The sequence below is a fragment of the Butyricimonas sp. genome, from assembly GCF_019423355.1.
GTDB lineage: Bacteria > Bacteroidota > Bacteroidia > Bacteroidales > Marinifilaceae > Butyricimonas > Butyricimonas faecihominis.
On sequence record NZ_JAHZBP010000005.1, the window covers coordinates 288,357 to 340,568 of the forward strand.

The window sequence follows — 52,212 nt, forward strand, 5'->3', positions numbered from 1 at the left end:
TTCCGTTAAAATACGGCTTTATATTAGCCGCCAGATTGGTTCCTTTAACAGCTTCCGCCTCCAATTTCCGGCATATTTCATTCACCTTCTTCGTACGTTCGCTTTCAGACATCCCGGCATTCAATCCTGCATTGATTTTATCCGTGACATCCTCCATCCGAACTAAAATAGAAGCTGTTATCTTGGGATTAACCAACTCATCCGCCATGGATTGAGCCCAAAAACCATCCCGTAGATAGTTATGTTCCAAACTGGAATGAGCTTGGATCATGCCAAAAGAGCAGTGATGATTCGTAATCACCAATCCTTGATCACTCACGATCTCCCCGGTACAAAAGTGATGAAACGGAGAACCTTCATTACCCAGCCCGATAACGGCATCTTTCAATGAGGCTTGGTTGATGTCGTAAATATCCTCCGCTGTTAATTTAAAACCGGCTTTCTGCATATCTTCTATGTTGTATTTTTTCAACAACATGGGAATCCACATTCCCTCGTCAGCTAAACTTGGTAAAGTCAGCAGAATGAAGGCCAAAAAACATAATGTAATTTTTCTCATTTACTGGTATTTTTGAATGTTATTTATTGAAATTGTAATTTCCGCAAAGTTTCATATAATTTCTGTATCGGTAATCCCATCACGTTATAGAAAGAACCTTCTATACGCTCGATCCCGATGTACCCGATCCACTCCTGAATCCCGTAAGCTCCCGCTTTATCGAATGGCTTATACGTGTCCACGTAGAATTCAATCTCTTCATTTGATAAACGCTTGAAAAACACGTCTGTCCGTGAAGAGAAAGAAAGTTGTTCCGTACGAGTGGTTACGCTCACACCCGTTACCACTAGGTGACGATTTCCTGATAGCTCCTGTAACATCGAAATAGCCTCTTTCCGGTCAGCGGGTTTACCTAAAATCCGGTCATGAATACAAACTACCGTATCGGCTGTTATCAATACTTCATCAGCCTTTAGCTCCTCTCGAAAGGCTGAGGCCTTTACTTTCGATAAATATTCCGGTACATTCTCCCAATGGAGTTCTTGAGGATATTTTTCTTCAACATTTTTCAACCGGACTTCGAAGGTAAACCCTGCATCTTTCATCAATTGCTGTCTCCGTGGTGATGCGGAGGCCAATATTAATTTATAATTTTTAATAGAATGCATCATTCACACAACTTACAAAATACACTGACTCCTATGCACAAAACCATAATCAAACGAATCATTCGCAACTGGAATTTCATCTTGTCATTCTTCAATACCGCGTAGCCGTAAAACAAGTATGGTATAATCAAAGCTACAACAAAATAAATCCATACGATCGGGGTTCGTGTAAATCCGAATAACAAAAATAGGATCAACGATGTGATGGCAATCGTGATCAACCCGATGATCACCTTTCTCGTTGCCGGAATACCAAATTTTACAGGTAAAGTAACGATTCCATCAGCCCGGTCGCCATTTATACTATATATGTCCTTGTTGATCTCGTAGATCAGCATATTAATAAAAAGAAAATACGAGAAACATACTGTCCAGTAGAACACGTAGGCAAAACTAACGTGCGTTTTCAAAACGACATCCGAGTACACATCACTCAATAACGGGATTTCGAATGTAATCACGGTAAGCGGGATTAATCCGGCCAAAATAGCCACAACGATATTTCCCCAAATAAAACGTTTTTTTATCCGGGAGGAATAAAACCACAATACCAATGATATAATTAAAAATAAGAATACGATCTCAGCATGATGAGCTTCTCTCGCCAGATAATACGCGATTCCCACGGCCACAACATTCAAAATAGAATGTAGAATGATTGCAGCCCTGCGGCTAATGGTTTTCCCAACAATCACGGGTCTGTTTCCCGAAATACGGTCCGCCTTCGTGTCAAAATAATCATTTATGACATAAGCGGCCGACACCAGACAACACACGGCTATTACCAGTAACGAGAAATTGCTTTCCGGCATTTGCAGGGCAAAACCAGCTTTCTCCAGCACGGGCTGGACAACAAAGAAACGCATGGCATACATGGTAAATGCCGTGAATGCGATCGTTCGTAGGCGTATTAACTTGAGAATTTCCAACATCTTATTCTTTAACTTACATACATTTCACGTAGCATTGGGTATCCATCCATTCGCCTTTTGCTTTCAGTACTTGAGCCACGACATCCCGTACGCATCCAAGGCCCCCGGGCGTGTCAGAAATATAACGGGAAATGGCTTTGATCTCTTCGCACGCATCCGAAGGACATACCGGCATACCCACGATTTTCATCACGTTGTAGTCTGGTATATCATCTCCCATATACATCACATTTTCCGGGTTCAGATTATATTTTTGCAAGAACTCGTTCAACGCTTCAACTTTATTCGCCACGCCAAGATACACGTCCTTCACACCCAATTTCTCAAAACGTTCTCTTACCCCGGGAGCCTGCCCCCCGGAAATGATACAAACCGGGTATCCCTTCTTCGTGCAGTACATCATGGCATAACCATCTTTCGTACAGGATGTACGAATCAAGTCTCCTTCCGGTGTTATATTCATTTCATGACGTGAAAAAACTCCATCTACATCGAAAGCAAAAGCTTCTACCTTCTTTAATTCCTCTTTGAATAATTTCATAGCGTTCGTATTTATCTAATTTACCACAATGTGGGCATATCTATTATATCTTGCGAGATCTTTTGATCCCCCGTCTCTTCTTTATCTTGCGTTTCCTTTATTCCTTCCGACAATATCGTGTATATTTTCAGCAAATCTTTGTCATTCTTCAACATATTCTTATGCATATTCATGATACTCTCGTCCCCCCGCTTGGCCGGTCCGGTTTGAGCCTCTTCCGGATTAAGGAGCATCACTTTATGTGCCGTCTCGAAAATCAAAGGACGTAACATAGCAAAAGATAGTCCTTTGTTTTCTAGCAATTTGCCTGCCACTTGATACAAATAATTAGGGAAATTACAGGCAAAAACTGCAGCCAGATGCAATTCTTTACGCTGGACCGAGTCTATCTCGTATATTTTATCCGACAACTTTTCCGCAAACTTTTTAATTCGTTCCTTCACGGGCCCCGTGTTTCCCTCCACACATAGCGGGATCTCCCTGAAATCCAGTTCCCGTTTCTTAGAAAAGGTTTGTACCGGATAAATCACCCCGTAGTGTTGGGAACATGATTTGAATACATCCATCGGTTGACTTCCTGAAGTGTGTAGAATCAACGCATCATCTGGTATCCTAATAGCCTTAATAATAGATGGTAAAACATCATCACTTACACAAAAAATATAAATATCTCCATCCGGATACACCTCATTTACTTCAGCCGTGTAAGATATTCCCGTCTTCATTCCCAGTTGCCGGGCAGAATCAAGCGTACGACTATAAATCTGACATAAATTCTCTCCCGCTTTTAAAAGGGCTCCCGCCAGATGATGAGCGACATTCCCAGCCCCGATCAATATGATTTTATCTTGTTGTTCCATGTATTAGTAAGCAATATTTTTAGGAGATAATACCCCGTTTTTAATAGCTTCTAAAAGACGTTCACTCGCCTTGTGAATGTCTTCATTGAAAACTTCGGAAATTAAAACTAATTTGCCATCGATTATTTGTAAATGTTTATATCCGTTCTTATTGTCCGCTTGATTCAATAATATCAAATCATTCCCGGGAATGAACGTGTGAGTCATTTGGTTGCGAAGTTTATCATACAAAAAACCATTATCATTTAACAACCGATAACGCCCGCCGAATAACTTCTTTACCCCAAGAGAAAAACGTTTGGCCGACTGCCCTTTGGCTTTCATGGGTTTATTATCTAAAAAACTTCCCAGAACCTCAATCGCTTGCCCCATGATGACAAATTGCATATATGACAAGCCCACGCCCTGCAACTTAGTAATTTCATCCACAATCACTTCACGTATGAAATGCTCTATCCGTTCTATTTGCTCTTGTGTTTCCATATATCAGCCAAAAATAGCGCAAATTATCGAAAGTAACAAGCCCCATTTTCTCTCTCTAAAATTTCTGAACATTTCCGGTTATATAATCGTTTTAAAGCATAAATTCGCGACACATAAAAGGAGATAAATTATGATGTTATTTAATAATAAACCCATCGATAACAAGGAATATTCCGAAGACATCCTAAATGAAGGACTTAGTATATATGAAGTATGCCGGGTTTTTAGAGGCAAAGTTATATTTTTAAACGACAACCTTTTACGGCTTGACAATTCAATAAAAAAATCAAATATTGCCATTGATTTGAATTCATTACACGTGGCAGACCAATTAAACCGATTGATTCAACTTGAAAATATCAAGGAAGGAAACATTAAATACGTACTTCGGGTTACCCCGACGGGAATCGAACAATATGTCTATCAGATAAAACATTCCTACCCGTCGGAAGAAGCTTATCAACATGGAGTGGATACGGTTACTTGCCATGCTGTCCGTGAGAATGCCGAAGTGAAATATGTCAATTCTGGATTACGGGAAATGACCAACAAGATCATTCAGGAACAAGGAGTTGCTGAAGTTTTATTAATCGATCAAGATAACTGTGTGACAGAAGGTTCTCGTTCAAATGTATTCTTTATCCGGGATAACGTGTTTTACACGGCTCCTCTTCCCCATGTTTTGCCGGGAACCAGTCGGAAACGGGTATTAAATATCTGTCAGGAAGACGGGTTGACCGTGGTGGAACAAAGAGTGAATTACAAAGACATTGCCTCCTATCAAGCAGCCTTTATAACGGGGACTTCCCCACTTGTGTTGCCCATCGCTCATATAGACGGAATAGCTTTCGACCCGCACCACCCATTGCTGGTGAAAGTTATGGAACACTACTTCAATTTATTAAGTAAGAATTTTTAAAGGTGTTTCACATCTGATCTCTTTGAATAAAAATGTATTTTTATTAATATTGCAAGCGTAATATTCCATCTCAAAAGAATATTACGCTTTTTCCTTTAGATTGCAGATGTAATGAAATATATTATACTAATTATATTATTCTTTTTAGTTATCAGTTTCAGACCTTGGAATTCTTTCACGAAAGAAATTCAGGTTGAAAAAGATTCTATTCCCCAAGACACGCTTGCCGTAGCAGTACATGATTTATTCACGAATGAATATTCTGATCTAGTTGAAACCAAGCGTTTAGATCAAACGATTGAACGTTTTATGAATCAGTGGGAAATAAAAGGGGCTTCCCTCGCGATCATGAAAGATGGGAAACTGATTTATAGCAAGGGATATGGGTATGCCGACGAAGAAAATGAGGTGAAAACCGATGTGAACCACATCTTCCGAATTGCCTCGGTTTCCAAGCTAATCACGGCGGCAGGAATCATGAAATTAATTGAAAACGGGATTCTATCCTTGGATGATAAAGTATTTGGCGAGGAAGGTATTTTAAGCGACACGACACTTTATGCCCCGATAAAAGATAAACGGGTGAATAATATCACCGTGGCAAATCTTCTACGCCATCAGGGGGGATTCACCAATCGTGCAGGAGACCCCATGTTCTGCCCGGTAGATATCGCAGAAAAAATGAATGTTCCGGCACCAGCCGACTTGAATACCATCATTAAATTTGTTTTATCTCGACGTTTAGGCTTCACACCGGGGACAAGCACATGTTATTCAAACGTGGGTTATGGAATATTATCAAGGGTAATAGAAAAAGTTTCCGGAAAAAACTACGAAGAATTTATTCAAGACAGCATACTCATTCCTGCCGGGTGTTACGATATGCACTTGGCCCATAATCTGGATAAAGACCGATATTTCAACGAGGTCAGGTATTACGAACAATCAGACGCAGACCTGATCCGTTCATGCGATGGGCGGGACACGCTAGTATATCGCAGTAACGGGGGAAACAATATCGAGGCTCTTTACGGTGCCGGTGGCTGGGTAGCTTCCCCGACGGAATTATTACGTTTCCTTTCTGCCATAGACGCTGACGATTCATATCCGGATATATTGACAAAAGAAAGCGTGGAGACCATGACGAAATGTGTGAAAAATGCTTTGCCTCTTGGTTGGATGAACACAAACAATCAAGGTGATTGGTGGCGTTCCGGTACTTTGGCGGGAACCAGTGCCATGTTGAAACGTCAACGGGACGGGTTCTGTTGGGCATTTATCACAAACACGAGCAATTGGACCGGACCTCGTTTTCCTCATAAGATTGAAGGTATGATGGCTCGTGCCATGGATCGGGTAAAAGAATGGCCGGACAGAAATCTGTTTGATCCTGATTACTGCAAGGCTTTCGAAGACGGGAAAAAATTGCTGGCCAATGAAAAAGGAGCCCAAGCACATCCCGTGCATCCTGACAATATCTAACCATGAACCTCATAAACAACCGTAATATTCTTCTAGCTCCTAACTCATTCAAGGGAAGTCTGGATGCTTTCGAGTTTTGTCGAATCCTAGCCTCTGAATTAGAGGAATGTGGATTTCATACGATCTCTCTTCCATTAGGAGATGGCGGTGATGGAACAGCCCGAATTGTGGCACATTACCTTCATGCACACCCTATCAAGACGAAAACGGTAGATGCCTTGGGACGTGAGCATTTTGCCTCGTATTACTTAAAAGACAACACGGCTATCATTGAATTAGCCGAAGCTTGTGGTCTGAAACATTTGAAACGAGAGGAATATGACATCTTGAACACGAACACGGCAGGATTCGGTGTTTTAATCAATCACGCCCTCTCGCAAGGAGCGAACAATTTGATTCTGTGTGTTGGAGGAAGTGCCAGCGTGGATGGAGGAACAGGGACTCTGCGAGAAATGGGATTGACAATTGTCAATAACTCTCTGAACAGAAATTATATTACAGGTATTAAGGATATTAATATCGAATTATTGCAGCAAAGGTTTAAAGGAATCCACATTACAATACTATGTGATGTTGATAATTCTATTTGTGGACCGGAAGGTGCAGCCGCTGTGTTTGCCCCGCAAAAAGGAGCATCACCAGAACAAATTGTCATGCTTGATAATCAATTGTGCCTTTGGAGTGCTTTATTAAAACAGCATACAGGTAAAGATGTAACCCGGTTGAAACATGGAGGTGCCGCAGGTGGAATCACGGCAGCCATGCACGCTTTACTAAATGCACAACTTATTTCGGGTTCCGAATATTGCCTGACTCTCTCCCATTTCCACGACAATCTTTTACAAGCCGGAATTGTTATCACCGGAGAAGGAAAAATTGATATCCAGTCCTTTTATGGCAAAATTCCGGGAACAGTTGCAACCTTATGTTTGCAACAAAACGTTCCGGTTTATGCCGTTGTCGGATTGGCAGAAAAACAGGTCCTTACCCGTTTCGATAAAGTATTCACGATGAGCCAGTATGCCCGTTCTATTCAAGATTCTATAAAAAATGCCCCGTACTACCTAAAGATCATTGCTCAAGCCATTGTTGATACCCTTTATTCATCCGCTTATTCGGATTGATTCTCTATTATAAATAAATTATCACTTTTTCTTTGAGTTTTGCTTACAATTTATAAATTTTGCAGCCTCATAACGTGCGAAAAAGAATAATTATTAATATTTAAAATAACAATTAAAACTATGTCATTTAAAATTCTTGCGATCAATCCGGGATCAACTTCCACGAAAATTGCAATCTTTGAAGATGAAACAGAGAAATTTGTAAAGAACATCAAACATTCCGCAGAGGAAATTGCGAAATTCGATAGCGTGGCTTCACAATTCCAATTCCGGAAAGATATTATTCTTTCTGAACTGAAGGATGCCGGATTTAATATTAACGAGATCAACGCGATCGTTGGAAGAGGTGGTTTAGTTAAACCTATCGAATCCGGTGTGTATGAGGTAAATGAAGCTTTAATTAACGACTTGAATAATCCTCCTCTTGGCGAACATGCCTCCAATTTAGGTGGTCTGATCGCAAACGATATCGCAAAATCTCTTAACAACGGAACAAAAGCTTATATTGCAGATCCCGTAGTAGTAGATGAGTTGCAAGAGGTAGCTCGTTTGACCGGACATCCTGATTTCACAAGAGTATCAATCTTCCATGCCTTGAATCAAAAAGCAATAGCACGGACTTATGCAAAAGAAATTGGGAAGAAATACGAAGATATAAACTTGATTATTGCGCATCTTGGTGGAGGCGTTTCTGTTGGAGCGCATGATCACGGACGGGTAATTGACGTGAATAATGCTTTGGATGGTGATGGTCCTTTTTCACCGGAACGTTCAGGAAGTCTTCCTACCGGTCAGTTGGTAAAACTATGTTTCAGCGGTAAGAAAACCGAAGCAGAAATCAAGAAAATGTTGAAAGGTGCAGGCGGATTAGTGGCTTATCTTGGAACAAACGATGCTTACGAAGTAGAAATAAAGGCAAAAGAAGACCCGAAATATAAATTGGTACAAGATGCCATGTCTTACCAAGTAGGTAAAGCTATTGGTGAAATGGCTGCCGTGCTAAAAGGTAAAGTTGATGGTATCCTGTTAACCGGAGGAATCGCTCACAACCCCTTCTTGGTTGACTACGTGAAAGAGATGGTTGGATTTATCGCTCCGATAAAAGTATATGCCGGAGAAGATGAAATGAGAGCATTAGCCATGAACGGACTGATGGTTCTTCGCGGAGAACTTTCTGGAAAAATCTACAAGTAATAATTTAGGATTAGTAATAGATTACAAGTGACTGGTTAATAAATTTAGCCAGTCATTTTTTATTGAGTACAATACCTTATATTTGCCTCGCAGACACACGGGTATCTCTCCGTACTCTCGTTAATATCTCATTTATATTTTAATATATTCTATCTTAAAAATCAATTGTTCGTATCGTTAACCTATCGATGACCTACAATTAACCTATCAGTGAGACACCGGGTTATCTATAATGTAATACTACCGGGAATCCAAGGAACACTCTAATGGCTCTAAAGAAGTATCTTTGCATATTTTTTTGTAGTTTTGTAACGATACAAAATATAAATAACAAAAATGAAAGATACCATTTATTCGTTCAAAATGTTGAGCTTGTTAATAGTCCTTGCATTTTCAAATTATAGCATAGCTCAAGAAGTATCCTTGAAAAAACAGGATGTAAAAACAAAAGAAAAAATCACGACCCATTTCTCCGGTCACCTGTCAGGTAATGCTGATGCCTATAAAGACAAAAGCACACTCAAATCAACTGATGTGAAAAAGATGCAGCAAATCGTGTGGGATGCATGGAAGGAGGCAAATAACAAATTCTCCGAGCAGAAACTGATTAATCTTGATAAACTGGAAAAAGCAAATTCAGGAAAATGGACTCTCCCACAGGAACTGGAACCCAATGCAATCATGCCGTATTACTGGGGTTACAAGGGGGATGCAGAACCGGAAGGAGGTTTCCCATTATATCTATACACGCATGGTTCTGGAGATAAAGCCAGTGAATGGAGAACGGGAATCAACATATGTCAAAAGTTCGATGATGCTCCATCGGTTTACTTCATACCTCAGATCCCCAACATGGGCGATTACTATCGTTGGTGGCAAAAGGCAAAGCAATTTGCTTGGGAAAAGATGTTACGTTTAGCTTTCGTATCCGGAAAAATAAATCCCAATAAAGTTTACTTTTTCGGAATATCAGAAGGCGGATACGGTAGTCAACGGTTAGCATCATTTTATGCGGATTATCTGGCTGCAGCAGGCCCGATGGCTGGAGGGGAACCTCTGAAGAATGCACCCGTTGAAAATTGCAGAAACATCGCCTTCTCCCTGTTAACAGGAGCAAACGACAGGGGATTTTACAGGAATAAGCTTACGCAACGCACGAAAGATGCGTTTGATAAATTAGAAAAAGCCAACCCGGGTCATTATATCCATCGTATAGAACTTATTCCCGGTATGGGACACGGTATAGATTACAAGCTTACAACTCCTTGGTTGAAACAATATACCCGGAATCCCTATCCCAAGCATGTAAGTTGGGAGAACTTTGAAATGGATGGTTTATACCGTAATGGATTCTACAACTTATTTGTTGAAGAACGTTCTAATGATGATACGAAATCCAGAACCCATTATGAAATGGATATACAAGAGAATAATATTTCCTTAAAGGTTGATTTAGTTACTTATAAAGCAACAGAAATTGATCCGAACTGGGGTATCGAACTGGATTTTGAAAAGAGCTATCAACCCGCAACAAAAGGGAAAGTAATCATTTACTTGAATGATCAACTGGTAGATCTAGACAAGGAAATTACATTGGTAGTAAATGGAAAAGAGGCTTTCAAGGGAAAAGTTAAACCACAACTTAAAAACATGGTGAACAGTTGTGCTGCATTTTTCGACCCGGAAAGAATTTATCCGGCTGCAATAGAAGTAAATATTGCAGATTTACAGTAATATCGGAATATACGATTAAAAATCCCCAAGACTCTAACTCTTGGGGATTTTTAATATGTGTCCTAAAGTATTTCATTAACCCAACATCCTGACACAATTTTCCACCATTAGCGCAATACCCGCTTTCATAGCATTCTCGTCGGGAGCCATTCTCGGATTGTGAAGTGGAGGCATACTCTCCTGTTCCAGCGGACAAACACCCAAGACCCAGAATACTCCCGGAATCTTCTCCAAGTAAATGGCAAAATCTTCTCCTAAGGTAAGATGATCCATTGGGATCACATTGTGTTCTCCCAGTAAATCTGTTGCATTTTTCTTCACAAATTCTGTCAAACTCTTATCATTCACCAACACGGGCAATCCATTCCAAGTTTTATCCAAATGGAATGTGCAATCGTATAAATCACAAATGGTGTTTGATTTTTCCTCGATTAATTCGAATATCTTATATCGTAAAGAGTTATCGTGTGTCCGAACTGTTCCCAACACGTCTACCCGATCCGGAATTACGTTATTACACGTGCCACCATGAATAGACGTGATCGAAAGAACCGCCGGGATCAACGGATCTCGAAATTTAGTAATTAACGTCTGGTAAAATTGTATCAAGCAAGCCGTGGCCAATATGGGATCCGAACCCATGTGTGGCATGGCAGCATGAGTACCTTTACCTTCCACGGAAAAAATAATATTATCTGAAGAGGCGAAAAAGGCCCCGGGACGAATTCCGATAGTTCCGGTCGGAAGGTTCGGGAAAACGTGTTGTCCGAATATAGCTTGCGGAACGGGTTCTTTTAAAAGTTCGGGAAGTAATAAACGAGCCCCTCCCGGACGTTTCTCTTCACTGGGTTGAAAAACAATTTTTATTGTTCCCTGTAATTTGTCTTCTCCGGATTTAAGAACAAGTGCAGCCCCTAAAACCATAGCCATGTGCATATCATGCCCACAAGCATGCATCATGTCTTCATTTTGAGAGCAATAGGATAATCCTGTCTCTTCCTTGACTTTCAGAGCATCCATATCAGCCCGGATTGCGATACATTTCTCTCCTTTCCCCACGGTTGCAATTAATCCCGTCCCCACTTTTTGGTACGGGATTCCATTCTGTTCCAGTACTTCCGCAATATAGCGTTGCGTCTCCACTTCTTGCATGGCGAATTCCGGATGTTGATGAAAATAACGCCGGAATTCAACAGCCAAAGGGTAAATCTCTTCTATTCCTATCATTTTATGCTATAATCTAATTTAAGAATCAACTCTTAAAGGTTGGTTTCACGATTATTCTTTCACGTGTATCAGTACATTCGACACAATTGCCGTCAAACCTCCCGTCGTGATTCCGGAAGAGAATATATTTTTAATGGTATCGGAACAACTGTTCAATATTTCCGGAATGAATTCGACACTTAATCCCAAGGAGAAACTTAATGCTATAACCAGCGTGGCTTTCCTATTTATATTCTGGGAGGCAATAATACGGATTCCGGCAGCAGCGACCGTACCGAACATAAGTAGTGTCGCTCCCCCCAGAACCGGTTCCGGCATTAACGAGAACACCAGCCCGACAGCAGGAAAAAGTCCCAATATCACTAAAAAAGCGGCAATATAATATCCCACATAACGACTGGCCACTCCCGTTAATTGTATCATCCCGTTATTCTGGGCAAACACGGAATTCGGGAAAGAATTAAATGCCCCTGCCAAGAAAGAATTGAAACCATCGGCAAGGATTCCCCCGGAAGCCCGTTTAATAAACCTCTCTCCTTCCACGGGTTCCCCCGAAATCATGGAATTAGCCGTAATATCACCATAAGCCTCGATAGCCGTGATCATGTAAATCAACCCGACGGCAATAAATGACGACCAGCTAAAAGCCAACCCGTATTTAAAAGGAACAGGAATATTTACCCCGGAATAACTCTGTACAGAAGAGAAGTCTATCATACCCATGAAATAAGCGACCACATATCCCACGATTAACCCGATCACGATGGAACTCATCCGTAGATATTTATTATTACTCCGGTTAAAAAAGATGATCAAAACTAACACCAGTAAAGCCAATCCGAGATTCTCGAAACTACCGAAAGTACCGTTTTCTTTAGCAATAACACCCCCACCACAAGCCGTAATACCTACTTTCACCAGACTCATCCCGATTAATGTTACCACAATTCCCGATACCAGCGGGGTAATGATTTTCTTGGCATATTTCAAAATCCTACTTATCAGCATCTCAACCACTGAACCTGCCATGCACACCCCGAATATCAGAGGCAAACCACCCGCCAATCCCGTAGATATAATCGGGCCGATAAACGAAAAACTTGTTCCTTGAATACATAATAACCCGGTTCCGATAGGTCCAACCCGTCTACATTGAATAAAAGTCGAGACACCGGAGGCAAAAAGAGCCATCGAAACGAGAAAACCCGTCGTTTCCAAGTCAAGGTTCAACGCTCCGGCAATAATTAACGGTGGAGTTATAATGGCAACAAAAATGGCTAATAAATGCTGTAACGCAGCAAAAAAAGCCTCTTTAAAAGGCGGACGGTCCTCTATTCCATAAATAATGGCCGAACTAACCTGACGATTGGTCGTTTCACTCATGCCGGATTATCTTATTTTTATCTGACAATTATCCAGACTATCTATAATAGCTAAAGATTCAACATGAATCCCACGTTCTCTCAGTACTTCGCCCCCATGTTGAAAAGCCTTTTCAATAATAAATCCCATGCCTACAAGTTGCGCCCCCGCCCGGTCAATCAAATCAATAATACCATTCGCGGCATTCCCGTTTGCAAGGAAGTCATCAATAAAAAGCACACGATCCTCTTTACTCAAGAAATCTTTACTGATACAAACATTATATTCCCGGTCTTTTGTAAAAGATCGTACCGTCGTTGAAATCATATTTTCCATCGTTTTCGGTTGCTTTTTCTTGGCGAAGACCACGGGCAATTCCAAAAGATACCCCACCATGATTGCCGGAGCAATACCGCTAGCCTCAATGGTCATCACTTTATTAAAATCCTTATTCGCAAAACGACGCACAAATTCCACCCCGATCGACTTCATTAAAATCGGGTCCATTTGGTGATTAATAAAACTATCCACTTTTAAAATGCCACCTTCAAAGCATTTTCCATCTTGTAAGATTCTTTTCTTGAGCAAATCCATATTGATCGTACTTTTTTACACTTCGGCAAAAGTAAGAATAATAATCAAAAAACAGGCTTTTTACTATAACTTGAATAAAAATTAATGAATCACCTCGTCCAAATCAACAATGGTTATCTTGTTTTCTTGGGCATCATACAATTTATTCCCAACGCGTACGGCATTTTTACTGATTCTCAAATGAGCCCATAACTCTCCCGAAGGAGCGATTACAATAGTTTCCTCTCCACGGGAAAGAAAAGAATACCCTTGATAAGTCAGGTAACACAGACAATACTCGCTCGGCAATAACATTCTTGCACCCTGCACATCCGCCTTGACACACAAGATATTTTGTTTCCCGGTAAGGATATAACATTGAGTACTATCCATCTCCTGCAATGTCTTGTATCTAGAATCTTCCAAAACAAATATCCGGTTACTGGCAAAATATCCTGCCCGATCTCTATCCAGAGAAAATTCTACTTGAATTCCCCGTGCCAAGTCCAACGAGGACAATTTTATCAGATGTTGATCAAATAATACATACAAAGTATCTTTGGACACTTGTACGTGATTTACAATTCCCAAAGTTGTTGGAAATGAGGAAAACGCTTCTTGAAGCCCCGTATTCTTATTAAACTTAGCGACATAAGGAATCCCCCATTTTTTCGTCATCGAGCCTTTAACGAGACCACTTCCGTAGTTTACCATGTAAAGCGAACTATCCATTGTAAATATCTGGGATTCACCGGTTATTTTTCGGGATACCCCCTGTAACCAAAGCACTTTTCCCGTGTGATCCAAGCAAAACAAACGATCACATGATGCTATATATATTTTCTCTTTTTCAATGAGAATATTCGAGGTAAACCCTTGCATAAATTCCTTTTCAGCTTTAGGGAAAGGTAATTCTTTTAAAAAGATCTCATGCCTCCATCCTTCCCCGTTTTTCATGTTAATCGCATACAAGGCATCTGAAAGCAAGAGAATAACCGAATCATTCAAGGGTAACATATCCGCCCATCCTTGTTGGGAAAAGATCTTCCTTTCCCATATTTTCTTCCCGTTATGCAAGCTGATCCCTTCCAGTTTTGAAACCTCCGTACCTCCCAAATTATCTTTACATCTTATCCCCACGCCCCATTTCTGATCCACGTAACTAATGCTACCTCTATCATTCCAACGTTCCTTTCCACTCCGTCGGTCAAAGCACCGGGTCTTGAAGTCGGATGTCAAAAATAACACGTTCTGAACAGGACTGAGATTCTCAATATCACTATTAATTTTACAATGCCACAAGGATCGTTCCTTTTCCGTGTCCCAAACAAAAAGTATTCCCGAACCTTGTGGAACCCCTTTCCTTGAAAAACGGTCTAATTGCACGGAAATAGTTTTCGTGATAGAATCCGCATAGAAATGCCGTACATACCCCTCTACCAATATTTCTTTCCCCGAAATATTTTCCTGTCTTTGATAATGACGCCCTACCAACCGGGGCATCACCCGCTCTTCCGACTCTTGTTTTGTGGACTGGGCAAATCCATCGATACAAATAACCGACAATAACATACTCCATAAAAAGAAAATCCTAACGAAAGACATTTCTGTAACCATGATCGAGAAATTTATATCTACTTTCACAAATATATCATTTTATTTAGAGTTTGTTTAAATTTTGTTGAACAAAATCTTGTCGTTGTTTGATTACCTCTAGATCATGCTAATGTTCCTTCGATGTTCTTATATGTCTCCATCTCGATTTGTGCCGTGTTCAAATGTATTTCCTCCGGCGATCACTCGCTAGTGACACGGAGAAAGCACGGAGAAGACCTAGCCAAACAATAGAGTAACAGCGTATTACAAGAGTAATAAAGCACTTGTTGTCTGATAACCATCTTATACCGAGATAGTTGATCTAAAAAATACATATAAATTCGAGAAATCCTCTTCATGTAAGGGGGTATGAAATAAAAGAAGGCAACCCCAAAGTCTTGTTTAAATGGCTTTGGGGTTGCCCTCTTTTATTTTGATTTGCAAGACTTATATTATTTATGCTCTTCAATCCACAAACGAGCATTTACAAACGCTTCAATCCACGGGCTGACTTCATCTTCCTTCCGATCCTCGGCATAATATGCCCAGTTCCACGGGTGAAGAGAACGTTCCAAGTGAGGCATCATTGCCAAGTGACGCCCGTCTTTACTACAAATAGCTGCCGTGGCAAAAGGTGATCCATTCGGATTCGCCGGGTAAGTGTCATGGCTGTATCGAAGTGGAATATTATATTCTTCCTGTCCGTAAGGTAATTGGAATTGTCCCTCTCCGTGAGCCACCCAGATTCCCAAACGAGATCCGACTAATGACTTCAACAACACGGAATTGCTCTCCACGACATCCACGCTCAAGAATGCAGATTCCAGTTTGTGGGATGCATTATGCAACATCTTCGCCTTCTCGCCATGTTCCGGGTAGACCAAGTCTAGCTCAACCATCAACTGGCAACCGTTACAAATACCCAAACTCAAAGTATCTTCACGTTTATAGAAGTTTTCCAAAGCCACCCGAGCCTTTTCGTTATATTTGAAAGCTCCGGCCCATCCTTTAGCAGAACCAAGCACGTCCGAGTTCGAGAACCCACCAACAAACACGATAAAGTTCACGTCTTCCAAAGTCTCTCTTCCGGAAACAAGGTCTGTCATGTGAACATCCTTCACGTCAAAACCGGCCAAGTGCATCGCCCATGCCGTTTCCCGCTCGCACTGACATCCTTTCTCCCGGATAACGGCAGCTTTTATGCCCGAAGGTTTAACACGGTTAACATCCAATCCATATTGGGAAAGCTTACCGCTGAATGAAGGTGCAAACTTGTATTTCAGATCATGATTCTTATAGTTTTTATATCTTTCAAGGGCCAACTCATTGCCACTCTGACGACGATCTAACAAATAAGATGTCTTAAACCACAAGTCTCTTAATGACGGAATATCCAAGTGGAAGTTTTTACCGTCTTTCTTGATATTCAACTTTCCGGCCTTACCCAAGCGTCCCAAGAAATTGTAAGCCACTCCCGCTTCATCCAAGATAGCGGCAACCTTCTTGCAATCCTTAATCTGTACTAGTACACCCGGATTCTCCGCGAACAAGATCTTCACGATGTCCTTTTCAGCTAGGTAAGAAAAATCAATATCCAATCCCAAGCGATTATCGGCAAAACACATTTCCAACAAGGTCGTGATCATACCTCCGGCAGAAATATCGTGTCCGGCTAAAACATACTCTTCCTCAACCAAACGCTGTATTGCCATGAAAGCATTCACGAAATAATCGGCATCCTTTACATCCGGGGTCTCTTTACCTACCCGGTTCAACACTTGGGCAAAACTGGAACCGCCCAATTGCAATTTATCAAAAGAGAAATCAATATACACGATTTCAGAATCTTGATCCGGTTTCAGAACCGGAGAAACAATCTTCTTCACATCGGTAACCTCACCCACGGTAGAAATAATCACAGTTCCCGGGGCATACACCTTATCCTTACCATACTTTTGCGTCATGGAAAGAGAGTCTTTCCCCGTCGGGATATTAATTCCCAACTCGATGGCAAAATCACTGGCAGCTTGTACGGCTTTATATAAACGGGCATCTTCACCGGCATTTTTACAAGGCCACATCCAGTTAGCAGACAAGGAAACACCTTTAATTCCCTGTTCGATAGGAGCCCAAACCAAATTCGTCAAGGCCTCTGCAATAGCCAATCTCGAACCGCAAGCCGGGTTTGCCAATGCCGCTACCGGAGCGTGCCCGATGGACGTGGCAATACCTCTTTTTCCTCGATAATCGAGAGCCATGGCACCCAAGTCATTCAAAGGTAACTGTAAAGGTCCGGCGCATTGCTGACGAGCCACACGACCTGTAATAGAACGGTCAACTTTACTTGTCAACCAATCCTTACAAGCAACAGCCTCAAGCTGCAAAACTTGCTCGATATATTCTTCAACTTTATCTTCACTATATTCAACATCGGCGAAATGTTCTCTTTTGGTTTTATCCTCCATCACTGTTTTCGGGGGATTTCCGAACATATCCGTCATCTCCAGATCAATGGGTTTCTCTCCGGTTCTGGCATCTTCAAACACGAAACGATGATCTCCCGTGGTCTCCCCGATCACGTACATCGGAGCCCGTTCCCGATCAGCCACACGCTGCAAGGTCTCCACGTCCTTTGCTTTCATTACGAGGCCCATCCGTTCTTGGGATTCATTTCCCACGATCTCTTTGTCGGAAAGTGTAGGATCACCGACAGGCAATTTCTCCAAGTGAATCAATCCACCTGTTTCCTCCACCAGCTCGGACAAGCAGTTCAAATGTCCTCCTGCCCCGTGGTCGTGAATAGAAACAATCGGGTTTACATCGCTCTCGGCCATAGACCGGATGGCGTTACATACCCGTCTTTGCATTTCCGGATTGGAACGTTGCACCGCATTCAACTCAATAGCGTTGGCATATACTCCCGTATCCACGGAAGAAACGGCACCACCACCCATTCCGATGCGATAATTATCACCCCCTAGCAGAACAACCTGTTCGCCAACTTCCGGGGTCTTTTTCATAGCTTGTTCTTTATTACCAAAACCGATACCACCCGCCTGCATGATTACCTTATCGTAACCATACGTCTTTTCGTGTTCCTCATGCTCGAACGTAAACACGGAACCCACGATAAGGGGTTGTCCGAATTTATTTCCAAAATCAGATGCCCCGTTAGAAGCCTTGATCAGAATATCTTCCGGAGTCTGGTATAACCATTTCCGAGGATCAATAGCCGATTCCCAAGGACGACCTGCCTCCAAGCGCGGATATGATGTCATGTAAACGGCCGTGCCTGCCAACGGAAGTGATGCTTGTCCCCCGGCTATACGGTCACGGATCTCACCACCGGAACCGGTTGCGGCCCCGTTAAAAGGCTCTACCGTGGTCGGGAAGTTATGAGTTTCCGCTTTCAATGAAATAACCGTGTTAATATCTTTTTGCGTGTAGAAATCCGGTTTGTCCGGTGTTGCCGGGGCAAACTGCACCGTGGCCGGTCCTTCAATGAAAGCGCAGTTATCTTTGTAGGCCGAAACAATCCGGTTCGGGTTCGTTCGGGAAGTTTTCTTGATCATGGAGAACAAAGACTCTTCCTGTTCTTCCCCATCAATAATAAACGTACCTCCGAAAATCTTATGACGGCAATGCTCGGAATTCACTTGTGAAAAACCGAATACCTCGGAATCTGTCAACCGACGGTTTAATTTCTTGCTCAGACCTTCCAGATAAGAGATTTCATCTTCATTCAGCGCCAATCCCTCCTGTTGGTTATATGCCCGGATATCCTCGATATACACGATCGGGTCCGGTTTCTTATCAATAGTAAACGTATCTTGATTCAGACCCTTGTAAAATGCTTGAAGCATCGGGTCAAAAGCCGCTTTTTCATCTTCCACACGAGTAAATTCCTCTATCCGCAAGATACCGGAAATACCCATATTCTGAGTAATCTCCACGGCATTAGTACTCCACGGGGTAATCATTTCCCGACGAGGTCCCACGAAAAAGCTTTCCAGTGAATCGCTTTGAACTTTCTTAGCCCCACTGAATAACCATTCTAACTTACTTACATCTAAAGGATTTTCCGATTCTTTATAGTGTACGGCATACACTGTTGCATCTTTTTGATAGAATACTATAGCCATGTGTTTTATTTGTTTATTTTCAACTACACGTATTTGCACCGCGAATATAATAAAAAGCGGGCAAATAAACCTATCCGATCTTCAATTTATGATCTCAGACTTTGGAGATATTTTAAAGTGAACACCTTTCGGCTCCATAAAGTCTGCATAATCCCGCGTAGCGCAAGGTAAACCAAGAAAGCCAACCATAACATATGGTTATTCGTAGCCCCGGAAAAACAATAATAGATCACAAAAAAACTACCGGAAGCCACCAGCATGGCCCATAACATAAAACGGGTAGCCGTGGCCCCGATCAGAATTCCATCCCACAGAAAGGCAGCAAATCCCGCTAGCGGAATAGCAAGCACCCAGTAAAAATAATGCCCGGCAGTCTCTATCACGATCGTGTCATTCGTCAACAATCCCAAGAAATTCTCTCCTCCTATCCCGTACAATAACGTGAAAACCAACGACAAACCGATACCCCAGCCGAACAATGCCTTCACCGCCCGTTTCAATTGTACCAAATTACAGGCTCCCACGTAACGCCCCGACAGAGCTTCCCCCGCGTATGCAAAACCGTCCATGATATAGGAAAACAAGGTAAACAACTGCATAAGCAATGTATTAACAGCCAGAATCACATCTCCTTGACGGGCTCCTGTTGAAGTAAAGAATGTTGTCACCCCAATCAAGCAAAGTGTCCGAAGAAATATATCCCGGTTCACGGCAAAAAAACGCCGCATAGCTATCAATTGAAGACTCCCTTTAAACGTGATCCGTCCCCGCAGCTCTTTGTAATTATAAAACCACAGCCCCCAAGCCATCATCACCCCTGAATATTGAGCAACAACAGTCCCCAAAGCCACGCCTTCCACCTTCATCCCGAACAAAAAGACAAAACAGGAACTACACACGATATTAATCACGTTCATCACAATGGCAATATACATCGGGTAGCGGGAATTCTGCATTCCGATAAACCACCCCGTGAAACCGTATTGTGCCAACACCGCCGGAGCCCCCCAAATACAGATTCTAAAATAAGTAACTGCGTATTGTTCCACCTCCGCACTCGTGTCCAATAGTCGAAAAGCCAGCCGTTCTATCGGGTATTGCAGAATCAACATGGCCAAGGCTGAAAATAAACCGACACTCACCGCCTGCACAAGTACCCGTATTTCAGCATCTTTATCTTTCCGACCGTATGCTTGTGAAGTCAGCCCACTGGTTCCCATTCGTAGAAAACCGAAATTCCAGTAAAGAATATTAAATAACAATCCTCCCACTGCGATGGCACCGATATAGGCTGTCGCCCCTAAATGTCCCACAATCGTCACGTCCACCAATCCTAACAAAGGAACGGTAATATTAGACACGATAGAAGGAATAGCAAGATGAAGTATTCTGCGATTCATTGCTTGTACCCGATTGTATTCCTTTCTGATGTCATACTATCCAACATGGCAGGCGTGAACATTTCAACATCCTGTTTCGTGACCGAATGTTTCACATCCACGTCATTCGCTTTCTTATTCTGGGCCAAGCGCTGTACCCGATTCCGAATCATCATCTCTGCAACCAGTTTGATTAACCGGGCACTGGCATGACTACGTTTTTTATTCGCGACAATATAAGATATAAATTGTTCCATGTGTTGTTGAGCCATTCTCGTCATCCGGGCATTATCCGTGGCAAGATCACGTTTCAATATTTCCATTAACTGATCAGCCGTATAATCCTCAAAAACAAGAATATTAATCATATCAGAAACCTTTTCAACCTCGTCGTTGATAATCTGACGGGGAGGATCTTGTTTCGCATAGATCACGTTATAAGCCCCCGGTTGTGTTGCCAACTGATTCACAAGAATCGCCCTTACCCGATCCCGGAAACCGGAAACTTCATTCAGACTACTGGAATCTTCATCGAAGAAAAATAACCCTCCTTTCGATTGTAATAGAGCCATACCGATACTTTGTATAACATCTTCCTCGGTCAACCCGAGTAAACGTTCTACTTTAAAACTCGTAACCTCACTCTTATCTATAATTCCCATGGCTTTATAAATACGGGCAATAATCCGAGCAACTGTTCCTTTTCCCATTCCGGAGTTCCCGGTAAAGCACCATTGTAATGATACACGGGTATTTAGTTTCGTCCCTTGTTGATTATAATGACGAGCCAAATCCACGAAATCATGAATCTGTTTTTTGAGTTTCGTCTGTCCCACCATGTGATCCAGATCCTTCAAAGCCGAGGCAATCTCTTTCTCGTCGAAGGTATCTTTATAAGAATTGGGTAGCTCGGAAGTTGCCGTCGGAATATCCACGGCCATCAATGTCGTAATCTCCTTTCGAGTAAGTTCCCGCTCCTTCCTGATCTTCATGGTTCGAGCAGATAGGTTGTGAATGGCTTTATCCACCATCTTCTCGACAAATAAAGCATTTCCAAAGAATTTATCATGCTCGTTACATACTTGGGATACCAAGTTTTTAAATGCCTCTTTCGCTTTCGGATGCAGGGTATAATTCTTCTCTGCCACCTTCTGAATCGCTATCTCCAATAACTCTTCCGGCGTGTAATCGGAAAAATGGAAATGATACGGGAAAAGAGACTTCACTCTTGGATTTCCGGCCAGAGCTTTATCCATCGCTTCCGGGTCACCACTCAATATAACAATGGTATCTCCATTATCGGTAGGCGACAATTGCCCGAAAATAACACCTAATGCCGCGGCCCCTACATTATCCTGAAACAAGGTGTGAGCATCTTCCAAGAAAAGAATACCCCCTCTTGCCTGTTCGAAAATATACATGGCAATCTGTTGTGGAGGAATGGAACCATCACCGATAATTTCACCCCTACTCCTGACGGTCACCATAGAACTTTCCAGAATCCCGGCCGACTCGAATATCTCCCCAAGCATTCGGGCCACCGTCGTTTTCCCCGTCCCCCGATTCCCGGTGAACAGCATGTGCAAAGGCGGAATCACATCCGCGTAACCATGCTTTTGTCTTTCCCGGATAAAATAGATATAATTAATATAGCTAATCAAACTGTTTTTTAACTCTTTAGATCCGATCATATCATTCAACACATCAACAGACTTACTCGGATCCGGCTGTTCCAGTGTTTCGATGTCTTCCACCTTGATCAACATCATATCTTCCTTTGTATGTGTACCCTTGTGATTTACCATCAATCGCTTGGCCATCCGTGTCAAGGCATCATCCAGTCGCTCTTCTATAAACCGACCATTGGAAAAGCCGGATTCTCTCACGGAACAACAATCCTTCAACATATCGGAAAACTTATCCTCTGCTTCCGAGGTAAACTTAAATTGTCGCTTCTCCAACATTTGATGAGTAATTTCCATCAATTCCTCTGCCGAATAATCATCAAATACAAATTGGTAAGGGAAACATTTTTTCACGCCGGGAATTCCTTCTGTAATAGCCTGCAATGCCATAACATCGCCCGCCATGACAACCAACAAAGAAGGTTGCTCTTGTTCCAAAATTCCCAACAACACGGTAAAAATACGCATAGAAGGATCATTCGGATCATTGGTCGGGTACAATTCATCTGCATCCTCAATCAACAGAATACCTCCGATGCTCTTCGTGATAGCCTCCCGAATCAACTGTTCTTCCGCAGCCACTCCCGGACGGGTAAAATCCTCTCTCTTATACCGATGCACTTTACCGTTTGACAGTACTCCCAAACGGTAAAACATCTCTCCCGTGATCTCGGTAACCAAATGTTTACCTGTTCCCGGATTCCCCATAAGGATCATATTCAAAACCGGAAGTTTATCGTTAAAACCGTTCTCTTGTCGCATTTTCACGAATTCTGCCAACTCGTACATCCGGGTAATTTCCTCTTTCACTTTACGCAATCCCACTAACTGATACAATCGGGATAGAGCCTCTTCCTTATCTTGTGGAGTTGAAGGTTCTCCCGCCACTTCATGTACCTGCCCGTTGATTCCGGCAATTTCGTCGGTAAAATTGTAAGGTAAATCCTGTTCCCCGATCGAAAACTCCAATTGAATCACAGGCTGATCAAAACACAATACTTCAACCCTATATTTCCCTTCTTCCCAAAAATTACTCAATCCTGCCCCTAAATCCAAGGCAAAACAAAGCAAACGCTTTCCTTCCCGATTCGGAATGTAATAATTTCCTTTAGCTACTCGATTAGCTTTTAGTATTCCGTTAGCGTCAAACACGTTAATCAAAAATTCATACGTCCATTCACTCGATAAAAAATTCTCTGCCACCAGATAGAACCGAACGTCTTCCAATCCTTTGGCTGCAAAGGCCTGATACGAGTGAGGACGCTGCACATCAGGAGCTTCCTCCACGCATTTGTCAAACCCAATATCCAACAATTGAAAATAATCCCGGAACAAATCATGCGGTTCCAACAAATGGATTTCATCCGACACCCCGGCTTGCCCGTTTATCATCACTTGTACCCGATAAGCTCCTTCTTGAAACCTAAAGTCTGTAAAGTCCTCGACAGAAAAAGCAGTTGAAAATTGAAAAACAGACTCCGTTTCGGGGATGGTAACTTTTCCTCCTTTTTGTGCCACCAGTACAGGTTGCTCTCCATGCATATATATCAAAGCCGCCACAATCTCCGCATCCCAAGCTTTTTCATCAAACTGTTTATTTATCACTTCCGTGTCCACGAACAAAGTTTCGACCTCGTTCAAGCGGAAAACTGTACGATAATGCTTGTTTCCGGTAAAATCAATTACCTCGCTACAACTTGTGCGAATACTCTTGAACTTGAAATTTATATCTGTAGCAGTCTGATCTTTTGACGCTTTTGATTTTTTGGCCTTCTCCACCATAACTCGTTTGTTTTACATTTATTTTTCAATCCCCCCATCTGATCCTCCTTTGCATCCAAAATTAGTTTTATTTTTTATAAAAGACTACTTTTGCAACGTATTATTTAAAATCAAAAAGTATGCTAAAACATATTGTCATGTGGAAACTCAAGGAGTTTGCCGAGGGAAAAACAAAAGCAGAGAACGCATTAATCATGAAAGAAAGCTTGGAAAGACTGGTCGGTATCGTTCCGGAAATCATATCATTACAGGTCGGAATCAATGAAAAGGAATCCGATATGGCATACGATGCGGTCCTAATCTCCACTTTTGCCGATGCCGAAGCGCTCGCCCGTTATAAAGTTCATCCAGAACACGTAAAAGTAAGTGATTACTGCAAAAAGATTCGGGAAAGTCGGACATTTGTCGATTTCACGGAATAGTCTCTTATTCACATCACCAAGCATTTTCTCCCCTCGTGAAAGGGTGGTTGAGAAGATAAAAACTAAAAGTTGAACTCTAAATTCTAAACTCTAAAATTAATCCCGGGTTTAGTATCCCTTTTCCCGGGGTTATCCATGTCCGTTACATGGCGGTGGGGCGATTATTAGGTGACTGTTAGGCGCCATCGCCCGATTGTCGCCCGATGCTCGCCCGATTATCGCCGCCATTTTAACAGATGGAAAGCAAAAATAACATACTCGAATAACCTGTCAACCGGGCCAATAACGAGGCTATTCACGCTCAAGAATAAAATTACGAGCCATTATATCCCCGGCAAAAGGCTGGAATAAGGGATATACATTGATTTATAACTGAAAAGAATTTGGGAGTAACACATTACACAAAAAAACGAGACCAATAATTGATCTCGTCACAAGGAGCGAAAAACGGGACTCGAACCCGCGACCCCGACCTTGGGAAGGTCGTGCTCTACCAACTGAGCTACTTTCGCATTTAAAAGTGAGCGAAAAACGGGACTCGAACCCGCGACCCTAACCTTGGCAAGGTTATGCTCTACCAACTGAGCTATTTTCGCATTTACTATTCCATTTAAGAACTCTGCCGTGGGTTATTCCCAACTGCGATGCAAAAGTAACACCTTTTTTCTAAAAGCAAAAAAAATCAGAGAAATTTTTCCAGCCTCAAGAATGAAATCTTTAAAAAGACCATCCCCTTTTGTTTTCTGCCATATATTTCGTAATTTCGACACGTTAAATTAGTTTACAAACCGGGAAGTTGAAAATTGAATTTCATTTTCCATTTTTCAACTCTCAATTTTCAATTATATTATGGCAATAATCAGAGAATTAAATGGACACACGCCGAAATTCGGCAAGAATTGTTTTTTAGCTGAAAATGCCGCTGTTATTGGCGACGTGGAGATGGGTGACGATTGTAGTATATGGTACGGAGCTGTTCTGAGAGGTGATGTACATTATATTAAAATAGGCAACAAAGTAAACATTCAAGATAATGCGACGATACACGCAACGTATCAAAAATCTCCGACCAATATCGGGAATAACGTTTCTATCGCCCACAATGCCGTGGTTCACGGATGCACGATTCATGATAACGTACTGATCGGCATGGGTGCTATCGTTCTTGACAACGCTGTCATTGAAAGTAATTCCATCGTGGCAGCCGGTAGTGTGGTGACGAAAGGTACCGTTGTTGAATCCGGTTGGGTATATGCCGGGGCTCCCGCTAAAAAATTGAAACAAATGGGTCCGGAACTCTTACGTGATGAAGTGGAAAGAATCGTGAATTCCTATTCCATGTATGCTAGCTGGTACAAATAATTTAAATTCTAAATTTTAAACTCTTTAAAATGAGCGTTATTGTTTCTCCCTCGCTATTATCTGCAGATTTTCTGCATCTATCAAAAGATATTGAAATGGTCAACCGTAGCCAAGCCGATTGGTTTCACTTGGATATCATGGATGGCGTATTCGTCCCTAATATATCTTACGGACTTCCGGTAGTTTCCCAAATAAAAAAAATGGCCACGAAACCACTGGATGTACATTTAATGATCGTGCAACCGGAACGTTACGTGGAGGCTTTTCATAAAGCCGGAGCAGACATATTGACCGTACATTACGAAGCGTGTACTCACCTGCACCGCACTATCCAGCAAATAAAAGCACAGGGCATGAAAGCCGGGGTTTCACTGAACCCACATACCCCGGTCTCTCTATTGGAAGATGTTATCGAGGATATAGATGTTGTTTTATTAATGAGTGTAAATCCGGGGTTCGGAGGACAGTCTTTCATTGAACAGACAATCAATAAAGTTGACAAACTGAAGAAACTGATTATGGAATCCAACTCCCATACCCTTATCGAGATTGACGGCGGGGTTAATTTCGAAACCGGAAAACGCTTGGTAAATGCCGGAGCCGATGCCCTTGTAGCAGGTAGTTTCGTTTTCAACTCTCCCGATCCGGAAGCAAACATCAAAGGACTAAAGGAACTATAAATAGAAAATTGAAAAGATTCAGTGATTACAAAACGGTGGCCTTGTGCGGTTGGAATCTAAAATCTAAAATTAATAAGGTGGAAGCAATTATAAAACTGGAAAACGCCGTCATTCGGCAACAAAAAAACACGATTCTCAAAGATGTATCCCTAGAAATTAAGGAAGGTGAATTCGTTTACCTGATCGGTAAAGTCGGGAGCGGAAAAACGTCTTTGCTCAAAACATTATACGCCGAACTTCCCCTTATTTACGGTAAAGGAGAAGTCGCCGGTTACCAATTGAGCAAGATCAAGAAATCACAAATTGCTTACTTACGACGCAAATGCGGGATCGTGTTCCAGGATTTTAAATTACTGACAGACCGGAATGTTTACGCGAACTTAGAATTTGTGCTGAAAGCCACAGGCTGGAGAGACAAGAAAGCAATCAAGGAAAGGATAAACGAAGTGTTGGATAAAGTCGAACTCCCTGACAAACGGGATAAATTCCCACACCAATTGTCCGGTGGTGAACAACAACGCATCGTGCTTGCCCGAGCATTGCTAAACGCCCCTCCTATCATCCTAGCTGACGAGCCTACCGGAAACATCGACCCGGAAACTTCCTATCGATTAGTTGAACTACTGAAAGACATCTGTGATAGTGGCAAAACAGTCGTTATCGCCACCCACCAATACGACCTAATAAAACATTTTCCGGGAAAAGTATTCCGATGTGAAAACGGTGTTCTTCAAGAAGATGTTTCGTTTGCAGAGAACCAAGCTGCCATGACAACAATCATCTCAGAAAATCCCGTTATTGATATTGAGAGTCCTACGAAAGAGATAGAGGAACCAACAGTTGTACATGAAGTTATTTCTTTAAATGAAGATCCGGAAATCCTCTCTCACACCGAACCGACTTTACAAGAAGGGCAAGAAATTACACTTGTAACAGAGGATTCTGAAATTACAGACTCCACAACAGTATTAATAGAAGAAAAAATAACGGAAGAACCACGGGATGCCTCCGAAGAAAATGGCTTATCTGGAAATGATGAAACGAAAAAAAAAGATGATAATGGTCCTGATATTGTGGGATTTGAATTGATATGATACTTAAAAGGTCGGCATTAGCCGACCTTTTATATCATCTTTATCTCGTATTTAGTTTTGCTTGGAAATCAACAGCCATGCATCTGCAAACTCCGGATATTGTTCACGAACTTTTAATAATTCTTCACGAGCGGATGCCTCTTCGTCAAATCCAGCAATACTTACCCGACTCATCCCGGCACTATTCTTCATGATAATACTGTGATAGCCCATCCCGTTCAATTTTGCCTGTAATTTCAAAGCATTGTCCACGTTTGAAAAACTGCCGACAATCACGTTATAACGTTTCAACACGTCCCCGTGAGTCATAGTTACATTCTCTTCCCGAGAAACGACAGGTTTTGTATTTTCAGTTTTCTTTGTGGGATTTTGTGCCGTGGTTTGCACGTTTTCTTTCACTACAACAGTCTCTGTCTCCTCTTCCTCAAAAGGTGGTGCGTAAACACGTTTGTTAGTACCGCAACTGACAGTGATAAATGCCAATAAAATTACAGATACAATAATTCTCATTTTTCCCAATTTTTAATGTTATCAATCTTATATTAAAGAGGCAAATTTAGTGATAATACACGAGAATTGGATTGGAATAAAAAAGATTTTTTCTTACATGAACGAAAAAAGAGAAAAACACGGATAAATCTAACACACCCTCCTAGGCTATTATTAATTGTTATAACAATATGCCAAAACAAGCATAATCTTCCTATCAAAAAACGAACGATTAATAATCATACAAATATAGGTTATTAATGGTTATTTTCACATGAAATTATGTTTTTATTAATTTTTTTATTCCCAGTGTGAAAGAGGCTCTAATTAGTATTCGGTCTTATCATAACAAAATCAACACTTTTACTATTATTAATCGTTGGTTTAAAGATACGGCATTTACATGGAAAGTCAAATAACAACAAATTTCTGGGGACAAGACAGCGATAAAGCTTTCCGCTATTTATATGACAAATACGCATCAACATTGCGCTATTTTTCAGCTAAATATGTAGATGATGATGCGACCATTGAAGATGTAGTACAAGATGCCTTTCTCAATTTGTGGGAAAAAAGGAACGAATTTAAAACAGAAAGCACGATAAAAGCTTATTTATACAAAATCGTACGTAGTTTCTCTGTTGACACGATTCGTCGCAGAAACATTGCGAATCGATATGCCGAAAAAATTGTTCTCGAAAAAGAAGACCAAGAATTCTTTCTGGAAAACATCGTTGAATCAGAAGTTTTCCAGATGATCCAAACCGTCTTTGACGAACTCTCCCCTTCTTGCCGAGAAGTGTACCAACTCAGTCTTCATGGGAAATCTCATGAAGAAATTTCCCAGTTACTGGACATATCGATAAACACCGTGAAAAAGCACAAGAACAATGCAAACCATTATATGCGGGAAAGATTGAAACATGTTCTTTCCATATTTTTATGTATCTAAATTAAAATTTCATATTGTCAAGGAAACTATAATTCTTTCACTCTATCTTCATTCTTTACTCCCCGACCACTTTTCTTTACACGATCACACAAGCGTCCAAAATTATAGACTAGGGTAAACGACACCCACCGACCTCGCCATTGTTCATCTTTGTGGTAGTAAAACGAGTCTGTTTCTTTCACGTTTTCCACATTGATATGTTTCCATAAAAACTTGTCCACATCAACTAGGAAAGATAACCTTGAAGTAAAAGTATATTCTCCTCTCAAAGTAGCTGTTGTGAGATATTCAAATTTTGTATGTTGTACAGACGTTGACATAGGACGAATATTTCCAATAATTCCAAGAGTTGCCTTTTTGAATAATGTAACATAAACTCCCGCAACTGCTTTAAAATTCCAAAGAGGAAAATTACTTCTAGTGATAGAATAATACGTATATTTTGCCTCTCCCGTACACCATATTTGAAGTTTATCGGGGACTTTGTATTCAAAGTTCATATTAAAAGAAAGCATTTCCGAACGATTCATATTCCTGTAAGTAGTGACAAGCGCTCCTGTTTCATTCGTGTAGTCATAAGGATATATGGCATTACCCGAATGTTTATACTTTGCTGAAAAAGCTAAACTCGTCTTTTCTGTATAAAAGCGATAACTCATCGAGAGCAACTGGGATATTTCCGGTTCTAAATCAGGATTACCAACTTTCCAATGTGAAGGATCAGAACGATCTACAAAAGGATTCAAATAATAAATATCTGGTCGGAAAGAAGGCACTGAATATAATATTGAAAACGTAGATTTCCGACTTAATAAAAATATAGCAGAAGCACTGGGAGTTACATTAAAGAAATTCTTTCGTACCTTTTTGCTCTTCTTACTGAATTGCATATCATTTATTGTTTTCTCAAAACTCACTTCTGCCCTTAAACTCATTTTGACTGTAGAAAAAGAATAGCTTGCCCGAAATGCCGGAACATATTGATCATAATTCAATTCCTCATCACTGCGATACTGTCTGGCCCTTTCCCGATAGTAGGTGTATTGCCCGGTAAAGGTGAGTAAATCATTGTCTGAAAAATCGTAACTTGCGTTTAATTGTAACTCATGCGAATCATCTTTCGACCAAGTTATCAATTCTGATTCCGTTCTGTGTATCGTGTCATCCCTATAATTTATTACCTTTGTCTTATCTGTTAACTCCGAATAATAGGTGTATCCCGGTTGATAATTCACGTTATACACCAATTTCCCAATTTTTGAAGTTACCCCTAAATTCGGTTTAATGAAGTCTTTACCGAAATCAATCATAATATTCCCGACAATACCATCCGGCAAACTCCCCTTTGTCACGATATTAATCACGGCAGTCTTATCACTGTATTGTCCTTGTGGCGAGGTGATTAATTCAACTTGTTTCATCTTATCTCCTTGTAACAGTCGAGCCACATATTGATTTGCCTCCGAAAGAAAAAGATTCTTTTTCCCGTTAATCGTAATCACGAAATTCGTCCCTCCCATCACTTGTAATTGTTTCGTTTTCAAGTCAATATCAACAAACGGAAGTTTCTCTAGTATCTGCATCGCCACAGAATTTTTGGCCATTGAATCTCGCTCCACATCATATATGATCCGATCTACTTTCGTTGTTAAAGATTTCTTGTGCTTTATCACTGTTACTTCATCCAAGGTAATCCCTTCTTTCATTCTAAACACGCCTAAATCCCCTTGATTTTCCTCTATCAAAATATTCTGTTGTAAAACCTCGAATCCAACACAGGATATGTTCAATTTATATACCCCTTTTTCACGGACGTGATTAAAAAGAAACCATCATCACCACTTACAGCATGGGCAACAACCTTTAAATCTGAATTTAGTAAAATAACATGAGCTTGAGAAACAGGTTTCTCCTCCAAGGTTTTGACATAACCTTGTAAGATTTGTCCAGTTCCTTTACAAACGACCAAGAAAAATAATATCAAAAATAATATTCCTTTTTTCATTAGATTTCCTATAACTTTTTATTCAAATTAGATTTCTTCACACAAGAACTTAAATTCTGAATTTATTATCGTCTCTATATTAGTGTTTTCGCCTTCTCGATTATTACTACATTCATGACTTCTTCACCCACTTCACCGCATCTGCAAAAACCAATTGTTCCGGGAAAGCCCCTTTATCATGTAAAATTAGTTTTACTTTACCCTTGACTAGCGGGAGAACACCTACTTGGATCCAACCACATTGAGGCATTTGTTGCTGGTAAGAATATTCTTCCTTTCGTCCGAGATTGTCTGACAGATAAATGTTTTGCAGTCCATTTCGGAGAAACGACATCACAATATCCGCACGATAATCTCCTTGCTCCAACGTGTAATAATAGGCCACTGAATCAGCTTGCCTTTGGTACCTGAAATCCAGGTCTAACTTGTATATAGACACCCCATACTCTCCTTGTTCCGGAATTTCCGTTTTCCATTCCGCACGGGCCTGGCTGTTTTTCGTCTTTTTACCTAAAAAACTCCGTACGGGAAAACCGTAAGCATCTATATAAACGGAACTAACCCATCCCGGGGCATTGTCGGTCAGAAAATCGACCCCACTATCTTCCACGATCATCTTATCCTGCAATAATTTCCCTAACAAGGATTCTTTCGTTTCCGAAGCGAAAACATGAAATCCTTGATCCTCACTGTCCACGACAATCTCTCCTGAAGACGGTAAAAAGCAAGAGGGTTCCAACTTTTTCCGTCCCGCATGAACAAGCGCTTCCTGGGGAAATTCCATGAAATTGTAAATATAATTACCCGGGATATTCTGCGCCAAATTAGTTTGCAAGATCACACCTCCTACACTATGGGGTAACGGGAAACAAATCCGGGAACATTCACCGGCCCGGATCATAAAATCCCCTACATTCAACAAATCTCTTGAACCATCGCCTTTATCCGTGTACGCGGAAATAATTCCGTTCACGTCTGAAGAATTCCATACACTGAAAGCAAGCATCGGCCCTTCGTTTCCCTTCCCCGTGTATTGTTCAATATCTTGTACACGAAGCGCGGCAAGTCCATGTTGGTCATACAATTCTCGTGTTGCCTCAACAAGATCGAAATTAAATTCACGTTCAAATTCTTCCGCCAGACATTCGAAAGTAACGCGAGAAAAAGAATTCCTAGATCGGAATTTGTTCATGAAAACAGCAAAACTATCCTGATTCACTTTTATATTAATCTGTTTTCTCAAATAAGCGGCTTTTAGCTTGAAAATGGCATCTAAATCACAAGACTTTCCCGTTCCTTTCAATACATCTCGTAAACTTTGCGAAGAAAGAGTCCGTATCGCTTTATGTTCACCGGTTTCCCCGACCTTGTATAATTCCCATTGTATATCAACTTGATTATTTGCTCGCATTCCTGTCATAATTCGATTAATGCCCGGAAAATTTTCAGAATAAATGTAATCGCTAAAATCAGTAAACATGGGAAGAATTGAAGCCGGATTCTTTATTATTTCCGGTGTAATTTGCTGCCCGGCAATAAAATCCGGCAACGCCATTTTTCTCAACACGCTAATTTCTTCCCCTACATTCGCCGTACAAAAATTACGAATCGCCTCACTTTCGATCTCTGTTCTAGAACTTCCGGTAACGGCTTTTTCTCTTTTATCCGCATACTCCTTTAAGGGAAGGTAATCTGATTGATCGCAACAATTTTCCGGTTTAAAGATTAATTCCGGTTGAATCCGTTCACTCCTTTTCCTATTTTCACCACGATAAGCACAAAAACTAACCGGGGTTTCAATGAAAGCCAATTTATGAAAAGGATAAACTTCTCCGGTTAGTTTTTCAAAATATGCTTTAGCCTCACCAATTCCTTGCACAAGCCCTTCTCTAGTCGCCTCAAGCGAAGAGAACAAGGCTCCTTTTTCATCAAAATAATACAATTCAAAACGAGTATCGTCAATCGTAATCTCTCGTTTATTATACCTGCCCATGCACAATGTTAATCCCGGCAATGCGTGAGCATGATCAAAACGGGTTCCATCCCCCGTTTGTGAAGCCTCCCCTTGAGATATAACGGTATAACTTGAATCATGGATAACGGTTAACACGTAATCCGTAAAATACCTGTCGGCAAATTGTAATGCCACGGGAGATGTCTGAAACTCCACAGTCGGATACCATAAACATTCGGGAGTTAACAACGTGTATTTATCATCAACCAAAGCTGTATGTTTCCCGTATCTCAAAATATTAATACTCCATTGTGTCGCATAATAATCCTGATCCGGAATATCTAAATAACAAACACTCTCGTCAATTTCTCCGGCATAACGAATCACGAACTCTTTCGCCTCTCCCGGCTCCAAAGAATGGTGTAATGATATGGCAAAATCTTTTCGATCGAAATTCACGCTAGTCTCTCCAGTCGTTATGCCATCAACATATAATCCGGGATTCAGGAAAAGGAAAAATCCATCTATTTTTTCCCGGTAGGGATTACGAATAGTCAGCGTGTCATTCACGATCATCCGAGTTCGATGTTGGCTATACTCGATATGTTGACGGATAATTTCCACACGTTTCCGTGTTGCATACTCCATGTACAATTTCACAAACTCCTGTCTTTTCTGTCGGTCTTTTTCAAAATGGAAATAATAAGTTCCTCCTACCCAGATTCCTGTAATCAGCACAATAACCCCCATCCATTGTATCCATCGTCTATTTCCGGGATTATTCGGTAAACGTTTCAATCTAACTACAGATAGCAACATGAAGGCAATACCTAACATGGCAAATGCGATTCGTTGAGTCACATACGGGAAAAGTCCCACGTGTTTTCCCGTGGCATCCGAGAACACATTAGGTATCGAAATCGCCAGATAGTCCAAACTGCCATATAAATAATCCGTCAAAACAAAAACATTAAAAAAGATATATCCTATCAAGCACAATAACGCCACGGGCCATATTTTTATCGTGACGGTTATCCACAAAGTTATCCCGACCAAAAACAATAAAGAAGGGAGAGTTAATGTCATGAAATAAAATACATACGGGAAAAAAACAGGAGATGATTGCATTGAAAATTGATGGACCCCCCATGTAATCACAATGACCAGCACGTTCAACACCACGAAACTCCCCACAACAGCCAGTAATTTCCCCATTGCGTAATCGCCATTCCCATGAGAACGTGTGCTTAGCGATTCAAAAGAGTCTAAAGAACGATCTCTCCGGATAAAATCACCCGCTATAAAGAGGATAAAAATTCCCTGAATAAAATTGAAAAGAAAAGCACTCACGAAAGGAATCGAACAAGATAGTGCATTCAGAAAATGAATAGGAAAGTCCACTTGTATAAACCATTGAGCCGCCAGACTCCCACCTACCAATAAAAACACGAGAAAAATGAATAACCAATTTCTCCTTAGTAGCTTTGCCTCATAGTGACTGATTAATAGTATTTGATTGATATTCATAATTCTCGCGTTTTAAGTTATTAAAATATTTAAGCCATTTCTACATAAATCTTTTTAGGTAATATAAAATATGATTCCCACACCTCTTCTATTTCCTCTCTCTGATTTTGAGAAAAACGATAATCACCCAATATTGTAACAGTTATAAACAAAAATTGATTACTAGGCATCATTAAATCAACAATTGGTTTTGTATACCAAAGTGTCGGATTTTCCACATATACATTAAAATGATGAAAAACACTAATCTTAAACGAAACCCTTCCATCAACATCAGTTATTCCATGATAATTTTTCCCGCCAGCTTCATGGACTGAAATACCCATTCCTTTTATAGGATTACCGAAATTATTACCAACTAAAGTTATATACAAATTATCTTGTCCAAATGAAGCCAAACCACAAAGAACGAATAAAATCATTAAATACTTTTTCATAACATCATAAATTTTTATTATTATATTTCTTTCTAAAAATTTTATACCCTTGTAATGCCATAAGTAGCATAACTGCACCTATCCCCCACCACATCCACGAAAGACTTTTACTAGCATTTAAAAGTTTCATCTTTACAATTGGAGATCTATTCACCATATCATTTTTCCAAGTGACACGAACTTCCTCGATTGGTTCATACCCTTCTTTACTAAATTGGAGATAATACGTTCCAAAGTTTTGTATTTCTATTTTCTTAATCTGCCCTTTAAAATCAGTTTTATTAACAACTTCCTCTTTTACAAACCGATGAAGACTATCATATACAATTACTTTAGGTTTATCAATAGGATTCCCTTCTGAATCAAACACGCCAATCTTTATTGCAGGTTCAACATACTGTGGTTGAGCTTGTGTCAGCAAACTGGTTCCAGATAAAAGTCCTAACAAACACACGAATTTTATTGCTAGATGTATCATTTCTTCATTTATTATTTTTTACAACATGCTCAATTTCCTCCATTCCCGGATTGGTATCCAAAACCATCCCATCCGGAGAAATCAAGTATAGAGTAGGCAAAAATTCTACCTTATAATCATCGGCTGTATCACTTCCGTTTATCTCCTGATCAACACGTAATTGTTTCCATATAGGTTGATCCTCTTCCACGGCTTTTAACCAATCCTCCTTTTTCTTGTCACAGGAAATAGCAATCACTTCAATCCCTAATTCTTGCAGACGACCATATTCTTTTTTCAACTCTTTAATCTTCATGCGACATGGTTTACACCAAGAAGCCCAAAAGTCAATCAATAAATATTTCCCCTTGTAATTCGACAATATTACATTTTCCCCCTTTAGATCCGGCAAAGTAAAATCCGGGGCTTTACCCGTTAATTGTTTTTGTTTTGCCGCCTCATATTTTTCCATGATCTCCTTTCTTATTTCCGAATCAGGTCCATCCCCCATCGCTTTCACAGTTCGTGTGAATAATTTAAAATCATAACTGATTATCCACATATTATCCTGTACCAACATGGCCGCCACGGAACTACCACTGAAATCAGTCACCATATCCAATAGCAGATCGTTCCCTTGTTTCCATAATCGTTCATTTTCTCGTCCCAATGACTCTAAATCCCCTTCATCACTTGTTTCTGCCATTCGTTTTTGCAAATCGAACCTTTCCGTCGAGTTCTTCTCGATCTTTTCGAGATGAGCGTTTAACCGGGATTGCATTCCTTCCTGCCCGGTCTCGACTAAATAATTATTACCTATCTTTTTCAACTGGTACTCTCCGGGTTCTGAATAAAAATAAACTCTTCCACCATAGTTTCCCATATTTAAATAAAGCAAACGATTCTCCGCCTTACCTTTTAATGTAAAAGTACGATCCCCACGTACCGTACTTTTTGCAAGAGTATCAGTACCTTTCCCTTCCCCCGTGAGTAAATAAACTTCAGTGGCTTTACTATTTTCGGGCAGGGTACCCTGAAGGGTATAATAATCCGAAGGTGTACATGCTAGACACGCCACACCCAATACAATACAATCTATGATTTTCATGTTGTAAGAGGTATATATTTCAAAGGAGACGCTTTAAGCATCTCCTTTGAAAAAAGATTCATTAAAAAGATTCATTAAAAAGAATTAGGAAAATAACTATAACTAACCATGGACATAGACGGATCGACATAATGCATCTTCACCACTTTCCCCTCTCCTTCCAACACGCGCACCGGCTTGCCATAAGGCTTACCTCCAAGAATCTCGTATAAATACACTTTATACTTTCCATCCTTATGAGTAGCAAATACCAAATAATCAAAGTTTTTATCAGCATTATCAGAACCCGACCAGTAACGATTACTAATATAAGTAATCTCTTCTCCCGTAGCCATATCCGTCGGACGAAGTAACTCTTCCGTATTCTGTACCAGATCATACATATACAATTGATTATCGTTTACAAAATACATCACTTTAGCTGTCAACTCATTCACGGCAAACAGATTCGCCCCGTTCAATTTAGACGAAGTTGCAACTTCTGTTACCTTTTCAATCGGGTTAGAAGGATCCATTCCCAACACCAACTGATAAATATAATGTTTTCCTGCAGTATTCTCATCTTCAAACAAAGCATACCCTGTACTCGTTTCATCCATGTAATTCTTTCCAAAGAATTTCAGATGGTGAGTTATACCGTTAGGCTTATTCGGTTTTTCTTCACCATTCTTGTCCAAATCACTATAAGTATGTAAGCTACCATTAAAATCCAAAAACAAAAAGCGTCCTTTCAATTCGTCTAAATAATAAAAACAAGTACTCGCAAACACACCGTTCTGGTTGGGTTTTGTTTCCTCGTCATCATTTACCATAGCGGGGAATCCGAACTTTCCCGTTCCTAACAAATCCCAAAGGGATGCTTGTGTAGAAAAGTATGCTCCTTTGTCAGAAATATATCCGACCCCGTATGCATTTCGCCACACATAATACGGCTTTTCTTCGGGAGCCTCACCACCAAGGAACATGTTACTATGAGTGTAAATCGTACTCATATCCTCGATATTAGAAATCCGGACATCCTTCTCCGTGCAAACAGTTAAAGCCTTCGTGATCACGTATTCTGCCGTGGTTTCATCAACAAAACAATATCCGGGATCTAACCCTAAGCTAACCGGTGCATCAGGCATATGTTCCCCATCCATTTTCAAGAAAATATTATCCACTAAACTGTTATCAGAAGCGTGCAAATCCACATCTGTTGAATTTCCCATATCTTTCAACAGGTAGAAACCTTCTGAAAATTTAGTCACCACGCTCAAAGACATCACCTGATACGTTTCCAGTTTATTGCTCTTATTCGTTACCCGAAATGTCAAATCATAAAACCCTTGTTTAATATTTACCGGAAAATCCAACACCCGATCAGTTCCAATCGTGTCCAGTATTATCTCTATTTTATTGGAAGTCGTACCCGACCCTTTCGTCAGGTTCAACGTCCATAAATATTCAAAATCACTCTCCCCACCCGTTGCCGTAACGGTTGGTTCCAGATGAAGAACATCCTGGTAGGACGTTTTCGTGTAACTCTTTTCCAATCCTTCAGTATTAATCGTACTGATTTCATGATAGTCATAGTTTCCCTCGTCGTCATAACATGCCGAAACAAGTAACGCGAATAAACAGACTGATAATATATTGTATATTTTCTTTTTCATAACTTGTCATTATTATCTTTCATACCGGGTAAATCTAACTAACGCACCTTCCGTTTCACCGGGCTCCGGTGCCTCTCGAAGGGGTTCTTCACCTCTGGCAGCTCTCGCCTCATTTTCAGCAGCCAATTTCCGAGTGAAGAAATAGAACCAATAATCCGTCATTCCCATATCAACGCTACTCGGATCACCAACTAACGAATAGAAAAAGTCATCGTTCATCTTGATTCCTAAATCTGCCGTGGCATCAATCATAAACTGATGCTTCACTTTACCATATTTTCCAGCGAAATAATACGATGCATAAAAATCCCAGTATTTCGGTTGCATCAATATATCTGCCACCCGAATGATCTTCTTCTGATATTTTTCGTAGCCGGGAATAAAGTTTTCATTGTGACCGATCTGAACACATAATGTCACCTCCTGTTGTTTTAATGAAGGATCACGTTTTAATATTATCGGAAAACGTACGGTATTTTTTCCCGCTGGAATCTTGTAATAATCGGCAACAAGCGGATCATCAAAAGCAATATAATGCTTTCCTGCCACGGCTTGTTCTCCCTCTCCTTTCTTCACTTGTTCCAGTACAAACGAACGTTCATGATCTTCTACATACCCCATCGTTTCAACTTCCAACCAAACGGTATCGAATACCCGGGTTTCAACATCGTAAACAAATGTACGAGGAATCACGGTATCGGCCATCGTGAATGGTTCATATATAAAATTCAAACGATTCTCCGGTGAATTATACACCCCCATCTCATCTTCACATGCGAATAATCCGAAAATCGGTAATAACCATAGTATATATTTATTTATCTTTTTCATAGCTTTCTACTTTTAATTTGCGTTCAGTTCTGTACTTGGTAATGGCACAATATAATCCTGTTCGCCAACCTCCCGATCCGTCTTCCATAACATATTTTTTATTCCCAAACGTTTGTAAGTATAGAACATTTGTCCTTCTCCAAAGAATTCTCTACGATATTCCCGGATTATCTCGGTCATCAACTGTTCTTGTTGTAAAGGAGACGCATCCACGTTTCTCGCTTTCATATAAGGAATATAAAGAGCATTAGCCTCATTCAGCGTGGGAGCAGATTCGATAGCAATCAAGTACATCTCGGACAAACGAATCAATGGAACCACCTGTTTCTGCGTGGCCAACACCTCCATATCCGTGTTCGTGGTTGAGGACGGTTGATTGTACTTTTTTAGCAAAGGTTTTATAGCCCCTTGATTATCAGGTGTACGATCCCACACTTGCACTCGGTTATTCACGGCCGTAGATTGTCCGGCAAACAAATCATTATTAAACTGTTTTTCTGTGAGGTATATTTTTTCAGCTTTATCTGATTTAAATAATTTTTCTGTATTACTTTCAATCTCGTAATTACTTAAAGCCAAAATACACTCTGAAGGCAAAGCAAAATTACTACTACTAATATCTCCCGCTCCCGCCAATTCCAAAACTTTCTTACCATTCTTATCGACGGCATCAATAATTTCTTTTGCTGCAGTATATGCTTCTGTTTTCTTCCCCATATACATATACAACCTTGCCCGAATCGCTTTTACAGCATAATAATTAAAACGGAAACGTCTGAATCCCATAAACTCGTCCGCCAACTCTACATTATAATTCTTTGTATCGAAGAAATTATCCAATTCTTGGAAAGAATAAGTAAATAACGGATCATGATCTTTAAACAGAGCTTCAGCCGCATCTAAATCAGCAAGAATCAAATTCGTGAAATCATTATACGAATAGTGCGGAATCATCACCGTGGACACGGTTTTAGCATACGCCAGAGATACCTGTTTATCAGCATTTTGCGGCATTTGTCCAAATAAACGTAATATTTCCATGTGACAAAATGCCCGAATCGTTAATGCCTCTGCCTCTACAATTGCCCGCATATCCTCGTTCGTGATCACCTCCTTGTGATCGGGCATATTCTGTAGTATAATATTGGCTTGGGCAATTGTATTATACATCTCCCCGTAAATTGCGGATATTAATGTCTTCGGATAATCGTTTTCATATTTGAAAGCCTTGAGATCCTCTGCCCCCCGATAATTACTCTCCTGGTAATTCCAATGTTGGGCCATAAATTCAATATCCGTAATTGTCAAACTTAGCCCATATAAATTTTTGGAATTCAATTTAATATAGCAGGCAGTCAAGGCATTTTTAAACCCGGAAACCGACTCGAACATATCTTTTTCATCGGTTTGAGTCTCCGGCTTTACATCCAGCCAATCATTACAAGAGGCTAGCGATAAAGTCGCGAATAACGTGATATATAGTAAAATTCTTTTCATAATACCATTGTTTAAAACATTAATGAAAGGGTTAAAGCCAGTCTGCGGGCAAACGGATAAGAAGTTCCTCTTTCACGCTTGATAGAAGAAATATAGAATATATCCGACATATTAGCCCCGATACTGATTGTCTCAACTTTCCACTTGTCACGCAGGAAATCTGAATGTAACCGATACTCCACACTGGCACTTTGGAATTGGAACACGTTATCATCCATCACGAAACGGGAAGTCGCTTTTGTCTCCACGGAACCATATCCCTTGTAAGGTTTCACGTCTCCAATATGCTGCCATCTCTTTTTCAACACTCGACTATCAACATTATTCTTATCAATTTCACCATTGGTCACTTCCACCTTGTTAAGTAATGTCTCGTTATATTGTTGTCCTCCCCATTGATAAGCAAATGACAGATTAACAGAAAGATCCTTCCAAGCAAAGTAAGTACTGATATTACCCCTGTATTTGGGCTCATCAACTCCAAAATAACGCTTGTCGGATGGATTCCATTTATCCGTGATATTCCCATTCTTATCCAAGAAAATTTCATATCCGGTACTCGGATCAATTCCCATGGAAGGAACAGCCCAAATTGAATTCTGTGCATACCCTTCATACAATAACTGATTAATCTCTACATCTTTTGATTTGTAAAGCTCATTCTGCCGTTTGATTGCTTCAGAAAGCTTGGTAATTTCATTCTTCGTGTAAGCTAATTTGGCTGTCATAGACCAGATGATATTCCGGTGCGTATCACGCATTAAATATCCACTAATCATGGCCTCGTAGCCCGTATTTTTCACCTCTCCCACGTTATCCACGTAAGAACTGAATCCGTTCGCCAAAGGCAAATCCATTTGAGACAACAAATTAGAAGTCTTTTTACTATAAATATCGAAAGATGCCGATAAGCGTCCGTCGAAAAGTCCAACTTCAACACCACCATTTAATTGCTTGGTAACCTGCCATTTCAACTTTTCATTTCCTAATCCCATCAACTCAGACCCGTTCCAAATAATGTAACGTTTTCCCGTGTAACTCTGGAAGGTTGACAACGCCTGATAGGAAGAAAACTGTTGAGATCCGGTTTCTCCATACGATCCTCTAATCCGAAGATTATTCACGATATTCTGATTCTGCATGAACTTCTCGTTATGCACGTTCCACCCGATACCGGCACTCCAGAACGGGGCAAATTTATTTTTTGTCCCGAACAACGATGAACCATCCACACGGAATGATAAATCCATGAAATAACGATTGTTATAAATGTAATTGACATTCCCGGTAAAACCAACCCGACGAGACAATTCTTCCGTACCTTTCGGTACCCCATTTTTCTCATACTGCAAAGCATTACCAATGAAATCCAATTTACCATCAGGAAATCCTTCCACGATAAACGTGTAGAAGTGATTTTTCTTCTGGGCTATAGAGTAATCGAATCCGGCATATAGCTGGTGTTTTTCATGAAATATCTTTGAATAACTCAACGTCACGTTTGCATCGATATTAATATCCTCACCCGTTCCGTAAGTATACTTTCCTTTGCGAAAATAACTATCACTATCTGTAGCAGTCGCAAAAGTCGTGTGATCGGCAGGTAAATAATTATCAGAAGTACTATTTTTCTTTTGTAAGCCTAATTGAGCTCGTAAACGCAAATCATGATTAATGCTCCATTCAATAGAAAAATTATTCGTGATCAAGGTATATTTATCCTCGTCGATTACCCCCAACTGGGCATTATAAAGCGGGTTATACTGTTTTGTCCCTTTTATCGTGTACACCTTGATATATTCTCCATTCTCATCTTTTATCCGGTAATACGGATTCATTTTGGCATAATCAGAGAATGTTCCATATTTACTTTCTTTTCCTTTGTTTATATCAATACTAGTCTGATTCTTAAAGAGTACATTCTTCACAGAATATGACAAAGTTACCGTACCACTGAAAGTATTTCTCTCGGATCCCTTCATCGCTCCTATAACAGAATTATAAGAAATATTTGTTCCCCAACGAAAAGACTCATTTCCACCCTCTAGACGCAAATTATATTTCTGACCAATACCGGTCTGTACCGGTTGGCTCAACCAATGCGTGTTCACACCTTTCAACACCTCCGAATATAATTGACCATATTTCTCCTTTAACGCCCGATCGTTAACGACATCATCTTCATCATCATAGAGTCCGACAATCCGCTCCAATTCCAACTTGTCACGGGCATTCAATAAATCGTATGAAGAAAGGTCTGGCATTTCAATATTCATTCCTCCTTGCACGTAAATTTTCAATTTACCGGCTTGAGGAGCCTTCGTGGTAACAACAATAACACCATTTGCACCCCGAGAACCATAAATTGCCGTGGCAGAAGCATCTTTCAGTATGTTGATACTTTCAATCTCCTCGTCATTAAAATCCATTAATTTCTGCAAAGTAATCTCGAATCCATCCATGATTACTAACGGAGCATTCAGTTGTTTGGATGCTTGTTGATTTAATTCATCCACGCTCATGGGTAAAGAGGAATTACCCCGGATATTAATCTCTGGTATCACGTTCGGGTTACTTCCCAAAGCATTGTCCATCACTACATTGATTGAAGGGTCGATGTTACGCAACGTGGCTAACAGATTTTGGCCTTTGTACATCTTCAACTCTTTGGCAGAAACGGCCGTAACAGCCCCCGTGTAACTTTCCTTGGATTTCGTGAAAATACCGGTTACAACCACGTCGTCCAATGTTTCCGAATCCTCGACTAACTTCACGTCTAGTTGCGTCTTCGAACCGACGGCAATTTCTTGAGTCTTCATCCCGACGAAAGAGAAGATCAAGACTTGCTCACTATCACCGGGTATTTCCAATTTATACTCCCCGTCAGCACCAGTTGCCGTTCCCAAGGTCGTACCTTTAATGATAATCGTAACTCCCGGCAACACGTTTCCTTGCTCATCCGAAACCTTACCTGTAATTGTTTTCGATTTTTTTTCTTCTTGGCTTACAGCCTTTTTACGAATAATGATCGTCCTACCATTTATCTCGTAACCGAGATTAGTCCCTTTAAGACAATCCGTTAAAATTTGTTCAATCGTTGCATCTTTAAAAGCAACATCTTGCCGGGCAAATGATTCCAGATTCACGTCACGATAAACGAAATCATAATCAGAATTCTTACGGATCTCACTGATAATCTCTTTTAAAGACGCATTTTTCAATGAAAACGTAATCTTTCTTTCCTGCGAATACGCATTCAGACTAATTTGGGTTGTGAAAATTAAGAAAAGGAGGAATAAAAACCGCCTCTTCCCGACGACATTAGAAATTTTCTTCATAACTTTGTTTTTTGAATTCAACAATTCCTCACGCCCTGTGCCAACAGGGAGTGAAATACGAAAAGTAGTGTTAGCAGCGCTACTTTTTATTTTACAATAACCGTGTTATCTTTTATTTCAAATTGTACTTCTCCGGTTTTACCAATTAATTCTAATACTTGAGTAAATTCTTCGTGTTTTTTCATGTTCAAAGAGAATTGATATGAACGCAATTCATCCCGACTATAGAATACATCAATGTTATACCATCGTCCCAAGTCGGTCAGGATTTTTTCCAACGGACAATTATCATAGACCAAACGTCCGTCCGCCCATGCCAAGTACAAATCGACATCCACGTCCCGAACTTCCAACCCCATCGTTGATTTATTAAACAACACTTGTTTATTCGGAACAAGCTTCACACTTTTACCTTCCACCCTTACCGTTACTTGACCACTTTCCAACGTGGTTTGTATATCCTTTTCGTCTTTATATGCCCGAACACCGAAAGTAGTTCCGGTAACCAGCACTTCCAATTCTCCGGCTGTCACTACAAAAGGATGTTCCGTATTTTTCGCCACTTTAAAATAGGCTTCACCGGTTAAATACACCTTACGCTCCTTACCCTGAAATTTCACGGGGAAGCTTAACGTTGATTCCGAATTTAAATAGATCATCGTACCATCCGACAGGGTAAGTAAATATTCTCCACCCCGAGGAATCTCCAACGTGTGAAAAATTTCCGTCGCGTCGGGAGAATCAATATCCCTGTATTTTAAAGATCTGGCGCTAACCAATAATAAACTGTCACTCTGAGCCAGGTCAGAACGTAACACCTCGTTTTCCAGATCAACTTTACGCCCATCGGGTAAAATCAAAACGGCCCGGGAACCGGGAACTTGCACCTCATTCTTAGCTATCGGAAGAATTTCGGTTTGTTCTTTATCCCCGGAAAAATAAAAAACACCTCCCACGCTTAATATTAACACAATAGCAGCCGCATACGGGAACCATTTTATCTTCCGAACAGAACGACCGGATCGTGCTTTCTGTTGGAGTTGCCGCCATCCTCTCTCCTCCTCTTCTTCCGTTTTCACGAAACGGGAAATACTTTTTTCCACATGTTCGCTTGACAACATTCGTTGAAAAAGTTCTTCATGCCTCGGGGAAACCGATCTCCATTCGTCCAGTTCTTTCTCCTGCGCATTGTCCGTCATTCCCTGTATATGCAGGAAAATCAACCGGGCTATATGTTCTTCTTTGCTTAACATCTTTTTTGGCTTTTATACTAAAGCGATTTGGGGTACGTTTGGTGTAATAAAAAAATCACTTTTTTTCTCACTTTTTTATTATCATCTCTGTATTTGCAAGTTAGCATCTTCGTTTTCTGGCAATAGATGTAGAACTGATACAAGAGCATCTATTTATAAATCATTGATTTACAAGAAAGATATTTATAACGCTCCAAAAGATGCAATCAACGGGGTTACAAGTTAAAATATAATCCATATTTTTGCGAAAGAGAATTCAAATGATCAAAACACAATAAAATGAGAAAACTATTATTTTTATTCATGCTGATCTGTACCATGCAGTTACACGGGCAGACAGTCAGGGAATGGATGGGATTACCTCACGTCCCGGTAGAGTTCCCGGCTTTCGGGGACATGAAAAACGTGGAAAACAAAACATTTTCCCAAGCGGATTTATTAACCCTTTCCACGTTTAATATCGAAAACCTAACCCCTGCCGTGGGCGAACAAGAATTACAATATCACTCTCTGACTTGGGAATCTGCAACCGTGAATGATAACATTGTTATCTCCCAAAATAAAAGTACCGTTCCGGCAATTGGATTGTATGCCGTTTACGCAGAAAACACGCAATGGATGAGCGGGAAACTGCAATTTTCATTTTACGGGAATGCCGAAGTTTACGTGGATGGAGTGAAAAAAATTACGTACACCAGCCACAAGGGAACCGAAGCCGTAAACCAAGAATGTGCCTTGCAATGGGTTCCGGGAAAACATTCCATCATCGTAAAAAGCTTGCAAACGAAAGAAAGCGACAAACTATTTTCAGCTCAATTTATTGCAGATCCCGATTTCAAGGATGCCCCGGTGGAATTTACCTTATCCCCCAAACGTGGGAAAAATATACTGGACGTGCTGAACGGTCCCAGAATCGGAGGAATTCAGGTTTCTCCCAGCGGAAAATACCTGATCATGGCAGAAGGTGAGATTATAAAAGGTAAAAGCAGTTCCATGACGAACGTGTACAGAATTGCTGACAAAGAGATCGTGTACACGTTCTACGGCAACAATGTCAGTAACTTGACTTGGATACCCGGAGAAGACAAGTTGTCTTACCTGATAAAAGAAGGAACGGGAAACTCCCTATACACCTACGACATCGAACAACAAAAGATGGAACGCTTGTTCCGGGACGATCAGACGATCAGTTCTTTCTCGTGGTCACCGGACCGGAGTTATCTTATCTATTACAAAAATGAGAATTACACCCCGAAAGAATGGGAACTCCGCAAACTCGACGGGATCGAAGATCGACAGGCTTATTATCGCAATCGGTATTTCTTATGCAAATATGATTTGGCAACGGGCATACATACTCGCTTAACTTGGGGAAACCAAACGACTTCCATCATGGACATCAGTCACGATGGTAACCAAATTTTAATCAGCACCGGACGACCGGATTATAACGAATACCCGTACCGGAAACAATCTGTCTACCTGTTGAATGCCCGCACGAATCAACTTGACACGCTTTGGAAAGACCGTCTGGTTGACATTCAATGTGTCTTTTCTCCCGATGATTCAAAATTATTAATTGCCGGAGCGGCTGACGCTTTCGGACAAATCGGGGTAAAGATTGCTAAAGGACAGATCGTGAACGGATACGACACGCAGCTATACATTTATGACTTAAATTCCAAAGAAGTAACTCCGATTACAAAAGATTTCAATCCTGCAGTCTCCAACTACATCTGGCATACCGACGGGAATATCTATATCGTGGCCGGGGATACCGATTACGTTTACTTGTTCCGGTATGGGAAAGACGGGAAAATCACGAGAATAGAATGTCCGGGTGATCTCGTACAAAAGATCAGTTTGGCTCAAAACGGAAATACCGGGATCTACACTGCCTCAGACGAAAGTTACCCGACGCGGGTCTATACCTTGGACTTGGCAACCCTCAATGCACAGGAATGGGCCGATCCGCAAGGTGAACAATACAAAAATATAGAATTCGGACAAGTAAAAGACTGGGACTACAATTACAAGAAAGGAACCACGATAGACGGACGCTATTATCTTCCGGCAAATTTCGATCCCAAGAAAAAATACCCGATGATCGTGTATTACTACGGGGGAACAACCCCGGTAGAAAGGACTTTCGGAGGAAGATGGCCATTCAATCTATACGCTGCGAATGGATATGTTGTATACGTGATGCAACCCTCTGGTGCGACCGGGTTCGGACAAGAATTTTCAGCCCGTCATCAAAACAACTGGGGTAAAATCACGGCAGACGAAATCATTGCCTGCACGAAAGCATTCTTGAAAGCACATCCTTTCGTGGATGCACAACGTGTCGGATGCATGGGAGCCTCTTACGGTGGATTCACAACCATGTACCTGCAAACCCGCACGGACATCTTCGCTTGTGCCATTTCACATGCCGGAATTTCCTCCATTTCCAGTTACTGGGGTGAAGGCTACTGGGGATATAGTTACAGCACGAACGCATCGGCTCATGCTTTCCCGTGGAATCGAAAGGACATCTACGTGGATCAAAGCCCGCTATTCAACGCTGACAAGGTAAAAACCCCCATGCTTTTGTTGCACGGTACGGCCGATGTAAACGTACCCACGGGTGAAAGTATCCAGTTCTACACTGCGCTGAAACTCTTGGGCAAAGACGTGGAACTCGTATTAATCAAGAATGCCGATCATGCCGTCGTGGATTACAACCAACGAATCATCTGGGGTAACACCATCATGGCTTATTTTGCCAAATACCTGAAAGGTGAACCCGCTTGGTGGGAAAATATGTACAAGGACAAGAACTTATAAATAGTTTAGAATTTAGAGTTTAGAGTTTAAAGTGAATACTATAATATCCCGCCTTAAACTCTAAACTTTAAATTCTAAACTCTAAACTTAAAAAAATGGCTCAAGAAATTGAACGTAAATTCTTAGTGAAAGGAGATTTCAAACCGGAGGCATACCAATCGATCCGCATCACACAAGGATACCTCTCTTCCGTACCGGAACGTACTGTCCGAGTACGAATCAAAGGAGAGCAGGGATTTCTCACGATCAAGGGGAAAGGGAATCACTCCGGAATCAGCCGTTATGAATGGGAAAAAGAAATTACTTTAAACGAAGCGGAAGAATTGCTACAGCTCTGCGAACCCGGTGTTATCGACAAAATCCGTTATCTTGTTAAATCCGGAAAACATACCTTCGAGGTGGATGAATTTCATGGGGAGAATGAAGGATTAGTCATGGCAGAGATTGAATTGGAAACAGAAAATGAGAATTTCACGAAACCTGCGTGGCTTGATAAAGAGGTGACCGGAGACAATCGGTATTATAACGCCATGTTGACAAAATATCCTTACACGAAGTGGTAAATATTCTGATTTCAATGCTTATTTTCGCGGCATGAAACAGACACTTAAAGAAAACGGTGGTTTACCGGCCTCCATCTTGTGGACGTTAGCTATTGTAGCCGGAATATCCGTTGCCAATTTATATTATAACCAGCCTTTGCTGAACATGATACGTCAAGATCTGAACGTATCGGAATTTCATACCAACTTGATTGCCATGATAACCCAGATCGGGTACGCGATAGGATTACTCTTTATCGTTCCATTGGGAGACTTGTTTCAACGGAAAAAGATCATCATTATCAACTTTTCCCTACTGATCCTCTCCCTTTTAACCATAGCCATGGCCCCCTCGATCAACGTAATTCTAGGAGCCTCACTAGTGACAGGTATCTGTTCCATGGTCCCGCAAATCTTTATCCCGATAGCCTCACAATTCTCCCGACCCGAACACAAGGGACGTAACGTGGGAATCGTGGTGTCGGGGCTTTTAACCGGAATTCTGGCCTCACGGGTAGTCAGCGGGCTTGTGGGTGAAATATTCGGGTGGAGAGAAATGTACTATATTGCAGCCGTTCTCATGTTACTCTGCTCTGTGGTAGTTATGAAAGTCCTACCGGATATTCAACCTAATTTCCAAGGTAAATACAGCGAACTGATGAAATCCCTCTTCTCGTTATTGAAAACCTATCCGCAAGTGCGCCTCTACCCTATTCGTGCCGGTTTATGTTTCGGTTCATTTCTAACGCTATGGTCCTGTCTGGCATTCAAAATGGGACAAGCTCCCTTTCATGCCGGGAGTAATATTATCGGGATGTTAGGATTATGTGGTATTGCCGGGGCCTTATCTGCCTCACTTGTCGGAAAATACGTGAAACAAGTGGGTGTCCGACGTTTTAACTTCATCGGTTGCGGGTTAATTCTCCTCTCTTGGTCAATCCTTTATACCGGACAAAACTCGTACATTGCCATTATTGCAGGCATCATCCTGATTGACATCGGGATGCAATGTATCCAGATTAGTAACCAGACCTCTTTGTTCGAACTTTGCCCTTCCGCCTCCAACCGGGTAAACACGATCTTTATGACGACCTATTTCATCGGAGGCTCCTTGGGGACCTTTCTTGCCGGAACCTGCTGGCATTGGTTCGGATGGGCCGGAGTCGCAGGAATCGGCAGCGTGTTAGCAACAACTTCCCTACTGATCACGGCCTGTAACCGGGAAAAAACGGTGTAGATTCATGATCGACATACCCATCACGCTTTTAATTTTTAGATACTTTGATTTCCCGACAGAAAAGCATACCTTTGCCGAAAATTTAAAATTTTCATCAAAAAAATATAGGCATGGATAAGATCCTTAATCGAGCAGCGGACAACATCCGCATCCTTTCAGCTTCTATGGTTGAAAAAGCCAAATCAGGGCATCCGGGAGGTGCAATGGGTGGCGCTGATTACATTAACGTGTTGTATTCTCAATTCTTGAATTTCGATCCGGATGATATGACATGGGCAAACCGGGACCGTTTCTTCCTTGACCCCGGACATATGTCCCCGATGTTGTATTCTATGTTGAGCCTGATCGGCACGTATAGCATGGAAGACTTGAAAAACTTCCGTCAATGGGGAAGTGTAACCCCCGGACACCCGGAGGTGGACTTCAAACGAGGCGTGGAAAACACCTCCGGTCCTCTCGGTCAAGGTCATGCCATGGCTGTCGGAGCTGCTATAGCAGAGCGTTTTTTGGTAGCTCGTTTCGGAGAATGGATGGCCCACAAAACGTACGCTTTTATCTCTGACGGTGGCATACAGGAAGAGATTTCACAAGGAGCCGGACGTATTGCCGGAACATTGGGATTATCCAACCTGATCATGTTCTATGATGCAAACGAAGTGCAGTTATCTACCCGTGTAAATGAAGTAACTCACGAGGATACCGCGGCCAAATATCAGGCTTGGGGCTGGAACGTGATCACGATCAACGGGAACAACGCTAACGAGATCATCAAAGCATTACAAGCTGCCAATGCCGAAAAAGAACGTCCGACATTGATTATCGGTAAAACCTTGATGGGTAAAGGTGCCATGGGTGCTAACGGGGAAGATTTCTCCGACAAAGTTTCCACTCACGGACAACCCTTAACCGGGGCCGGGGCTTCTATCGAAAAGACGATTGAAAACTTGGGTGGCGATCCGCAAAACCCCTTCACGATCTTCCCGGAAGTAGCCGAGTTCTACGCTAAAGTACTTGATGAGAAACGGGCTTACGCCAAAGCTAAAAAAGCAGAGCAGGCAGCTTGGGAAAAAGCAAACCCGGAACTAGCAGCCAAACTGCACAAATTCTTATCCGGTAAAGCTCCCGAAATTGACTATAAAGCAATTCAACATAAAGCAAACATTGCCACACGTGCCGCCTCGGCTGACGTGCTGGTAGCCTTGGCTCAACAGGTAGAGAACATGATCGTTTCTTCTGCCGACTTGAGTAATTCTGACAAGACCGACGGATTTATCAAAGGTGGAGCCCGCAACCTCGTGAAAGGAGATTTCAGCGGGGCATTCTTCCAAGCCGGAGTTGCAGAGTTGACCATGGCTGTAATCTGTAACGGTATCGCTCTTCACGGGGGTATCTTCGTGGCTTGCGGAACCTTTTTCGTGTTCTCCGACTACATGAAACCTGCCGTACGTTTGGCTGCGTTGATGGAAGTTCCGGTGAAATACGTTTGGTCTCACGATGCCTTCCGCGTGGGAGAAGACGGACCGACTCACCAACCGATCGAACATGAAGCCCAATTGCGTTTGATGGAGAAATTAGAGAATCATTCCGGAAAGATGAGTTTGTTGGCTTTGCGTCCTGCCGATGCAGCCGAGACTTCCGTTGCTTGGAAGATGGCAATGGAAAACACCTCCACCCCTACCGCTTTGATCCTGTCCAGACAAAACATCACGGATCTTCCGGGAACAGATCGTTATGACGAGGCTTTACAAGCGGAAAAAGGTGCTTACGTGGTATGCAAAACCGGAGAGAACCCGGATGTCGTGTTAGTTGCTTCCGGTTCTGAAGTTTCTACTTTGGTGGAAGGAGCCAAACTTCTTCAGGAACGGAAAGGAATCACCGCACAGATCGTGTCCGTGATCTCTGAAGGTTTGTTCCGTCACCAGCCACAAGCATACCAAGAACAAGTTATCCCGGCTAACAAACCGAAATACGGACTGACAGCAGGTTTATCTGTTACCTTGGAAGGTTTGGTTGGTTGCAATGGCCGTATTCACGGTGTAAACCACTTCGGATACTCAGCCCCTGCCAAAGTATTGGATGAGAAATTCGGATTCACCGGAGAATGTGTATTCAACGAAGTATGTGAAATGTTAGGAAAGTAATTTTCTAACACGCTAAATATCAAACGGGAGTAACGATGGTTGCTCCCGTTTTTCTTTCCTTTCGTGACAACTAATTTTATTTATTCTAAAAAAAGAAGGAAATACTTGCATACACGATAAATATGTACTATCTTTGCAGACGCAAAACAGAAGATGTTTTGACTAATATTGCGGGATGGAGCAGTTGGTAGCTCGTTGGGCTCATAACCCAAAGGTCGTC

At 41.2% G+C, this 52,212-nt stretch carries 38 protein-coding genes, 2 tRNA genes and 1 pseudogene (1 of these 41 cut by a window edge); 14 read left to right on the plus strand and 27 right to left on the minus strand.

Annotation, left to right across the window (positions count from 1 at the left end; translation table 11 throughout):
* The 6 genes in view from QVC79_RS09210 to QVC79_RS09235 are tightly spaced (at most 23 nt apart) and all read right to left on the minus strand, a layout consistent with a single transcriptional unit that may run on beyond the window.
* A protein-coding gene (locus tag QVC79_RS09210; protein ID WP_270594006.1) for a S46 family peptidase crosses the window boundary here: on the minus strand, positions 1–559 show its start. Its footprint begins 1,613 nt before the window's first position; 559 of the gene's 2,172 nt are visible here — the first part of the coding sequence; the start codon lies at positions 557–559; the stop codon falls past the left edge of the window.
* Between the two features lie 23 nt (positions 560–582).
* Positions 583–1,170 (minus strand): Maf family nucleotide pyrophosphatase, encoded by a 588-nt coding sequence (locus QVC79_RS09215; RefSeq protein ID WP_270594005.1) that lies wholly within the window; start codon positions 1,168–1,170, stop codon positions 583–585.
* Entirely contained in the window at positions 1,167–2,099 is a 933-nt protein-coding gene (locus QVC79_RS09220) for a geranylgeranylglycerol-phosphate geranylgeranyltransferase (RefSeq protein WP_270594003.1), read from the minus strand. Before QVC79_RS09220 ends, QVC79_RS09215 begins: the two co-directional genes overlap by 4 nt.
* A 13-nt stretch (positions 2,100–2,112) precedes the next feature.
* A complete protein-coding gene (locus tag QVC79_RS09225) occupies positions 2,113–2,640 on the minus strand; it encodes a KdsC family phosphatase (protein WP_118302398.1) in 528 nt (175 codons plus the stop codon).
* Positions 2,641–2,660: 20 nt separating this feature from the next.
* A complete protein-coding gene (locus QVC79_RS09230) occupies positions 2,661–3,500 on the minus strand; it encodes a Rossmann-like and DUF2520 domain-containing protein (protein WP_270594001.1) in 840 nt (279 codons plus the stop codon).
* A gap of 3 nt (positions 3,501–3,503) precedes the next feature.
* A complete protein-coding gene (locus tag QVC79_RS09235) occupies positions 3,504–3,983 on the minus strand; it encodes a hypothetical protein (protein ID WP_124317196.1) in 480 nt (159 codons plus the stop codon).
* Positions 3,984–4,113: 130 nt separating this feature from the next.
* Here QVC79_RS09235 and QVC79_RS09240 point away from each other — a divergent pair, with 130 nt between their 5' ends.
* The 5 genes from QVC79_RS09240 to QVC79_RS09260 all read left to right on the plus strand — a co-directional run bounded on the left by QVC79_RS09240 (position 4,114) and on the right by QVC79_RS09260 (position 10,436).
* The gene (locus QVC79_RS09240; RefSeq protein ID WP_124317197.1) at positions 4,114–4,902 is read left to right on the plus strand and encodes an aminotransferase class IV; all 789 of its coding nucleotides are present in this window, start codon (positions 4,114–4,116) and stop codon (positions 4,900–4,902) included.
* A gap of 111 nt (positions 4,903–5,013) precedes the next feature.
* Positions 5,014–6,384, plus strand: a complete 1,371-nt coding sequence (locus QVC79_RS09245; RefSeq protein ID WP_270593998.1) for a serine hydrolase domain-containing protein — start codon at positions 5,014–5,016, stop codon at positions 6,382–6,384.
* 2 nt (positions 6,385–6,386) lie between these two features.
* Positions 6,387–7,508, plus strand: a complete 1,122-nt coding sequence (locus tag QVC79_RS09250) for a glycerate kinase (protein ID WP_270593996.1) — start codon at positions 6,387–6,389, stop codon at positions 7,506–7,508.
* A gap of 120 nt (positions 7,509–7,628) precedes the next feature.
* Positions 7,629–8,702: a butyrate kinase gene (gene buk, locus QVC79_RS09255; protein ID WP_124318451.1), complete on the plus strand. Its 1,074-nt coding sequence runs from the start codon at positions 7,629–7,631 to the stop codon at positions 8,700–8,702.
* Positions 8,703–9,038: 336 nt separating this feature from the next.
* Positions 9,039–10,436 carry a hypothetical protein gene (locus tag QVC79_RS09260; protein ID WP_124316451.1) on the plus strand — a complete coding sequence of 466 codons (1,398 nt, stop codon included), beginning with the start codon at positions 9,039–9,041 and terminating at the stop codon, positions 10,434–10,436.
* A gap of 75 nt (positions 10,437–10,511) precedes the next feature.
* On the opposite strand, the gene QVC79_RS09265 is transcribed toward QVC79_RS09260, so the two are convergent.
* From QVC79_RS09265 to QVC79_RS09295, 7 genes are all read right to left on the minus strand, one after another.
* Positions 10,512–11,663, minus strand: a complete 1,152-nt coding sequence (locus QVC79_RS09265) for a M20 metallopeptidase family protein (RefSeq protein WP_221230287.1) — start codon at positions 11,661–11,663, stop codon at positions 10,512–10,514.
* A gap of 51 nt (positions 11,664–11,714) precedes the next feature.
* Positions 11,715–13,046: a nucleobase:cation symporter-2 family protein gene (locus QVC79_RS09270; protein ID WP_270593992.1), complete on the minus strand. Its 1,332-nt coding sequence runs from the start codon at positions 13,044–13,046 to the stop codon at positions 11,715–11,717.
* 6 nt (positions 13,047–13,052) lie between these two features.
* Complete coding sequence (gene xpt, locus QVC79_RS09275) at positions 13,053–13,619, minus strand: xanthine phosphoribosyltransferase (RefSeq protein WP_124316453.1); 567 nt, start codon at positions 13,617–13,619, stop codon at positions 13,053–13,055.
* Between the two features lie 81 nt (positions 13,620–13,700).
* Positions 13,701–15,242 (minus strand): outer membrane protein assembly factor BamB family protein, encoded by a 1,542-nt coding sequence (locus QVC79_RS09280; RefSeq protein WP_270593990.1) that lies wholly within the window; start codon positions 15,240–15,242, stop codon positions 13,701–13,703.
* Between the two features lie 404 nt (positions 15,243–15,646).
* A complete protein-coding gene (purL, locus tag QVC79_RS09285; protein ID WP_270593987.1) occupies positions 15,647–19,336 on the minus strand; it encodes a phosphoribosylformylglycinamidine synthase in 3,690 nt (1,229 codons plus the stop codon).
* 86 nt (positions 19,337–19,422) lie between these two features.
* Positions 19,423–20,736 carry an MATE family efflux transporter gene (locus tag QVC79_RS09290; RefSeq protein ID WP_270593985.1) on the minus strand — a complete coding sequence of 438 codons (1,314 nt, stop codon included), beginning with the start codon at positions 20,734–20,736 and terminating at the stop codon, positions 19,423–19,425.
* Positions 20,733–24,182, minus strand: a complete 3,450-nt coding sequence (locus QVC79_RS09295; RefSeq protein WP_270593983.1) for an AAA family ATPase — start codon at positions 24,180–24,182, stop codon at positions 20,733–20,735. Before QVC79_RS09295 ends, QVC79_RS09290 begins: the two co-directional genes overlap by 4 nt.
* 119 nt (positions 24,183–24,301) lie before the next feature.
* Between QVC79_RS09295 and QVC79_RS09300 the strand changes: the two genes are divergently transcribed.
* Positions 24,302–24,604 (plus strand): Dabb family protein, encoded by a 303-nt coding sequence (locus QVC79_RS09300; RefSeq protein WP_124316458.1) that lies wholly within the window; start codon positions 24,302–24,304, stop codon positions 24,602–24,604.
* A 439-nt stretch (positions 24,605–25,043) separates the two neighbouring features.
* On the opposite strand, the gene QVC79_RS09305 is transcribed toward QVC79_RS09300, so the two are convergent.
* Positions 25,044–25,116, minus strand: a tRNA-Gly gene (locus QVC79_RS09305).
* 11 nt (positions 25,117–25,127) lie between these two features.
* A tRNA-Gly gene (locus tag QVC79_RS09310) sits at positions 25,128–25,200 on the minus strand.
* Positions 25,201–25,453: 253 nt separating this feature from the next.
* On the opposite strand from QVC79_RS09310, the gene QVC79_RS09315 reads away from it, so the two are divergent.
* The 3 genes and pseudogenes from QVC79_RS09315 to QVC79_RS09325 form a co-directional block, all read left to right on the plus strand.
* Positions 25,454–25,966 (plus strand): gamma carbonic anhydrase family protein, encoded by a 513-nt coding sequence (locus QVC79_RS09315; RefSeq protein ID WP_087420195.1) that lies wholly within the window; start codon positions 25,454–25,456, stop codon positions 25,964–25,966.
* Between the two features lie 29 nt (positions 25,967–25,995).
* Positions 25,996–26,646, plus strand: a complete 651-nt coding sequence (gene rpe, locus QVC79_RS09320) for a ribulose-phosphate 3-epimerase (protein ID WP_027202478.1) — start codon at positions 25,996–25,998, stop codon at positions 26,644–26,646.
* 77 nt (positions 26,647–26,723) lie between these two features.
* Positions 26,724–27,362 (plus strand): annotated as a pseudogene (locus QVC79_RS09325) (cell division ATP-binding protein FtsE); the annotation flags it as partial.
* A 429-nt stretch (positions 27,363–27,791) separates the two neighbouring features.
* On the opposite strand, the gene QVC79_RS09330 reads toward QVC79_RS09325, so the two are convergent.
* Entirely contained in the window at positions 27,792–28,250 is a 459-nt protein-coding gene (locus QVC79_RS09330; protein WP_051466006.1) for an SPOR domain-containing protein, read from the minus strand.
* Between the two features lie 382 nt (positions 28,251–28,632).
* Between QVC79_RS09330 and QVC79_RS09335 the strand changes: the two genes are divergently transcribed.
* Positions 28,633–29,181 (plus strand): RNA polymerase sigma-70 factor, encoded by a 549-nt coding sequence (locus tag QVC79_RS09335; protein WP_270593979.1) that lies wholly within the window; start codon positions 28,633–28,635, stop codon positions 29,179–29,181.
* Positions 29,182–29,207: 26 nt separating this feature from the next.
* On the opposite strand, the gene QVC79_RS09340 is transcribed toward QVC79_RS09335, so the two are convergent.
* The 11 genes from QVC79_RS09340 to QVC79_RS09390 form a co-directional block, all read right to left on the minus strand.
* Complete coding sequence (locus tag QVC79_RS09340; protein ID WP_270593977.1) at positions 29,208–30,971, minus strand: outer membrane beta-barrel protein; 1,764 nt, start codon at positions 30,969–30,971, stop codon at positions 29,208–29,210.
* Positions 30,968–31,186: a carboxypeptidase-like regulatory domain-containing protein gene (locus tag QVC79_RS09345; RefSeq protein ID WP_270593975.1), complete on the minus strand. Its 219-nt coding sequence runs from the start codon at positions 31,184–31,186 to the stop codon at positions 30,968–30,970. The genes QVC79_RS09340 and QVC79_RS09345 overlap by 4 nt, the downstream gene beginning before the upstream one ends.
* A gap of 112 nt (positions 31,187–31,298) precedes the next feature.
* A complete protein-coding gene (locus QVC79_RS09350) occupies positions 31,299–34,667 on the minus strand; it encodes an ABC transporter permease/M1 family aminopeptidase (protein WP_270593973.1) in 3,369 nt (1,122 codons plus the stop codon).
* A 29-nt stretch (positions 34,668–34,696) separates the two neighbouring features.
* Positions 34,697–35,104 carry a hypothetical protein gene (locus QVC79_RS09355; RefSeq protein ID WP_118302427.1) on the minus strand — a complete coding sequence of 136 codons (408 nt, stop codon included), beginning with the start codon at positions 35,102–35,104 and terminating at the stop codon, positions 34,697–34,699.
* A 4-nt stretch (positions 35,105–35,108) separates the two neighbouring features.
* Positions 35,109–35,552, minus strand: a complete 444-nt coding sequence (locus QVC79_RS09360; protein ID WP_151411480.1) for a hypothetical protein — start codon at positions 35,550–35,552, stop codon at positions 35,109–35,111.
* Positions 35,553–35,586: 34 nt separating this feature from the next.
* Complete coding sequence (locus QVC79_RS09365; protein ID WP_270593968.1) at positions 35,587–36,669, minus strand: TlpA disulfide reductase family protein; 1,083 nt, start codon at positions 36,667–36,669, stop codon at positions 35,587–35,589.
* A gap of 74 nt (positions 36,670–36,743) precedes the next feature.
* A complete protein-coding gene (locus QVC79_RS09370) occupies positions 36,744–38,324 on the minus strand; it encodes a PKD-like family lipoprotein (RefSeq protein ID WP_124316870.1) in 1,581 nt (526 codons plus the stop codon).
* A gap of 12 nt (positions 38,325–38,336) precedes the next feature.
* Positions 38,337–39,155, minus strand: coding sequence for a DUF4843 domain-containing protein (locus QVC79_RS09375; protein WP_124316869.1), 819 nt, complete (start codon positions 39,153–39,155; stop codon positions 38,337–38,339).
* Between the two features lie 12 nt (positions 39,156–39,167).
* The gene (locus QVC79_RS09380) at positions 39,168–40,652 is read right to left on the minus strand and encodes a RagB/SusD family nutrient uptake outer membrane protein (protein WP_270593961.1); all 1,485 of its coding nucleotides are present in this window, start codon (positions 40,650–40,652) and stop codon (positions 39,168–39,170) included.
* Between the two features lie 11 nt (positions 40,653–40,663).
* Positions 40,664–43,990, minus strand: a complete 3,327-nt coding sequence (locus QVC79_RS09385) for a SusC/RagA family TonB-linked outer membrane protein (RefSeq protein WP_287642468.1) — start codon at positions 43,988–43,990, stop codon at positions 40,664–40,666.
* Positions 43,991–44,076: 86 nt separating this feature from the next.
* Positions 44,077–45,243: a FecR family protein gene (locus QVC79_RS09390; RefSeq protein WP_270593957.1), complete on the minus strand. Its 1,167-nt coding sequence runs from the start codon at positions 45,241–45,243 to the stop codon at positions 44,077–44,079.
* Between the two features lie 279 nt (positions 45,244–45,522).
* Between QVC79_RS09390 and QVC79_RS09395 the strand changes: the two genes are divergently transcribed.
* The 4 genes from QVC79_RS09395 to QVC79_RS09410 all read left to right on the plus strand — a co-directional run bounded on the left by QVC79_RS09395 (position 45,523) and on the right by QVC79_RS09410 (position 51,992).
* Entirely contained in the window at positions 45,523–48,072 is a 2,550-nt protein-coding gene (locus tag QVC79_RS09395; protein ID WP_270593954.1) for a S9 family peptidase, read from the plus strand.
* A 95-nt stretch (positions 48,073–48,167) separates the two neighbouring features.
* Entirely contained in the window at positions 48,168–48,635 is a 468-nt protein-coding gene (locus tag QVC79_RS09400) for a CYTH domain-containing protein (RefSeq protein ID WP_124317730.1), read from the plus strand.
* Between the two features lie 31 nt (positions 48,636–48,666).
* A complete protein-coding gene (locus QVC79_RS09405) occupies positions 48,667–49,851 on the plus strand; it encodes an MFS transporter (RefSeq protein ID WP_270593952.1) in 1,185 nt (394 codons plus the stop codon).
* Between the two features lie 110 nt (positions 49,852–49,961).
* Positions 49,962–51,992: a transketolase family protein gene (locus QVC79_RS09410; RefSeq protein ID WP_416336076.1), complete on the plus strand. Its 2,031-nt coding sequence runs from the start codon at positions 49,962–49,964 to the stop codon at positions 51,990–51,992.
* Positions 51,993–52,212 lie beyond the last annotated feature (220 nt).

Excerpts from the sequence above, each read along its gene's own strand:
- QVC79_RS09215 (WP_270594005.1), bottom strand. The coding sequence starts at position 1,170 with ATGATGCATTCTATTAAAAATTATAAATTAATATTGGCCTCCGCATCA.
- QVC79_RS09220 (WP_270594003.1), bottom strand. The coding sequence starts at position 2,099 with ATGTTGGAAATTCTCAAGTTAATACGCCTACGAACGATCGCATTCACG.
- QVC79_RS09225 (WP_118302398.1), bottom strand. The coding sequence starts at position 2,640 with ATGAAATTATTCAAAGAGGAATTAAAGAAGGTAGAAGCTTTTGCTTTC.
- QVC79_RS09230 (WP_270594001.1), bottom strand. The coding sequence starts at position 3,500 with ATGGAACAACAAGATAAAATCATATTGATCGGGGCTGGGAATGTCGCT.
- QVC79_RS09235 (WP_124317196.1), bottom strand. The coding sequence starts at position 3,983 with ATGGAAACACAAGAGCAAATAGAACGGATAGAGCATTTCATACGTGAA.
- QVC79_RS09240 (WP_124317197.1), top strand. The coding sequence starts at position 4,114 with ATGATGTTATTTAATAATAAACCCATCGATAACAAGGAATATTCCGAA.
- QVC79_RS09245 (WP_270593998.1), top strand. The coding sequence starts at position 5,014 with ATGAAATATATTATACTAATTATATTATTCTTTTTAGTTATCAGTTTC.
- QVC79_RS09250 (WP_270593996.1), top strand. The coding sequence starts at position 6,387 with ATGAACCTCATAAACAACCGTAATATTCTTCTAGCTCCTAACTCATTC.
- buk (WP_124318451.1), top strand. The coding sequence starts at position 7,629 with ATGTCATTTAAAATTCTTGCGATCAATCCGGGATCAACTTCCACGAAA.
- QVC79_RS09260 (WP_124316451.1), top strand. The coding sequence starts at position 9,039 with ATGAAAGATACCATTTATTCGTTCAAAATGTTGAGCTTGTTAATAGTC.
- QVC79_RS09265 (WP_221230287.1), bottom strand. The coding sequence starts at position 11,663 with ATGATAGGAATAGAAGAGATTTACCCTTTGGCTGTTGAATTCCGGCGT.
- QVC79_RS09270 (WP_270593992.1), bottom strand. The coding sequence starts at position 13,046 with ATGAGTGAAACGACCAATCGTCAGGTTAGTTCGGCCATTATTTATGGA.
- xpt (WP_124316453.1), bottom strand. The coding sequence starts at position 13,619 with ATGGATTTGCTCAAGAAAAGAATCTTACAAGATGGAAAATGCTTTGAA.
- purL (WP_270593987.1), bottom strand. The coding sequence starts at position 19,336 with ATGGCTATAGTATTCTATCAAAAAGATGCAACAGTGTATGCCGTACAC.
- QVC79_RS09290 (WP_270593985.1), bottom strand. The coding sequence starts at position 20,736 with ATGAATCGCAGAATACTTCATCTTGCTATTCCTTCTATCGTGTCTAAT.
- QVC79_RS09295 (WP_270593983.1), bottom strand. The coding sequence starts at position 24,182 with ATGGTGGAGAAGGCCAAAAAATCAAAAGCGTCAAAAGATCAGACTGCT.
- QVC79_RS09300 (WP_124316458.1), top strand. The coding sequence starts at position 24,302 with ATGCTAAAACATATTGTCATGTGGAAACTCAAGGAGTTTGCCGAGGGA.
- QVC79_RS09315 (WP_087420195.1), top strand. The coding sequence starts at position 25,454 with ATGGCAATAATCAGAGAATTAAATGGACACACGCCGAAATTCGGCAAG.
- rpe (WP_027202478.1), top strand. The coding sequence starts at position 25,996 with ATGAGCGTTATTGTTTCTCCCTCGCTATTATCTGCAGATTTTCTGCAT.
- QVC79_RS09330 (WP_051466006.1), bottom strand. The coding sequence starts at position 28,250 with ATGAGAATTATTGTATCTGTAATTTTATTGGCATTTATCACTGTCAGT.
- QVC79_RS09335 (WP_270593979.1), top strand. The coding sequence starts at position 28,633 with ATGGAAAGTCAAATAACAACAAATTTCTGGGGACAAGACAGCGATAAA.
- QVC79_RS09345 (WP_270593975.1), bottom strand. The coding sequence starts at position 31,186 with ATGAAAAAAGGAATATTATTTTTGATATTATTTTTCTTGGTCGTTTGT.
- QVC79_RS09350 (WP_270593973.1), bottom strand. The coding sequence starts at position 34,667 with ATGAATATCAATCAAATACTATTAATCAGTCACTATGAGGCAAAGCTA.
- QVC79_RS09355 (WP_118302427.1), bottom strand. The coding sequence starts at position 35,104 with ATGAAAAAGTATTTAATGATTTTATTCGTTCTTTGTGGTTTGGCTTCA.
- QVC79_RS09365 (WP_270593968.1), bottom strand. The coding sequence starts at position 36,669 with ATGAAAATCATAGATTGTATTGTATTGGGTGTGGCGTGTCTAGCATGT.
- QVC79_RS09370 (WP_124316870.1), bottom strand. The coding sequence starts at position 38,324 with ATGAAAAAGAAAATATACAATATATTATCAGTCTGTTTATTCGCGTTA.
- QVC79_RS09375 (WP_124316869.1), bottom strand. The coding sequence starts at position 39,155 with ATGAAAAAGATAAATAAATATATACTATGGTTATTACCGATTTTCGGA.
- QVC79_RS09380 (WP_270593961.1), bottom strand. The coding sequence starts at position 40,652 with ATGAAAAGAATTTTACTATATATCACGTTATTCGCGACTTTATCGCTA.
- QVC79_RS09385 (WP_287642468.1), bottom strand. The coding sequence starts at position 43,990 with ATGAAGAAAATTTCTAATGTCGTCGGGAAGAGGCGGTTTTTATTCCTC.
- QVC79_RS09390 (WP_270593957.1), bottom strand. The coding sequence starts at position 45,243 with ATGTTAAGCAAAGAAGAACATATAGCCCGGTTGATTTTCCTGCATATA.
- QVC79_RS09395 (WP_270593954.1), top strand. The coding sequence starts at position 45,523 with ATGAGAAAACTATTATTTTTATTCATGCTGATCTGTACCATGCAGTTA.
- QVC79_RS09400 (WP_124317730.1), top strand. The coding sequence starts at position 48,168 with ATGGCTCAAGAAATTGAACGTAAATTCTTAGTGAAAGGAGATTTCAAA.
- QVC79_RS09405 (WP_270593952.1), top strand. The coding sequence starts at position 48,667 with ATGAAACAGACACTTAAAGAAAACGGTGGTTTACCGGCCTCCATCTTG.
- QVC79_RS09410 (WP_416336076.1), top strand. The coding sequence starts at position 49,962 with ATGGATAAGATCCTTAATCGAGCAGCGGACAACATCCGCATCCTTTCA.